The sequence below is a fragment of the Bacillus cereus group sp. BcHK124 genome (assembly GCF_027712065.1).
In the GTDB taxonomy this organism is placed as follows: Bacteria; Bacillota; Bacilli; order Bacillales; family Bacillaceae_G; genus Bacillus_A; species Bacillus_A pacificus.
The window spans coordinates 1-57,671 of sequence record NZ_JAQFPJ010000003.1 but is presented as its reverse complement, the minus strand read 5'-3'; the positions used below and the strand labels follow the sequence as shown (position 1 = coordinate 57,671).

The following is a 57,671-nucleotide window of genomic DNA, read 5'->3' as shown; positions in this document are numbered from 1 at the left end:
TCGATACATATACCGCCTTAACAAATTGTAGTAAAAAATTTCGCATGGACTTTTCGTTTTCTGGGTCAAATGAAAAGTTGAGTAACTCATCTTGATATTGATTTTTCAGTGCATTCATTACAATGTTTAAACTTTCTTGTTTATCCTCTAACAGTTGCTGTTGCTGCTTTATTTCCTCCAAGTCATTATGCTTTTGTGATCTTCCTGTAAGCAATATTTCTACAAGCTTACTATTCCAATCATCTTGTTCATCCTCTTTACCTAATACATCTTCTGTATGATTCGCTTTAAGACCCTTTCCCGTTGTTATGTCCTTGTATAATTGACTAATCTTTTTATCTAACACATCAATATTTTCAATGAGTTTGATTCGTTTATTCGCTAATTCTTTTTGAACATTAGTAATTTCTTCATGTTCTTTTTCAATTTGCAACTGCGTTTGTTGTATCAAGTTTTCTCGATGTTTTTCTAATAATTTTTTTAAAACTCTCCCCACATCTTCTTTGAACTTATCATGTATTTTTTCTGTTTCTAACTTCAAACCACAATTTCTACATTCGTATAGAATCTTTCCATACTCCACTTTTTCGCCATTTTTACGTTTACTTTTCGTTTTTTGATTTTTTGTTTTGAATGGCAGTTGACACTCGTTACAATGCAATATATCTCGTAACCAGAAAGGAGTGCTGCTTTTTCGTACCGTTTGACTTTTTCGTCTCTCAACATATAAATAAAAACAATATTCCCATTCGTCTCGCGACATGATTGCTGGAATACTTTCTTGTTTTTTAGACCACGTCCATGTCTCCATTTTCAACTGGAGCTTACCTTTTACATAACGATTCATCGTCATATGTCCTGCATAGAAAGGATTCGTAATAATATATTTAATTTTGTCTTTGTACCACTTCTGCCCTATATCCCGCCTATCTGCAATGAGTTTATTTGCAATTTGCTGGAGCCCATATCCTAATTTAAATAAACGAAAAATCTCCTGTACAACTTCCACTTTTTTACCTGTAATTTCAAAAAGTTCTGTTTCTTTATCGTAAATATATCCATACGGTGCCTGTCCACCAGTCCATTCACCATTTTCTATTTTACTGCTAAATGTATCTCTTGTTCGTTCTGCAATTAGTAGAGGTTCAATTTGAGTCAACGCATCCTTTATTGTCAGAGGAACAATTTCTCCTACTGTATATATTTCTCTCGTACTACTTAAAACAACTGGCATTCCGAGCCTTTGCATTTCTGTTCGAAGCTCATTATGTTCTTGCGTATTCCTCGCAATTCTGTCATTTTTATAAGAAACAATACAATCAAACTTATTTTCCTTAGAATCTTTTATTAATCTCTGCAAATCCTTCCTTTGATCCATCGGCACCTTAACAGCAGACGTCTTCGGATCAATATATATATTATTGTCTAATAATTCACAGCCATAATCCGATAAAAATTTTCTTACGTCGTGGATTTGCGCATTCTCATCTTGTTTACCCGTGGAATATCGAGCGTAAAGCGCTATTCTACTTCCCTTTTTCAATATGTCTTCAAGACGTTGATAAGCTATTTTCTGGCTCACAATAAACCTCCTGTACCATCATAAAAGGATGTTTAAAAATAATATGATACTCATAATCACTGATATAAATCACTTCAATTATGTCACGATAAAATTCTTTTCGTTTTTCTTCGCTTAATTCCAAAATGATATTTTCATATTTCAAATCATTACACCATTGCTGCGCTTGTTCTTTAATATGCTTGATTTCATATAATCTTTTTTGTAACTTCACTAATCGATTTTTCTCTTCTTTCAACTCATCGTAAGTCAAATCCATTTCTTTTTTATGATGAACACTTTCGTTTTTTAACCATCGATCAATTTTTTTCGCAAGCTGTATTTCTTGATTACTTACTATTCTTTCCTGTTCTTTTATCCATTTTTGTAGCTGTTCAACACTTTTCTGTTGACTACGTTTATATAATTTTTCAAAATCGCTTCGAAGCATCTTTGTAAAAAACTCTTTTCCATGTCTTATAATATCTTTTTCGATGCTATCAGCTACTACAAATACATTATGCTCTTTACATTCATAAACTTTATACTTTTTCCTATTTCGCATTCTTTCATTCGTAGTCAAATCTTTTCGGCATTCATAACATTGCAGGATTTCTTTTAACGGAAACCGAAATTTAGCTACATTAGGCTTTCGTTTGACTAGCATACCTAAAATTTTATCGTTGGCTTCGTTCCACTCTTCTTCATTAACAATCGACAATTCAGTTAAATATCTAGGTATCGACTGATTATTTGAATTCATTTTTTGCGTTCCCATGTACAACGGATTAGACACCGTTTCAAGGATAAGTTGTTGATGCCAGCTTGTTTTTCTCTTCAGCTTTCCTTGTGCATTAAAATCACGATACAGTTCCTGTAATGTTTTATATTTATCACTCAAAATTGCATCATATATTTCTCTTACAATCTTTAGCTCTGGTTCTATACGTTCAATAAATGTACTACTGTTATCTCGTTTTTTCGTTTTATAACCAAAAGGCACATTACCTGATGATTTACCTGATATAAAATTCGCAATTCTAGTTTCCATAATCCGTTCAGCAATTTGTTTTCCTTCATGCTCATTCATGGCACCTAAAATACACTCAAGATATTCACCGATTGCAGTATATGTCATAGGAATTTCATTTTCAGATGCAAAACAAACTTCAATATTATACTCTTTGAACAACTTATATAGTTCCAAGTGTTCATTTAAATTTCTAGCTAATCGATCTCTCTTATATACAAGAATTCGTTCAATCGTTCCCTCTTTAATATCTTGTATTAACCGCGCCATATTAGGACGATCTAACAATTTAACCTTTCGAGATGATACATATTCATCTGTATATTCTTCATGAATTGGTAATTTCTTTTGGACACTGTAATGAACCACTTTTGAGCGTTGCATTACAATCGAATTCTCTTGGAGCGTTGTTGAACTTCTATAATAAGCAACTGTTCGTTTCAATACTGAAACTCACCTCCTTCTTTATTTTCAATATACGCTTGTCCATCATTTTTAGAAGTTTCTTTTAGTACCTTTTCTTTTACGCACTCGATATATAAATCAAACCATTTTTGCGCTGCTTCAGGATCATGAACATATTGTACGGAACCAAGTGTTAATTTTTTCATTTCTTTCATCTTTGACATTTCAATCATTCCCTTTCCGTTTATATCTTTTTATAAGGAGCTGAACAAATTTGTTAGAAAATGTAGGAGCAACCATTCGTATGTTACGCGAAAAAAAAGGCATTAGTTTAAATAATTTCGCAGCTACACTTGATGTCTCAGCAGGATATTTAAGTCATTTAGAGACTGGTAAAACAGATAACATTCCTCTTCGACTTCTTCCAAAACTTCAAGAAGAATTAGGGTTATTTAGCTCAATCCATTCATTAAATGAAACGGAACAAAATTTTGTTTTACAAGTAAATGCCATGCAAGAACCTTTATTGAATTTGCATCAACAAAACCCAGAAGCTGCTGCTTTTTTGCTTGAAACATTAGAAAAAGGACTCAATATCTTCCAACAAAACTTGAAATAATTTCTATGCATAGTATAGACACCTATCGGAAACTTATTCATAAATAAAAATAAAATGTTCATAAATATGAATACAAACAGAAAAAAGGGAGAGTCTATCCAATGAAGGATGCACTCTCCTTTTGCTGTTTCATTTCAATTTGAACTTGCTCTATATTACATTTACTTTCATTACATTGGAGGAGGTGAACGGCTGCTAAACTTTTCAATTGCTTTTCAAATTGAAAAAACTTCTCGGACAACTTACATAAATCCGATTCACTCAGAAGTTCTAATGAATTGTGAATATGCATCTGTTCATTTTTGACTCGAATCGAGATTGTGACGTTTCCATCTGTCATTTGCAAATCCCCCCCTATAAGAACATACCTATGCGGGGAGAAGATGAGGACAACCCTATAACTTGTTCTATCATGTTGAACTTTTTCTTTCATATACATATGGACAAGGAGGTGTTTTTTTATGAACGAACAGTCTTCTCAATTTATTGCGTTATACTGCCGAGTTTCCACAGATGACCAAGCAAAAGAAGGCGTTTCATTAGAAGAACAACAAGAACGTTTAGAAGCCTATTGCCGCGCGATGGGTTGGGGTGAAGATGTCGTCGTTTATGTTGAAGATGGCTACTCAGCTAAAAGCACCGACCGCCCACATTTAAAGAGACTTATTGAAGATGTAAAAGCTGGTGAAATCAAAAAAATCATTGTAACAAAACTAGATCGAATGAGTAGAAAATTATTAGACTTGCTCACATTAATTGATTTATTTCAAGAACACGATGTTTCATTCGTTTCTATTAGTGAGTCATTCGATACAAATACACCATCGGGGCGGTTAACTCTTCAAGTATTAGGAGCAGTCGCCGAATTTGAAAGAGAACGCATTCGTGAACGTGTCTTTGAAAATATGTATCATGCTGCTTCTAAAGGAAAATGGCTTACACAACACCCTTTTGGTTATCGATTAGAAAACAAAGAACTCGTTATTTATGAAAATGAAGCAAAAATTGTTCGAGATATATTCATTTGGTACACACAAGAAGGTCACGGTTTCTATGCGATTGCAAAAAAACTAAATTTACTAGGCATCCCTTCTCGGCAAAATAAACAGTGGTCTATTCGTTCCGTCAAATTACTACTATCTAATCCTGTATACAAAGGGACTGTAGTTTGGAATCGAAAAGATCGATCAAAGAAAAAAGAACAATTCAAAAAAGAAGACGAGTGGGTTATCCAAGAGAATGCTGCTCCAGCCATTGTTACAGATGAATTATGGAATGAAGCTCAAAAACGGATGCAAACTTCTACCCTTGCTCCACGCGCTCAAACAAGCCCACACCTTCTAGGAGGATTACTGAAGTGTGGAAAGTGCGGATCTGGAATGAGCATTGGTTGGTCAGGCTCAACGAAAAATCGTTACAGAGTGTACAGATGCTCAGCTAATAAAAATAAAGGAACATGTACGAGCAAGCAATATAAAGCTCATCAGTTAGAGGAACTTTTCAAAAAAGGGCTATCCAATCTATGTGAATCGTTTAGCTTTTCATTACATCCTTCATTATCTTTACAGAAAAGACAAACAGACGTAACAAATCAGATGAAACTGGCAACCGCCAAAAAGAGGTATAAACGAAAAGTTGAAGCTTTTACTGCAGGGTTAATCGAGTTAGAGGACTTACAAGAAGAAAAAAGAAGACTAGAAACTTTAGAACTCGCATTACAACCTACTACTGAATTAAATGAAAACATCAATTTACCTCAAATAGAAGAATGGATGAAAAGTAAATTAAAAAACATCTATGATGCATTATCAATCGTTCCTGTTGAAGAGTTAAAACCGCTCATACAAACGATTATTGAAAAAGTGATTCTACATAGCGAAGAAGAACTAGAAATTGTTTTACAACCTATTATATAAATATGGAGGCTTCATCATGAATACACATCATTTATCATCAACAAGCGGCAAATGGATTCCACATATTCAAATGCCGCATACTCCTCCTAATAAGGAAGCTCTATTAACAATGGCAAAACATTTAAACATCCATCCAATATTTTTGTATCATTTACATCTTCATGGTTATGAGCAATTTGAAACAATTGAACGATTTCTTGTTCCAAATTGGGAACATTGCCATTCTCCGTTTCTTTTACAAGATATGAAAAAGGCGGTATATCGAATTTTCAAAGCGATTCAAAACAAAGAAAACATCATGATCTTTGGTGATTATGATGCGGATGGTATTACGTCTTCAACTTTATTATATAAAGGCTTAAAGAAGTTGAATGCCAATGTAACAGTACGACTTCCAATCCGTTCAGAAGGTTATGGATTATCCGCAAAAGTGATGAATGAATTACCTTCAAACATTTCTCTTATTATTACAGTCGATAATGGTTCATCCGCCCACGAAGCTATGCAAGTTGCTAAACAAAAAGGAGTAGATGTCATTGTTACAGATCACCATGACATTTTACAAGGTTATCCTGATTGCTATGCATTCATTAATCCAAAAAGAAATGATGACACATATCCCTTTCCATTTCTTGCTGGAGCTGGCGTGGCACTCAAAGTTGTACAAGCTCTATTTGAAACAATCAAACAACCCTTTTTAAAGTATTGTAGTGAATTAATTGAACTAGCAACAATCGGAACTATTGCCGACTTGATGCCATTAAAAGACGAAAACCGTATTATCTGTTCATACGGATTAAAACAAATGAATAGTAATCCAAGCCCAGCTCTCAAAACACTATTCAAACTTTTAAAAATAAAAACAGTCGATAGTAGTACGATTGGATTCCAAATCGGTCCACTTTTTAATGCAACAGGACGGATTGCAGATCCAAATATTACAGGTGAAATGCTTAGAAACAATGAAACAGATCAAGCAAAATGGACTGAACTATTATGTATCAACAATCAACGTAAACAAATGACAAAAGAGCAGTTCCTAATCGCAGAAGAAACCATTTTCCAGGATCAGTTACATAAGGACAACGTAATTGTTGTTTGGGGAGATTTCCACCCTGGCATAATCGGATTGATTTCATCTCGTATTTCCGAAAAATATAAAAAGCCTTCCATCGTTATCTCTAACACAGGGACAGGGTCTGCACGAAGCGTTAATAAAACAGACTTCTCTATCGTAAAAGTCATTCAAGATTGCCGAGACTATTTGAAAAAATACGGAGGGCATCGAGCAGCTGCAGGATTATCAATACCAATGAAAGAACAGCATCTTCTTTTATTCCGTTCAGCTATTCAAGAAGCTGCAAAAACACAAACCTGCCTAATTCCACCAACCTATTACTTATCGAAATTACCAATAGACAAATTTTCAGAACAGCTCTTTCGAGATTTGTACACATTAGAACCTTTCGGGATGGAAAATCCTAAGCCTATCTTCTTAAGTCAAAATACTAAACCTTCTTTTGTTAAAATGCTTGGGGAAGATCATTTATTATTTGGGATTTCTTCAAAATGTGTATTTGGTTTTCAAAAAGGGGATTTATATGAACAAATAAAAAAATCTCGTACCATGCATTGCCTTTATACAACTAACTGTTACCACCAAAAAAATTTCTTAATCCAGCAAATATCATTGTAAAAAAACAGGTTGAAGAACTAATTACTGTTCTTCAACCTGCTCTTTTTCTGCTTCCTCTTTTGGTTTTTCAAATTTCTTTAAGATACTTTCCCTATTCTCCACAAGATGTTTCACTTGAGCTTTCACAAAAGGTTTCCATGTATCATAGGGCTTATTCCCACTATGACAGTAATACTTCGATTCCGTTCCCCTAAGCGATCCTTTCAATTTACCATCTTCCTCAAAAATCTGCTTTAACAAATAATTATATAATACTTGCTCCTGTTGTTGAGTTATTTCTTCTTTTAAATATTTATCCAGTACCTCTTGAAATACATCAAATGTTACTTTTTCCACTTTCGCATTTTCCATATGATTTTTCTGTGACACATCGTTATTAACATTCTCTCTATCACTAGCTATTTCCTTATCCTTTTGCTTTCGTAAAGGTAGTTTTTTATTTTCATCAAGCAATCGTATCTTCTCTTCAATTAATAAATACTTTTCTTTCTGTAAAGTTTCATTCTTCTCTTGTAACTTCCGATTCTCCTTTACCAAAGATTCAACTTGCCCCAATAGTAATTCACTTTGCTTTTGAGATAATTGAAGCTGTACCTTCCAGTCTTCAGGAATATGTACATTGCCCGCCATAGGAAAAATCTTTTCTTTCTGTTCCAATGTACTAACTTTCTCCCTCAAATCGTGTAATTCACTCTGCAATTCTTCATTACGAAAAAATAGTTTTCTCAAACCTGGCTTCATTCTTTCAATAAAATCCTCTAAATCTTTTTCATGAATCCGCCAACCTTCCTTACGATTCACACTCACCTCACCCACAATCTTCCCCTCCCGTAACCACCTTGTGATCATCTGCTTCGAGCTCGTAATATCGTAACTTTTCAATACCTCCAATGCTTCATTCACGTTATACCAACGTGCCATTGTTCATCTTCCTTATCTTTGTAATGTTATGAGAATAAAGTTACTATTACTGTATGCGGGTAAAGTTACAGGTATAACAAAAAGGACATCTGGAATTAGATGTCCTTTTATTAACTTATTTAACTTTTTCTTGTAATACTTCTTTGAGTAGTTCAATAGCACTTTCTTCGGTTGAATCGTTTGTGCCGAGTTCACCACGAAAGGCTTTGAAGAGAACCGATTGTTTAGTTTGTTCTACTTTCTCTAACGCATCTTCTAATAAACTCTTTGTAACACTTTCTTCTTGCAAAGCTTTTTCGATAAAGGAGACAATTTCTTCTTGAATATGCTCTGATGGTACTGGAATAAATATCTTTCCCAATTCTTTTTTATTAATTTTAGGTAGCACCGACCTAGACCCAGCTGTAGACGCTTGCTCTGTAAAAACAGGCGAAAGCATGTACCAAAATAAATATTTAGTATTTAAATCCGTCTCAATCGGGTACATATCTGCACTACATAAACCATCAAATTCAGCAACAACAACTTTTGAAAGATACGGACGAATTTTCGAGTATAATATTTGTCCTTCATAAAAATAATGCTTAGAACTTTTAACCTTAGCCTCTTCAATTGTTTTATACTCCAAAAGGCTCCCTGTCCCTTTTCCTATATTATCTGGAGCAATATGAGGTAACTGCCCATACAATTTTGGATCAACTAAATTTGAACATACTTTAGCAATGTCATCAAATCTCTTCCAGACCCAGTTTTCGGGGATTCCATAGGGCTGTTCTTTGCCACTATTTTGATTATAAATATTACAGTTTAACTCTCCACGAAACGCCTTATCTAAAATAGCCGTACGACGAAGCTCAAATGTTTCCTTTGCTCCTTCAATCAAAGCTTTTGCTTCCTCAATCTTTTCTAACAATCGCTCTATTTTCTCAACAATACATTTTTGCTCACGAAGAGTAGGAAGAGGATATGGAAATTCCTTAATAATTGTTTGAGAAATATTTGGTTGTGCTCCACCTTTCCCCATTTCAATCAATTTCTTTCTCTGAGACAAAAAATAATAAAACATAAATTTTTTATCCGTTACGGGGTATGGAACTCCTACCGCACAGGCTTGATTAGTCGCGGCATCCATTCCCAGTATTCCAAGTCTCCCTATTGTTGCACCATACATAGCAATCGCTACTGAATCTTTTGGGAAAAGTTTAGCGCTGGATTTTTTTAACCCTTCTTCTGTAATCTTCTCTTCTGAGTCAAATATAATTTTATCCCTCAACTCACCTGTTTTTAACCAAGGTATGCTTCCATTGTAATATTCATTTTTTTTTCGAGAAGGTGTACCTCCAGATCCCCATTTCGCAACAAACTCTGATTTTACCCAAATCCAATTCTTAGGCACTTCGTACGCCTGCTCTTCTGTAAAAGTCATTGCCTCATTTAATAATTCCTCGATGGTCTTTTTTTTCTTACTCATTACTTAACCACCTCAGCCTTTTCCACCGCTTTCAATTCATCTACAACTTCATTTAATAATGTAATAGCTTGCTGTAACTTACCAATCGCTTCTTCTGCCGATTCAATTGGATCTGGTAAGTTCTCATATGCAGATAATGATTCATCAGCAATTAATCCAATATCTAAACTATCATCTTTTTTTGCAATCTCTTCGCGTGTAAATACATTCCATCTTTCATCTTCTACAATCGAACGATCCTCAGCAGTGTATGCTTGCATAAACTCTTCAAAATGTGCTTCCGTTAATGGGGTACGTTTTCCGAATGATGGCATATTTGTACGAAGATCGTATACCCATACTTCTTTTGTACTATCTCGATCTGTTTTTTCTCTTGTAAAGAATAATACATTTGTTTTTACGCCTTGTGCGTAGAAAATTCCTGTGGGTAAACGTAAAATTGTATGTAGATTACATTTATCCATTAAGTCACGACGAATTTGCGCACCAATCCCACTTTCAAATAATACGTTATCTGGTAAAACAACTGCTGCACGCGCATTTCCATCATCTTTTAATGCATTATAAATAAGCTGTAAGAAATTTAACTGCTTATTCGATGTTTCAAATGTTAGGTCATCACGAGTAGCACGCTCTCCACCTTTTTTCGTACCAAACGGAGGGTTCGTTAAGATTACATCAAAATTCTTTATCCATTTTCCGTTACTTGATAATGTATCTCCTTGCTCTAAACGTCCTTCGATTCCATGGAGTAATGCATTCATTAAAGCTAAACGATGTGTATCCTTTACAAGTTCCATCCCTGTAAATGCTTCTATTTTTTGAAACTCAGCTTGTTCTGGATCAATATCAAAGTAATCATCAGTTTGATTTTTTAAGTATTGATCCGCTGCAATCATAAAACCAAATGTACCTGCTGCTGGGTCACTACATTTTTCTCCGATTTTAGGATCAACAAGCTTAACCATCAAATCAATTAATACACGCGGTGTAAAGTATTGACCTGCCCCTGACTTCGTTTCACTTGCGTTTTTTTCTAGTAAGCCCTCGTATAAATCACCAAGCCCTTCTTTTTCTGCATTGTACCAATCTAAATTATCAATTGATTTAATGATTTTTTCTAAGTTCTTCGGCTCAGAAATGCTTGTACTTGCATCGGCATAAATTTTTCGTAAAATACTATTGTCTGAACTTCCAAGTTCTAAAAGAAGGCGTTGATAATGTTCTTTTAATTCTATTCCTTCACGAGAGGCTAGGTTCTCCCAGCGATACTCTTCTGGAATTACATGCTCTATATTCACTCTATCTTCATCAGAGGAATTTCCCTTCTCATTCATCATCTTCAAAAATAAAATGTATGTTAATTCTGTTAGGTATTGTTGATATGTAATACCATCATCACGAAGTACGTTACAAAGATTCCATAGTTTTTGTACAATTTCTTGGTTGTTCATTTATTTTCCCTTCCTTTACATGAAAAGTGTGCCTCATAATAGAGGCACATTGTTAACTAATATATAAGTAATCATTTATAGTATACACAATCTTGTCAATCTCTTCTCCAAATTCGCGTTTTAACATGTTATAACCACCACGACTACGGAATGGTTCTTCTGAAAACGCATCTTCTGGAGTCGGTGCTAACACTGGTACTTGTAATAACTGTTTTTCAATCCGCTCCAACCATTTTTGTTGGCGTGGTGTCCAATCATGTAAGCTGTATACCTTCTGCATCGCACGTTTAATGCGTGCTTCGTGATCCACTAATGCATCGCCGAGAGCTGCTTGACGAATAAATGTAATAATGTCCGCTGCAATGTCCTCATTTTTCGTTTGCTTCCACGCTGTTTGTAAGTGAGATTGCTTAAACCCTTTCGTTTCAAGGATCGTAATTAATTCGCGCAAATCTTGACGTGTTAGTTCTTTTGGGCGTGTACACACAATTTGCAATGCAGGGATTAAGTTGATGTTTTCTTTTACAAAACGTTCAAATCCTTCAAGATAATCTTCAGGACGATTATTCCCTTCCCCATATCCACGCTCTACTTTCGTTACACGATCATCATGGTTAGAAATATATATTTTTTCACCTTGTGTACGATATTGTGAAACATATTCAAATAAAAGTTCTTGTTTTCTTGCTACTTCTGGTGTTACAGATTGTAATTCATGTGCCCAATCATCAATGCTTTTCCCATTCGTCAATTCTGTAAATTTCTGCTTCGCTTCTTCTGGCAGACGTTGTTTCTTGCGTTGTATTTTTGCGATAAGTTGATCACGATAAAAATCCGCTTCTTTTTCATCATTAGCGTTTGCTAATGACTGATACAAATCATCAATTGAATAATTTTGTTGTTTCACAACAGGTTTCATGTCTGTGTATGATTTTAAATTATCATAAATACCAACTGCATCATAAATATTGAAATGAGTTTTTCCAATATCAGTACATAAACGCGTTGCACGTCCTAACATTTGATCATACAGAATACGAGATTGCACGCGGCGTAAAAACACTAAGTTTGTAATAGCAGGTACATCAACACCTGTCGTTAACAAGTCTACTGTAACGACAACATTCGGTAAACGCTCGTTTTTAAAACGTTTAATCGCATCAAGTGGTTTATGAATATAACCTGTAATTTTCATGATAGCATCATCTTCCACTTCATCACCGCGCTCTTTGTAAGCCTCTTTTAATAGACGTACAATCGTATCAGCATGTGCATCATTTACTGCGAAAATTAACGTTTTCTCCTTACTAGTTGGATCGATATAATCAGTTAACTTGTTTAAAACAGCGCGATTAAAAGGCTCCGTGATTACTTTTCGGTTGAACTGTTCTACTTCAAATTGAACTGTATCTTCCATCTCTTCTAATTTTAGTTCTTGTTGGTCGACATCGTACACTTGTACTTCATCACCCTTCTCGAACTTAATCCCTGCTTCCATTAGCTCGGTTTTAAACACATACGGTGGCTCATGGTCCACTAAGTATCCATCTAATACTGCTTCACTATACGAATACTTATAAATCGGCATACCAAAAATATCTGTCGTATGAAGGGCTGGTGTTGCCGTCAATCCTAAGCATGCTGCGTCAAAATAATCGATTACACGACGATATTGACTAATATAATCATTTTGATCACGGAATTCCATTTCCTCTTCTGACATCTCGCGATCACTTGTATAGCCGCGGTGCGCTTCATCAACAATAATAAAATCATATTGTCCAACTGTTGGTAAGTTTGCATTGTCACTATAAAACAGACGCTGTACCATACCTTGTACCGTTGCAATATGTACTTTCGTTTCTATCTCAGGTGATATATGTTCTAATGTTTTCACATCATATATATCCGTAAATGCAAGCCCCTCAAATTTTGTATCTTTCAAAGAGTCTTCTGTTTGTGTCCCCAATGATTTACGGTCAACTAAAAATAGAATTCGGCGACACTTTTTCGTTTTTATAAGGCGATACATTAATGCAATCGCTGTACGAGTTTTTCCCGTCCCCGTTGCCATCGCAACTAGCATTCTCCGCTTGCTTTCCTTTAAACCACTTTCTACAGACAGCACGGCATTTTGTTGGTAAGGACGTAAACTAAATTTTTCAATACTTTCTTCTTCTAGTTTCTTATCAGCATCCTGGTCATCTTGTTCTAACAGCATCTGTAAATCCATAGGAGAGTGCCATCCTTCTAATGGACGTGAATGCTCTAATCGTTTACGAGAATCCCAGAACCAAATACCAGATTCATCTTTTAATTGTTTTAAATACGGACGTCCATTTGTTGCGTATAAAAATGGAGCTTTGTACTCACCCGTTGTTGGCATTAAGGTTTCATCTTCATGCTGATAAACATTACGGGCATAGAACTTCGTCTGGCTATCTAATACAGAAGCAATTTTTTTATGTTTTGCTTTAGCCTCAATAAAACCAACAAGTTGTTTACCAATAAATAAGGCGTAATCTGCTCGACCACCTTTAACAGTCCACTCAGCGATCGCCATATTTCGTCCCTTTTCTGGACGTGTACCATTTTGGAAAGTGAGATTAACACTATCAGCTTCCCAACCAGCTTGACGTAACTTTTCATCAATAATTGTTCTCGTCTCTTCTTCGGATAAAAGTAAACGATTCACATATTTTTTTGAAATACGACTACGTCTTTGCTTGTCCTCTGATGTATCATACTGTGATTCTTTACGAACCTTTTCTAATTCTGCTTCTAACTGTTTTACTTTCTCATCATATTCCTTTTGCAATGCCGACGCATCTACTTTTTCTTCCTTTTCAGGTTCAACATACTCTGGCGCTTCAAAGTCCCAATCACCATATACTTCCATAAACCAAATACCTAAACGGAATGACATAAGCAATAACGCTTGAGCTTCTTTAACCGTTCCATATCCAGCTTCATGCGCTGCGTTATTTCCTTTTTTACGAATTGCGTCAAACATATCGTAAAGCTCTTTTTCTAGTAAACCTTCTCGACGTAATGTTTGTATACGATCAACCTGACTCGTATTATATGCTTCTTTAATATTTTCCATTGCCAAAATAACTTTAGCTAATGTTTCCCCAAACAAACGGAGTTTCATCAATGTTGTATGAGGATCATGGTGCATATTCTTCTCAGCCGTCTCACCAAGGTTAGCTAACACATCCCACTTTTCTCGAAAGAACGAAAAGTTACTTTTACTCATCTCCATCACCAACTTCTAAATATTGTATACTCTTATTATACATATGCAGTAAAATTTTTACATTCATTTAAATATAGTTACGATATTTGAATAAGATTAAACACCGTAACTATATTTTCATCATCTAACTTCTTATAAGTGACACAAATACTTTTTCACTTATTGATATTATTTTGTCCAATTTATTAGTCCTATTTGTTCATATAAACCTAGTGTTGATTCCACCTTGGCTTTATACGCCTCATTCAATGCTTGTTCGTATGTTTGATTTATTAATTGATACTGCTTACCTACCTGAATTTGTGCTTCCTGCGTTAAGCTTGGTACACGAATCTTTTTCATATCGCTTAATTTAATTAATTGAATCGTCGTACCTATTTGAATCTGTTCCATTTGCCATATTCCAAAAGGACTCTCTAGAAACGTTTGAACGAAATAAGGATCTACTCCTTCTTTTGGGCGAATAATCATTAAGTTCATAGAAGCATATGCATTTCCGATACCTTTTGGTACTACTGCAAATTTTATAGATGTTCCGCGGCTAAGCAATACAATGTCTCCTGCTTGAACCTTTGCTTTTTGTATCACTGAAAGGTCTGCAACTGATACAGACTCTAATTCATCTACACTTATCTTCCCACCTTGAATATCACTAGCTTTGATAATCTGAATAGAATGTTGACCATCACTTGATTTAATATTGATTCCATTTGTTAATTCAGCAATCTCACCTAGCTCAACCGTTTTCTCTCTATCCATCATTTCTATTTTATTTATAGTTCTTTCACCGATAACAGGTAAACTAATTCTCTCGGACATCGTATACCGTTCTGGAATGAATTCTCCATTATTTTGAATGACATCATCTATTGATACAGTGCTCGCTACTCCATTTACATTTTCGGTACTTTGATACAATGATAAAATACGTTCAATATGTTCACTTTCTAATACTTTAGCTCGACCTTGTACTCCTATAATTTCACTCGCATCAACCATTCTAATACTAGGTGATACCTCTAGAGATTGATTACGATTTAAAAATAGTGCATAGGGTGCTACCGCAGTATTCAGGAGAATTGAACTCGCGAACTTGATTACTCCCTCCACTTGTCTGCTTTTTGCAATTGCTGTTCTAACTTTCTCCTCTACACCGCCTCTAAATAGCGAACCACCTAAAGTTAAAATTATAGCTCGACCATTTGCCTTTGTTGATGCAAGGGCATGGGAGACGTAGTCTAAAGTAGCATCCCGTTTAGAAGATCGTCCAAATAAAAATCTACCAAATTCATCATATTCTCCAACATTTGAGCTAATGGGTCCTATTGCTGGGATAGAAATTACACAATCAAACTGTTGAAGATTTCCCTTCTCTAATATGAAAGTCGGTTTCTTTAATACGTCTCCCTGTTTAATTACAATATTGGATATTCCATATGCATACGCACCTAATTGCATCATATCAAATACATCTAAAGACATTGTATCTGCATGAACCGTTAGCTTCGGATACTTCTTTGCAATAACAAGTGACCAAAATGGATCATCGTTATTTCCTTGAATATATATATCTTTTAATGTCTCTTTTATCATTTCTTTTTCAAATAACAATTTCATTGATGAAGGAATTTGTTGATTAGTTTTTTTCGATGATAAATTATCTAACTTACAAGTAATCGCATAAACTTCCTCAATAGTACCTGTCACATCATTACTCACTGCTTGTAAAAACATACGAAGTGCATTTTTGTCTAAGTTCTCAGCCAAACGAGCTGCTGCTTTTCCGATTTCCTCTTCTTGATGTTGTGAGAGAAATGTTTGAATAGCTATCGGTGTACTCGAATGTGATTCCAACACACTAGGTAACAAAGAGAGTGGTTTGTTATTTTTTTCTAATGTTTTACTTATTACACCAGCTAATAAAATCATTCCTTTGTAGTTTTCCGCTCTTTCATAACCTCGAATACTTTCTAAAGCTGCATAAATACTTCTTCCATAATTAGTTTTCACATTATTCACTCCTTAGTTATTTAATAACTTTTTCTTCTTGACTTAAATTTACCAGTTATAACTTCACTTGTCAATTAGTTATTTGATAACTTTTTAAAAAATATTAAATAACTAATTTATCTTCTTTATAAAAAAAGATACCAGAAGCCTACTGAGTTCTAGTACCTTCCCGATATAAGTATTTCTTATTCTAAATAACCTTTTCGAAAATCATCTCTTAATATCGCATACTTAATTAAATTAGCAACAAACAACTTCACATCTCGATACTTCCATTTAAATTCTCTAGAATAATCTAAAATCCCCAAGATAATTTGATTATCTTCATTTACTAACTCAGGTGCCCTCTGTTTCATAAACTGAATTACCTTATCTCTTTTAACAGCTCCTTTTTTTCCAGCCGTTAAAGTACCATCGTGCCATATTGTGCATTTCGTTCCTTCTATAAAAACATATCTATCGATGCTTAATTGCAAAGAATTATGACTCTTATCAAAATCATCTATTGCAACAACCAAATAAGTTATCCCTTTTCGTGTTCTATAAACTGGATCATTTACGGTTTTTGCTGTAGCGAATATAGACATACTAGCAATCTGGTGGTTCCCTTCTCCGTCTTCAACAATAAAGTATCGATAATCTCCTGGATAAGTTCCACCTGCTGCATTTCCATAGGACATGTAACGCAATCCACCATCTTCAATTAAATTAACACCATTAAAAAATTGAGAGCGTAAAAGGTATCTTTGATCTTGTAGTAAACCCATAAAGTTAATAATAAAATTATGTAATTGACTAGGAGTATCTTCTCCAATCCATCCCCAATCTTTCGATTCCTCTACTATTTGCGAAGAGTAATTATCATAAAAGGCAGGTCTCTCCCACAATTCGTCCACCTTCTCCTGGACAATTTGAAGATTCTGTCTCTCAACTAAATCTTCATAAGATGGGATAACAGATAAATTTTTATATAATTTGGTACTTGTACAATATACTTGAAAAATAGTCTCGATACCATTAGTAACCATAATCATATCTGCAAAGATCATTTCATCATAACGAATAACTTGATTAAAAACACTTTCCGTTAAGGGAACATGATTTGCTTTGCATTCTATAATTAACAAAGGGATAAGTTGATTATCCCTTTCACCATAAACAATAATATCCGCTCTTCCTTTTAAACCTTTCTTAAAATAAGACATCGGTACTTCAACCTCAATATACTCAGTCGGAACTTGCATGTCTTTAATTAAAAACTGAATAACCTGTTGCCTTACTATTTCTTCTGGAGAAATTAAAATTAATTTCTTTCTAATTGGATCAAAAAAGCATTCTCGTCCACTTCTTATAAATATTTTTGGAAGTTCATATTTGTTATACCTTACAGATTGATACATTATTCCCACCCAATTCAATCGTTTTAGATTTCAAACATACATATAGAATTCTATGTTAAACCAACCTAATATTACAGATTTTTCCCAAAAAATATGTAATATCCCTTGATAATATCGTAATATTTAAATTATATTTATATTATAGGGAAAATTTCTCATGAAGGGAACGATTTGAATGCCATTACCATTTATTCCATTAGCTGTCGCTGCTGGTGCTGCAGTTGCCACTGCTGTCGCTGGAAAAAAAGGACATGAATCATACAAAAACATGAAAGAAACAAAGAATATTGCTGAATCGATGGAGAATCAATACAAAACTGTATTTAATATATTTGATCAAGCACGGCAAGATACAAATACTCAATTTGAAAAGTATGGAGAATTAAAACTGAACATTCTTAGTGGAACAATGAAAGAATTCCTTTCAGAATTCAAGAAATTAAAAAATGTTGATTTTACAAATAAAACAACTATTGATTCCCTTGAAGATGTATCTGATTCTAAACACTTCATGCAAGAAATAGAAAAACAAATCATCGCTGCATCTGATTTATTAAAATCTGGTGTTTCTGCAATTGCTGGCGGTGGACTTGCAGCTTTCGGAGCACTCGGGGCTGCAACAACATTTGGCGCTGCTTCCACTGGAACTGCTATCGCTTCTTTAAGTGGAGTAGCTGCCACAAATGCAACGTTAGCATTTTTAGGTGGTGGATCACTAGCTGCTGGTGGATTAGGAATGGCTGGTGGCGCTGCTGTGTTAGGTGGTATTGCTCTTGCCCCTGCCCTAGCATTAGGAAGTGTGATTTTTGCTGCATCTACCAAAAAGAAACTAGAAGAAATGAAAATTAAAAGGGAAGAAATTAACGTAGAAATCGAAAAATTAAAAAGTGCTATTTCTATTTTAAAAGAAATACAAACTTATACTGTTAAATTATCAGATTTAACAACTGAAACAGACAACCTTTTTGGTGACTATATTGCAACAATGATTTCTATCATCGATGAGAAAGGTATCGACTATCGTAACTTCTCCGATGATGAACAACTTGCAATCCGTTATACTGCTGAGCTTGCGATTATCTTGAAAAAGTTATTAGATACACCCGTTATTGATGAGAACGGTGAACGATCCAAAATCTTAGAAGACGTCCTTAAAAACACAGAAAAATCAATTCAACACATGTACTAGGTGATTGCCATATGAAAAATAATCTAGACATTCTCGCAACTCAAATTGTAGCCGAGCAAATTGAACGCTATGGTAATGCTACTATTGAAACATTTGCAGGAATGGACACACTAACAAAAGTAGCAAAACAATATATGAACTGTTCACCTACTATTACACAAGGACGGCTTTTTGAAATTATTGAGGCAACTAAATTTAATAAAGATGCTGCCTTGAAGGGTGAGAGTTTGCGTGCTTTTACGACAGACTCTTTAGGAGATCCACATGCTGCCGCTGATATCGTAGTAAAGAATGGAGATACATTACTTAAAGAAGTACAAGCAAAGTCTAGTGCTAAAGCTTCACGATTAGCAAGAATGGTATCGAGTGAAAAATATGGAGACATGGACCGTTTAGTTAACAGTGAAAAAGCAAATAGAGTAAAAGAATTAGCTGAAAAACGCGCAAATTCCCAAGGGATTTACGCCAAAGACTATGAACAAGCTGGTCCTCATATAAAAGGAAAACTAGAAGCAAACAATATTACAAGTGGTGGTACTACATATGAGGAAGCTTTAAAGGCTGCAAATCAACCACAAGCATACGCACTAAAAGAAAAAATATATACATTTGCTGAAGGAACATTCTCTTCTATGATGAATGGTGCTTTAGCAGGGGCATGTGTAGGCGGCGGAGTATCACTTGTACAACAAACTGTTGAGATTTGTAAAGGCGAACAACAAATAAAAGATGGATTTATACAAATTGGAACAGATAGTGGGAAACAAGCTGGAAAAAGCGCCGCTGTTGCAGGAATTGCCCACGGCATCAAATTTATCGGTAAAGATAGTGTAATGATGAAAGGGAATGTCGCAGCAGCTCTTGCTTCTTCAGCCGTTAGATTAACAGAAAGCTCCTACCAACTTATAAAAGGAAAAATATCTATTGAGGAATTTTTACAGACAGTTGGTGAAAACGCTGTTACTACTTTTTCAGGAATTGTATTCAGCGCAGCAGGAGCAATGCTTCTCGGTCCTGTCGGTGCAGCTGTCGGCGCCACCGTCGCAATGCTAGGAATGAAACAACTATATGGGGCATTTACTCGCGCTCAACAAGAATTGGAACTAACAATTGAGGAGCGAAAAAGGGCTGAAGAATTAAGTAAAGTCCTTATAGATTACATTAAACAAGAAGAAGAACGTATTTGTAACTTTTATCAAGAAACTGGTGCTAAAATAGAAAACTTAACTTGGCTAGTTAAACAAACGATTCATACAGGTGAAAATATAGAAGCGACTATTCATCAATTTGCTGAAACTTTAGATATCTCTTTTAAATATAAGACTCAAGAAGAATTCGATTCATTTATGCTAAGCGAGGAGTCATTCACTTTATGATGACTTTTCCTTGTACCAAATGCGGAATCTGTTGTCAAAACATTCAAGGTATTGACTCCTTATCTCATTTAGACAGAGGTGATGGTTGTTGTATCCATTACGATACTGACAATCATTCATGTACAATTTATGAAGAACGTCCCCTCCTCTGTAATATTGACCTAGCATATGAAGAGCTTTTTAAAAAATCCATGTCAAAAAAGGATTTTTATCTGTTAAATGCACAATCATGTAATGAGTTACAAGAAATGCATAGCATCCCTTCCACATATAGAGTTGATACTAAGCAAATTGATGGATAAATAATAAAAAACAAGCACATCCTAGTTCAGGCATGTACTTGTTTTTTATTATTCTCTCTGCACCTATTGGAATTAATTACATCTTTATGACGACTAGGTAAAAACTTACCCTTTAATCTTTCTTAACATAATGTAATGCAGCGTTTCTCCCTTTTCCACTCAAATAGTCTAAATAACCAATTAGCATGTTTCTTAAAGAGTTTGAATATCCCATTTCTTTCCGTAAATCTTTAAGCATAATATCTGGATTTTTTAGTAATAGCTCTTGTACCTTTACCATTTCCCGCATATCAAATGTTTGTTTATGTAAGAAAAACTTATTAATGTAAGGAGCAAGATGTACTTGTAATGGCTTTTGCTCAATTCCATCCCATTGGAAGATTTTAATTTTTGTTTGGAAATGCTCTAAATTACATTTTTCAGCCAGAAAACGATATACTAAGTCACTTTTTACTTTTGTCACAACACTATCGTTTTCATACGTTTTCTCCATTAAAAATACTACAATTCCCATTACCAAATCTACGAGCTGTAAAGGAATGCTCTCTTCTGATTTCTGAGACGAAGCATGAATAACTCGATATTTCATATTCCGATATACAGCATGTGCATTCATTTGTTCTTTCAATTTAGAATATAATCGGATTGTACGATATTCGCTACTACGATCTACAAAGATACGCACATTTGAATTTTGTTCAATGTTTCTTGTCACACCATAAAATAAACGCTCAGGTATCTTAATATAAAACATCTTTCGCAAATCTTGATGTGTGTATTTAAATTCCTCAGTAATTGCAAAAGCTTGCGCATTATCCACGATAAAAATATTAAAATTTACATCTTGTTCGAAAATAGTTTGTAGCACTTGATAATATTTTGCCACATGCTTATCATCTTTATATTCACGAAAATGCAATTCTTTATTTGAATGTGCATAATAAGGTTTTACAGCCTTTGTTAAAGAAGATAAATCATCGGCATTTCCCCCAAATGCCCCATAATAAGAATACTGTTTAGTTAAATCCAATTTATTCGATTCATCAAAATATATATGATAGTTCATTCTCCGTACTCCCTAAAAAAGGATTTTTTATTGACACATCGAATATATCATATTAAAATTACCTATACCATATAATATTAGTGGATATTCTTCCTTGACCGCGTTGGATAAGCTGGAATATTCAGTACGGAAACCTTTCTCCGCCGCGTTGGTGGAGCTGGGACTATCCCTCTTGGACAATCCAAGAGGGATTTTTCTTTATATACTAACATAATATCTTTATATAAAAATAAATCAATTATAGTACCTCATAATACGATACATGGCTATTTTTTAACAATAGATGCACAAATTTATATTAAAAGCACCTTAGCAATACGAAGCCCAGCCTTCGTTCATGATCTTCGTTTCAAGCTGTGGCCAGAAATATAACATTTCTTCACGCATCATCGTTAATATATCTCGCTGCCAATCTTCTAGCTCACGGCTATATTCTTCAATAAAGAGGAGTAAGTCTTTCTCCGGTTGTGGTGGGATTTTCTTCTTTTTACGCACATTGGAGCGTTCCCGCTTTTTATTTCGATTATCTAAATTCCATAAGTCATCGTATTGCGATACCTTTTTCTTTTCTACTTCTTCCTCTTCTAAATCATCAATACTCCATGCAAGTTTTGGACGCATGAGCGACGGATCAATATGCTCTTGAATGGCAAGTACGGCATCTAAAAATGTTTCTACCTCTTCTTTTCCGTACTTATGCTCATACGCTTTCACCCGTTCAGCTGTCGCTGACATACTTTCTACCATATCTCGCTTCGTATTTGAAAAACGAATATTATTTTTAAAGAAATCACAGTGCGCTAACACGTGCGCTACGATTAATTTATTTTGAATTAACGAGTTCGTATCTAATAAAAAGGCATAACATGGATCAGAGTTAATAACGAGTTCGTATATTTTACTAAGACCTAAATCGTATTGTAATTTCATTCTGAAAAACTGTTTCCCAAAACTCCAATGTGAAAACCGCGTCGGCATCCCATATGCACCAAATGTATAAATAATTTCCGCTGGACATATTTCATAACGCATCGGATAAAAATCAAGCCCAAATCCAGTCGCAATTTCCGTAATTTCCGCAATCGCATATTGCAGTGCTTTATCGTCACTTGCTCTCATTATTTTCCCTCCTTACACTTTCCCTTAAGAAAGTGTATGATTGAGAACAAGCTTTCATGAGGATTGATTGCATAATAAAAAGACACCCCCGTAAAAACGAGAATGTCTCATCTATTAACCTTCAATAATCTCCATCTTCTCCGTAATCGGTGTACGAGCTTTTCCTTCTGGCGCTTTATCGAAATAGCCAAGGTGAAGAATTCCAACGATGCGTTGACCTCTTGTTAAACCAAGTCCTTCTATAAATAATGGATTGTAGTTTAATCCACCTGATTTCCAAACACAACCTAATCCACGTTCCCAAGCAAGAAGTTGGAAGTTTTGCATAAATGCACATGTTGCAGCGTAATCTTCGTCACGTTGAATTTGACGTGGGTCTTCATTTATATATACAACAATTTGTGCTGGCGTGCTTAAGAAACGATCAGATAAAATTTTACCTCGTTTCGCTCTTTCTTCTTCTGTGAAAGAGTTTAATACTGCATCTACTAATTTCTGACGGCCGTCTCCAATGTATAATTTACAATTCCATGGTTCACGATGTTTATGATTCGGTGCCCACGTTGCGTCGTTTAATAGTTCAATTAACAACTCTTTGTCTACTGCTTTATCTGTAAATGTACGAACAGAACGTCTTTCTTTAATCACATTTGCGATGGAAGTATATGTAGTCATATTTTTCTCTCCCTTATTTTTATCTATATGTATACGTTTATTATTGATATTGATTTTCAATTTCGATTATACCTTAGTTTTTTACTATTAATCAATGTTTTATGTTGGAAAACTCCCAAAAACTTCATTTCATACTGTGAATAAAAAAACTTGATTTGTTCACAAGTATTTCACATTTTATGGAAATGATATGTGTACAGTTTTCCACATCATCTATCTAGGAGGAGTTTATATGTACAAAAAAATCGCAGTAAGTATGACTATGGCAGCATTATTATTCGGTACAACCGTCTTCCCCACTTTCGCTGCTACGCCAAAAGAAGTAACATTGCATCATCATAAACCAATTTCAGAAGAAGAAATGCAATCGCTCGAAAAACTCGGTTATAACAAACATGAAATTTGGAAAGCTGCCCACATTGCAAGAATGAGTAAAAAAGAAATTAAGGACGTTTTAGCTTACTATAAGCAAAATAAATCTTGGGAGAAAACAGCTGAGCATTTCGGGATAGATCCAAGTAAGTTGAAAAAGCATCATATGAATAAAGAAACGAAAAAGGCGCTACTGCAAGAATTAGCAAATATGCAAAAATCTACACCAGACGGGCTAAAACAAAAAATGAAAGAATATAATATCGGATTACGTCAGCTCACGGTATTAACAATCATCTCTCAAAAAAGTAATACTCCCCTTGATGATGTGCTAAAAATGAAAAAAGACGGAATGGATATGAAACAAATTGCCGAAAAATTAAACGTAAAAAAAGAAGATATACGAGCAGAAATGATTAAATTAGTAAAGTCTATTAAGGAAAAGAAAATAAATTAATACGCCAAAAAGGAAGAGTTTTTCAATACTCTTCCTTTTCTTTATGAACTTTCAATTTTCAAGTATAAATTCCCGTCTTTCCCAAAAACTAACACAAGGAAATGATATATGTTAGGGGTGAGAAAATGTTCGGTTTATCATCTAAGAAATCAAAAAATACTAGCACAAAAACAATTTGTTCTATTCCAGAATTTATACAAACCATGAAAGAATCTAGCGATTTTGTCTCTTATAACGTACTTGAAGATGAAACATTATGCTTGTTTTATTATAAATCTGTCGTGGAAGCACTTATTATTAAACAATTTATTTTAACTCCTATAAAAAAGAAGGCAGAACACATTCAAAATATCTCTGATTTATATAATATTATCTCTATTGAAGACATCATTACCTCTCCTTCTATTAATGATATTCGCGAAAAATTATTAGGTGGATATATATTAATACGTTTAAAAAGCAATTCGAATCCCGATCAATATGCTTTAATTCGTGCAGAGAGTACTGTTCTAGGAAAACGGTTATATAACGATACAGAAAATGAATATAGTGTAATCGGTCCTAAAGTTGGTTTCGTTGAGAATATTGATACAAATATACATTTATTACGCCGAAATATCGTAACAGAGCAACTCATTTTCAAAGAAATTATCGTTGGATCTATGTCAAAAACGAAGGTAGCAGTTGCTTATATTGAAGGAGTTACAAATGAACAATTTATCAACGTCGCAATACAAAGACTAGAAAATATTGATTTTGATGTCCCATTTGATGCGACCATGATTGAACAATTTATTAGTGATAATAGCAATTCACCTTTTCCTGTTCTACTACCTACAGAACGATTAGATCGAGCAATATTTGCATTAATTAGTGGGGAAGTTTTAATTTTAACAGATGGCTCCCCCTATGCTTTATCCGGACCGACAACATTACTAGATTTTTTCATTTCACCAGAAGACTATTATTTACCGTGGATGATTGGATCGTTCTTTCGTGTTATTCGTTTTTTCGGAGCTATATTTTCTCTTTTTTCCTCCGCTATTTATACAGCGGCTTTAACTTATCATTATCAAATGATTCCTGCCGACTTATTAGGCCCTATTATTTTTTCGAGAGCGAACGTACCTTTCCCGCCTATTCTAGAAGCACTCTTCTTAGAAATTACAATCGAATTGCTTCGTGAAGCGGGAGCACGTTTACCGACAAAAGTTGGGCAAACGATTGGAATTGTTGGTGGAATTGTAATTGGTCAAGCATCCGTTGAGGCAGCTTTAACGAGTACAATTTTATTAATTGCAGTTGCTTTATCTGCCCTTGCATCTTTCACAACACCGACTGTAAAGATGTCTTCTACGATCCGTTTGTTACGCTTTCCGCTTATTCTTTTAGCTGGCGCATTCGGAGGATTAGGGCTTATTGTTGGATTTGTATTTATTTTAGCTCATTTAATTAAATTAAAATCACTTGGATCACCTTATTTATTACCTTTATATCCATTTCGTGGTTTAGGTACAGCAGAAGGTTTTCTTAGATTACCATTTAGTCAAACGGCACAAAGACCTTCTTTTCTTAGGCCAAAATCTAAATGGCGCTATAATCCAAGCAAAGCGAAGCAAAAACGTGATGGTGATGGTGAATGAAAAAACTCTTATTGCACCTTATCATGATCTTCTTTTTTCTACAAACTGGCTGTACACAAACGTATATAGTGGATACGCAGCGTATTATTCATGTCGCTGGATTTGACATCACAAAAAACAAAAGATTCCAAGGAACTATCTTATTTCCAGAGTATACACATGGTGTGAAGTCTAAACCAGAAACCCAATCAACATCTGCCCGTTCACTTGAAACTATTGCTTCACGATTAAATGCGAAATCTCCTCACAATGTTGTTGTAGGTCAAATGCGTGTCGTCCTATTCGGAAAAACTCTAGGAGAACGAGGAATGGGAGAAATTATTACTAACTTACAACGTGATCCAAATATCGGGCGTGATGTACAACTAGCAATTGTAGATGGATCAGCTGAAGAGCTTTTAAATCGTGGAAAACAAAATGGTTCATTATCCATTGTTGATTTACTTGAGCAAAATATACGAAATGAGAACATTCCACAAACCTCATTGAACGTTTTTTTATATAATTACTATTCTTCTGTATGTGATGCCTATGTCCCATATATTAAAACGGACGCTAATCATTCCGTCGTTGTCAAAGGACTTGCTTTCTTAAAAGACGATAAAGTGGTCATGTATACAGATAAAAGGCATTCTGTTTTAACAAAATTACTTCTTAATCCTACGAAAAATGGACGTTACGAAGCAGCGATAAAAAAGAATAAACATAAAGGCATGGTTGTCATACAAGATTTAGCTGGGAAAAGTAAATATGATATAGATCAAACTGGTGACATACCAAAAGTAAAAATCAATTTAAAATTAGATGGATTAATTAAAAACTCTCCTACTTGGATTGATTTAAGAAAAAAAAGAAATATCAATTATATAAAAAAACAAATTGAGCGAAATGTTGAAAAAGACTGTGAAGGGTTAATAAAACAATTTCAAGAAAAGGAAATTGATCCTTTAGGAATACGTGATGAAATTAGAAGTCATACGAGAAAATGGAATATAAAACAAATTCGAAATATGTATCAAAATATAGATATTGATGTAAATTTAGATATTAACATTGTTCAATCTGGAATCGGGGAATAGTGAGGTGAAATAAGCAATGCATACAATGAATAAAACAAAGACTGTCTCTCCATATTTTGCATTTATTTTGTTGCATTCTCTTCAAATCGGAATAGGAATTCTAGGATATCAACGCGTAATTTTAAAAGACGCTGGCTATGATGCCTGGATTTCTCTTATTATTGCGGGAATTGCAACTCATATTGTGCTGTTTTGTATGTTAAAAATGTTAGAAAAAGATGGAGATTTAATTAGCATTCATACAACAACTTTCGGGAAATGGATTGGCTCTATATTTTCTGTCATTTTCACTCTTTATTGCTTATTATTCTGCCTTACTGTTCTTCGTACATATATGGAAGTCATACAAGTTTGGATTTTTCCTACCATTAAATTATGGAAACTTACCCTTATGTTTTTATTAGTGACTTACTACATTATAAAAGGTGGATTTCGTTCTGTGACTGGAATATGCTTTTGGGGAGTCATTCTTCCTATTTTCGTTGTATTCTTTTTAATCTATCCAATGAAATACGCTCATTTCCGTAATATTTTACCTATTTTTACACATTCACCTACTGACATGCTTATATCTGCAAAACAATCTGCATTAGAGTTTCTCGGCTTTGAAACAATTCTTATCTTCTATCCATTTATTGAAAAAGGAAAATCTTTAAAGAGATGGGCCCATGCAGGAATTGCTTTTAGCACTTTAATTTATGTAATTTTAGCCATCGTATCCTTTATGTATTATAGCGAAGGACAATTAAACCGTACTATTTGGCCTACTTTAACAATGTTAAAAATTATTAAGGTTCCTTTTATTCAACGCTTTGAATACATTATTATTTTTATTTGGTTTTTAATTATTTTGCCAAACCTTTGCTTAACTATTTGGTCATCATGTCAAACGATGAAGCGTTCCTTTCATATTTCGTTTACATTTACATTACCGTTTTTTATTTTTATCATATTTTCAATTTCTCTACTTTTCACAAACCGTGAAAGTATAAACACATTAAACACAGTACTATCTCAAGCTGGTTTATATATTGTATACGCTTATATCCCTATTTTATTTCTATTTCATTCAGTGCGATGGCGCTTCAAAAATCAGTCGAAAAAATCTTCAACCGATACACCGTAATCTCTGATACAATTTGATTAATACATTTGTAAAGGGGACAAGCGAATGAAAAAATATGTATTTTCTTTACTTGCAGTACTAAGCTTAATTCTTGCTGGATGCGGAAGTACTGGTACAAATGACCAAAAATCTTCTGAATCAAAAAAAGAAGAGCACGACCACGCATCGCACACTCAGCAAGCTGACATTCAAGAGAAAACAAAAGGAATCGACACACTTCCTACCTTCCTAGACAAGCTTGATCCACAAATGAAAGACATCTACACTGTCGCTGGACAAAATGCAGAGCTATTAGATTGGATTCCATGTTACTGCGGTTGCGGTGAAAGTGTAGGACATAAAAATAATAAAAACTGCTTTATTCGTGAAATTAAAAAGAATGGTGAAGTTGTTTGGGATTCCCATGCAACGACTTGCGTCAATTGCCTAGAAATCGCAGTTGAATCTGCTTCGATGAAACAAAAAGGAAAATCAACACTTGAAATTCGTAACTATATCGATAATAAATACAAAGAAGGCTATGGCAAACCAACACCTACGCCAATGCCAAAAGCTTAAAAAACGAGGAAACACCTCGTTTTTTTTTCATTCACTTTTTTTCTTAACAAATTCTTTCAAGTGTATTTCTCCTTACTTATCACACACTATATATAACTCTCGGTAAGGAGGGTACACAGTGCAAACATATAACGATTATGATAAAGCTCTCTATTACACGTATTGCTGTAATTGGGATAAATTACTCGTTCTCATGGTTCAAACGAACGATCAATTATTTTCTAAGCGTATTGAGCATTTTTTACACGCTTATCAATACAGTAAAGAACTGCCAGAAGTTGATAAACAATTGCAGCTCCTATTTCAATATATTGACCACGCATCCCAAAAGTCACATATAGAAGAAGTAGAGCAAATTCAAATGTAAACTATAGCGCTATTCTCTTCTGGAGAATAGCGCTTTTTTAAAATGTTCATATCAATAAAAGTTTCCCCTTATAAAACTTTTATTGATAAACATATTTTTTCTTTCTTTTCTGTACCACTTCATACTATAATTTAGTATGTAACTATTATAAGAGAGGTATAAAATATGGGACGAGAAAAAAAGCAAGAATATGCTTTATTTACCGCGTGGGGAGCTTCTTTTATCGCCACACTAGGAAGTCTATACTTTTCCGAAATCATGAAATTTGAACCTTGTGTCCTTTGTTGGTATCAACGTATTTTCATGTATCCATTCGTTTTATGGCTCGGTATCGCTGTAGTAAAAAAAGACTATCGCATCGCAAATTATTCTTTACCAATCGCAAGTATTGGTGCTTGTATTTCTTTATATCACTATGCAATTCAAAAAGTCGCAGCATTTTCGGCTGCAGGGGCAGCTTGCGGCCGTGTACCATGTACGGGAGAATACATAAACTGGTTCGGCTTTGTGACAATCCCGTTTTTAGCACTTATCGGCTTTATTACAATCGCTGTTTGTAGCTTTATTGTCATCAAAAACAAATAAGGAGATGAAAGAATGAAAAAAATGCTTATATTTGGCGGTATTATTATCGTCTTATTTGCGGCAATCTTTGCTGTAACTCAAATGGAAAAGAAAAACGCATCGACAGATGAAAAAGGTTACTACTCAAATAAAATTTCTCTTGAAGATCTCAATAAAAATATAGAAGATAAAAAAGAACAAACGATTTACTTCTATCAAACCTCTTGCGTTCATTGCCAAAAGGTCTCTCCTATTGTTGTACCTTTAGCGAAAGATTTAAATGTTGATATGAAAGTAATTGATATTGAAAATTTAAACGAGCCTTGGGATAAATACAATATCCAAGGAACACCGACAATTATTCATTTTAAAGATGGTAAAGAAGTAAGCCGTATTAGCGGAGAACAGTCAAAAGAAAAGTTTAAAGAATGGTTTGAACAAACGAAAAAATAACGAGAAAAGGAAACTCCTTCTACACATGAAATGGACGTAAAATTCCAAACTAATGTATAAGGAGGGGGTTTTATGCCAGAAGTAAGATGCTCTGTTTCCAATTGCTCATTTTGGGGACAAGGTAACTTTTGTCAAGCAAGTGCAATTATCGTTCAGCCAGATGCGGATGAAACGGGTCAAACTGAAAATGAATCGTATACAAGTGCAGTTTTAACGAACGAAACGCTAGAAAGTTCTGTAGCAACAAGTGTAGAGACTTGTTGTCATACATTTAAGCCAAAATATTAAACATAAAAAGCATACGACTAATCGTATGCTTTTTTACATCCCCCTCCAAAAATCATGCATAATAAAAAAGTACAAAATAACGAGAACGGCTGTCCCGCATAACGTAATGCGCCGATATATACTCTTCTCCCCTTCTCTCGCCTTAACAAACGCCCAAATAAATCCGAAGAACAATATTAAATCAACATATGGAACATAAAACGAAAAGACGAGAAACGCATACAAATACACGATAAATAAACAGGTCGTTACTAAGAAAACTTTAAACGCAAATTCACTTTTCATAATGTAACCGCCCCCTATCTGTACTGTATTATATTCAGCAAAGTACAATAGTTGCAGTTAAACTGGAAGTAGAAATAAGCTACCGTCTATAATACGGTAGCTATTATGGAACATTATATTTCCGTTTATATATATTACTTAAATTCGAAATAGGAATCTGTTCATAACGAACTTTCCCTCCCATTTCATCGACAATATACAAATTGTTTCCTATATAATATATTCCATCTTTTCGTTTTGAGTACACTGCATATCTTTCGTTTGGCAATACCATTTTCACTTTCGTTAGCTGTCCATTCGGTTCTTGCCAATATATATCGGCGCGATCTACTAACGTAAGCATACCAATTTGCTCTTCTTCTACTTTACGACCATTCCAGCTCACAACACGATAACCAAGCTTATTCGCTTCATATTCCGGGCTCGTATGAAACCGAGAAATGATTACTTTCGTCTGTAATTGAACTCGGTCATATAACCACTGTATATCCCTGTCATGCATGCGAATACAGCCATTTGATTCTCTACTTCCAATCGTCCATTCCCGATTTGTCCCATGAATCGCATATTCATTTTTATCTAGTCCAAGCCATCTCGTACCAAGAGGATTATTCGGTGCACCACCAGCTATTTTTTTTCGATGATATTCTTTATTTTTAAATTTAGTTATAATACAAAAATTACCTTCAGGCGTAGGTGTACGATCTCTTCCAGTTGTTACGGGGAATGTTTTTGTATAATTTCCATTTTCAAAAAAAGATAATTGGTTTGTCGTAAGGTTCACTAATATTAGATGATCTGTATTAGCAAAGGCACTAACCGGTAGGATGAAAAATAATAGTATGACAAAACATAATTTTTTCATCTATATCCCTCCCCTAGCGCCACTATAATAAGTGGAATTAACTTTACTTTGCTCTTATAAATGAAAACTATCCATTTACAATAACGCCCCCATTTACGTGTATCATTTGCCCGGTAACATAGGATGAATCATCAGACGCTAAATATACGTATGCTGGTGCTAATTCATATGGTTGGCCCGGTCTTTGCATCGGAACATTGCTTCCAAACTGTGATACTTTTTTCTCATCAAAGCTCGATGGAATAAGTGGTGTCCAAATCGGTCCTGGCGCAACACCATTTACACGAATCCCTTTTTGCACTAATGACTGAGAAAGTGATCTTGTGAAAGCAACGATTGCCCCTTTCGTTGCGGAATAATCAATTAACGTTTCATTTCCTTCGTATGCAACGATAGACGCGGTATTTATAATGACATCCCCTTGCTTTAAATGAGAAAGTGCGGCTTTCGCAACATGAAAATAAGAAAAAATATTAATACGAAAAGTCTTTTCTAGCTGTTCTGCTGTAATATACTCTAATCCTTGCTGCGGATATTGCTGCGCAACATTATTTACTAAAACCTGTAAACTTCCTAGCTGCTGAACGGTCTCTTGAACAACATCTTTACAATGCTGTTCATCACTTAAATCACCCGGCAACAATATACACTTTACACCTTCTTTCTCGACATATTGCTTCGTCTCATTAGCATCTTCTTCCTCATCTAAATACGCAATCGCAATATTTGCTCCCTCTTTCGCAAAAGCGATAGAAACAGCTCGTCCAATTCCACTATCTCCCCCTGTAATTAATACATTCTTTCCTTTTAACTTTTCGCTACCTTTATAATTTGGATCTTCAAACTGTGGTAGAGGATTCATTAATGATTCAATACCAGGTTGTTTATTTTGATGTTGCGCTGGCATTGTTATAAAGTTTTTTTGCTGTGGCATAGCTTCTTTCAACTCCTTTTTCTTATAATGTGCATAATAAAAACTGAAATTCACACATCAAGTTACGATTAATATTCGAATTTAAGACACAAAATATGAATTGTTGTAAACTTTTTATGCAAAACTATTGCAAAATAGATAAAAAACGAATATTATATATAACTGTTGTGAAAATTATTCGTAAACAGAAAGGATGTTTATATGTTTAACCTTTCAAAACATAAAACTTCTATTAAAACTGAAATTATGGCAGGTATTATTACCTTCTTAACAATGGCATATATCATTGTCGTAAACCCAGTTATCCTTGGGGATGCAGGTGTTCCATTTGAACAAGCATTTACAGCAACAATTATCGCTGCTGTTGTCGGAACATTATTTATGGCGATCTTTACAAACTTACCAATCGCAATTGCACCAGGTATGGGATTAAATGCTTACTTCTCTTACTCTGTTGTAAAAGCTCATGAAGGCATGACTTTCGCAATTGCATTCTCTGCTGTATTCGTAGCAGGTATGATTTTAATTTTGTTATCATTCACATCTTTCCGTACAAAATTAATGGAAGCAATTCCTGAAAACTTAAAACATGCAATTACTGCTGGTATCGGCCTTTTCATCGCCTTTATCGGTTTACGTTTAACAGGTATCGTTACAAAAAATGAAGCAAATTTAGTTGGACTTGGTGATCTTCACTCTGCTCCAGTACTACTCGCATTAGCTGGACTTGGAATTACAATTGTCCTTATGTCTTTAAATGTAAATGGCGCACTATTTATCGGTATGCTATTAACTGGTATTATCGCTTTCTTCACGGGACAATTATCATTCTCAAACGGTGTTACATCAATGCCTGGATTACCAGAAGGCATTATCGTTTCAAATCCAATTACTGCTGTATCTGATGTAATTAACTACGGATTATACGGCGTTGTATTCTCATTCTTCCTTGTTACATTATTCGATACAACAGGTACATTACTTGGCGTTGCTCAACAAGGTGGATTTATGAAAGACGGAAAGCTTCCAAAAGCTGGACGAGCTCTTCTATCTGACTCATTCTCAGCAACAATCGGTTCTATGTTCGGAACAACACCATCAACAGCTTACATTGAATCATCTGCTGGTGTTGCAGCTGGTGGTCGTACTGGTTTAACAACTGTTACAGTAGCTGTTTTATTCGCACTAGCAGCATTCTTCGGACCATTAGTAAGTGCCGTTTCTGGTGTATCCGCTATTACTGCACCATCATTAATTATCGTTGGTAGTCTTATGATGGGCTCAGTTCGCCACATCGATTGGGACGCATTTGATGAAGCATTCCCAGCATTCTTAGTAATCTTAAGCATGCCACTTACATCAAGTATCGCAACAGGTATCGCACTTGGATTTATTTCATACCCACTTATGAAAGTGGCAAAAGGTAAGTTCCGTGCTGTTCACCCGCTTGTGTATGTATTTGGAATCTTGTTCTCTTATCAATTGATTTTCTTACCACATTAAAAAAGTAGAGCATCGAAATTCGATGCTCTACTTTTCTTTTATAACAATCATTCAAACTATAACAGTCCCTCCAAAATATGAAGGAGCTTATAACCATTTAATACTTTTCTTCTACCTGTAATTCTTTACTGCACTTTTGAATGAAAACTGATGAAATAATCATTACTATGCCCACACTAAAACCAATAAGTTGATCTAATAACATTTCATCATGAATAAACCAGCGAAGTAAAAATACACCACCAAAAATAAGCATCATGATAAATCCAGTATGTCTAAGCCCTTTATATACATTTTTCATATGTATCACCTCTCCACATACCTTTATCCATATTATACCATAATATAAAAAACGTGTATAACCAACATTCGGTATCGAAACCAATAATAAAAAAGACTGCAGAGAATCCCATCTCCACAGCCTAATCATTATTTTTGCAAAAACGCCTGCAAATCAGCAAACTGTCTCTTTGCATCTTCATAGCCTTGTTCGTATAAATTTTGTAATTTTGCTGTATCTTTTTCCATACGATCTACTTGAAGCGGTACTTCTGGACGAATAACAAATAAATTACCCGCTTGTTCTTCTTTTTCAATGTAATGAAGTGTTTCATTATACACTTCATAACGATTTAGCATCGTGTTCACAAGATTCGGATATTTTTTATAAGCTTTCGCTGCTATCCATCCAAATCTTGATTTTTTCTTTGCGTAACCGTGATTTCTTGTTAAAATTACGACTGATTTTTTAAATCCATCTTCCTGTGCTTTACGAACTGGAATTGGATCTGAAATCCCGCCATCTAACAGTTGTTTACCTCGGTAATTTACTACTGGTGCAATGAAAGGTAATGAACTAGAAGCTTGTAATAAATTTAGTGCATCATCATTCGTTCCTTCTTTTTCAAAATAAACAGACTGTCCTGTTTCACAATCAGTCGTTCCTACAAGAAAACGCTCGGGGCTATTAAAGTATGTTTCAAAATCGAACGGCACATGCTTTTCTGGAATTTCATGAAAAATAAAATCCATATCAAATAGCTGACGTTTTCTCCATAAGTTTTTATACGATAAATATTTCGGATGTGATGCATAATCAATATTTACTGTTTTATTTCTATTTCTTTGTCTGGAAAGATACGACGCTGCATGACAAGCACCAGCTGATACACCGATTACATATGGAAAATATAAATCTTGTTCCATAAAGTATTCTAATATCCCGCCCGTATATACACCACGCATACCGCCGCCTTCTAATACTAACCCTGTATTTTCAAGCATGTTACTCTCTCCTCTATATATATTGACCCTTTAATTATTCACTATGTTAAGTATCTGTTTCTATTATATATGAGTTCTTTCAGAAATTATATTTAAAAGACTTGAGAAAACGGAATTTTTTCTTCCAATTATATTTCCAAATGATCGGAAACATCCTTGACGAACCTTTGAATAAAATCTTGTTCTTCTTTCGTATATCTATCTAAAAGTAACAGCCACTTTTCTTCAGCTTGTTTATGCAATTTATCATGAGCTTTATATATTTCATTTCCGCTTTCCGTTAAACGGAAGAAAATTTCTTTTTGATTGTCTAACATTTGCATCTTCTCAACGAATTTCTTTTGGAACAACTTTGTACAAACTTTAGAGATTGCGCCCTTCGTCATTCCCATTTCTATCGTAATTGCCGTTACATTCATCAGACCATTTTTCCCGATACACTCGATTACATGTAACTCAGATAAAGACATACCACTTACACCTGTCTCACGAAGAAACTTCTCATTTTGTCCTTTCAAATGTTCTTCTCTTTTATGCAAAAGTGTACGAATGTCCGAAAGTATTTCCATTTGTTTCGTTGTATAATCCAATCTATTCGCCCCCTAAGTTTCCAAAGAAACAATTTAACTATATACCATTTTAAAATTATTTTTTCATATTTACAAGTTAGAAAAACATGTTAAAATAAATTTAGTTTCCGAGGAAACTAAATTAGAAGGAGGTTAACACAATGAAAAAATCCAAACTACATTTCATTTTATATGTTGTCTGTATTAGTGCCTTACTCGGTTCCTTCGCTCAAAATATTTACACACCTATCTTGCCCATGATTCAAGGTTCTTTTCATACTTCTCTTTATCTTGTAAATGTAACAGTTTCCCTTTTCACATTCGTCCTTGCGATTATGCAGCTCGTATATGGACCTTTCATTGATACAAAAGGGAGAAAATCTGTCCTTATCCCTAGTTTAGTCATTAGTACAATTGGTTCAATCGGATGTGCTTTTTCGGCAAACATTTATTTATTTCTCTTTTTTAGAGCTGTTCAAGCTATAGGAATAGCGGCTATACCTGTAGTTTCAGCAACGATTATTGGTGATTTGTTTGAAGGAAAAAAACGAGGAGAAGCAATGAGCCTTTATCAAATGTTACTTGCTCTTGCACCTGCGATTGGCCCTCTCATTGGTGGTTATCTCAGCAGTATAAACGGCCATGTATCCGTATTTCTCTTTTTATCTATACTTGGCATTCTCTTATTAATGATAAACATTTCACTACTTCCAGAAACAAAACCAACTGTAAGTAAGCAACCGCAATCAAAAAAGAATTACTGGTTTATCTTAAAAAATAAAACTGGATTTTCTATTACTTTTATTGGCTTTATTCAATTTTGTATTTACTTTTGCTTCCTCGTTTTTTTACCGAGCATTTTAACAAATTTATTTCACTTAACTGCAAGTGAAATTGGTCTTATGTTTGTACCGATGTCCCTTTCTATTATGTTAGGAAGTTATTGCTACAAGTTTTTGCAAAAGCGCCTCACAACAAAGCAAACTTTATTCATTACTAGTTTCTTCAATATTATATGTGTCACTTTATTCTCTTTCACATATAGCATCAATATCCCATTTATCATTATCGTTACATCATTGTACGGTTTTAGTATGGGCCTTTCTATGCCAACTCACACTACTTTATTAACGGAAGAATTCGTACAAGAACGCGCAACTGCTATCGGTATGTACAACTTCATCCGCTATCTTGGTATGGGCACAGGGCCACTTATAGGTGGATTTCTTTTATTTAACCAAAATTACTTTTGGATTTTCTTCCTAGGTGCAATTATGTTTCTAATCATAATCTTATATGCGATGAAAATGCTACGCTTCCCCGTCACACAAAAAGTAAAATAGAGACCTACAGATGGTCTCTATTTTAAACTCGTTGATCCGCAACAATATGAATATCAATATGCTTCGTCTGTCTCATAATTTCATTCACAATCGAACCTTTTCGAATTTCTTCCCATCGCGTTCTCGCTGATTGCCCAAGTAAAATTTGCGTTACTTGTAATCTTTTTGCAACTTCAATAATAACATCCGCTGGCTTTCTTCCTTTCGCTTCTTCTAATACAAAACTTGCGTCAAATTGATTCGTGAGCGCCTTCCACTCTTCAATTGTCTGCTTTTTTCCAACTGAAAGAGAATCTATATTTTCTCTTTCAACATTTAATACATACAATTCAGCGTTTAACCGATCAGCCATGCGCCAGCCCCGTCGTATTAATTTCTCTGCTGTTGAACTGTACTGTACACAAACGAGAATTTTTTCTTTCACGCCAATTGGTTCTATCACTGTTTGACTAATTTTCTCGTCCATATCGTCAGCGACTTCACGAAGCGATAATTCCCTGAGTGCTCCTAAATTATTAAGCGTAAAGAAATTTTGTAAGCTTTGCTGAATTTTTTCTTCTTTATATATCTTTCCGTCTATTAACCTCTTCCGAAGTACTTCCGGCGTTGCATCAACGAGCTGAATTTCATTTGCTTTTTGTAAAATAAAATCTGGAATTCGTTCTCTTACTTTTACATTTGTAATTTGAGCTACAATGTCATGAACGCTTTCTAAATGTTGAATATTAAACGCTGACAATACGGATATACCAGCCTCTAACAATTCTTGTACATCCATATAACGCTTCTTATTTTTAGAGCTGGGAATATTACTATGCGCAAGTTCATCCACTACAACTACTTGCGGCGCACGCTTTATAATTCCTTCCACATCAAGTTCATAAAACACTTTCCCTTTATACTCTATTTCTTTTAAAGGAACCTTTTCTAAATCAGCAATTGCGTCTTCTGTCTCTTTTCTCCCGTGCGTTTCAATTAAACCAATTACAATATCCATACCGTCCTTTTTCATCTCTCTAGCATCATAGAGCATTTTATAGCTTTTTCCTACTCCTGGAGCTGCTCCTACATATAGCTTTAACTTCCCACGGTTTTGCTGACGAATATATTCTAAATATTCTTCTGGTGTTCGCCTTTGAAACGTCGGTTTATAGTCATCCGCATACAAAACACTCACAACCTTTCTTTTGAAACAACGCTACCTCAATCCGTTAGATTGAGGTAGCACTGTTACTATTTCATTAGTTTCTGTAATTCTAAATTTAACTTTAAAACGTTCACACGGTTTTCTCCAAATAAGCCAAGTGCCGCACCTTCCGTTTGATCCTTAATCAATTGATTTAGCGTTTCTTTCGGAATATTCGTTATTTTAGAGATGCGCTCTACCTGCACGGAAGCTGCCTTTGGACTAATGTCAGGATCAAGCCCTGAACCTGAATTTGTCACTAAATCGATTGGCACTTCTGTAACTGGTACGGTGGGATTTTGTTTCTTCCACTCTTCAATACTTTTCTCTACTCGTTTCTCTAAATCTGGATTAGACGGTGCATAGTTATTTGAACCAGATGCCTCTGCTTTATATTCAATACTAGAAACACGCCCATGAAAATAACGTGGATCTGTGAAATTTTGACCGATTAATTTAGAACCAATCACTTCATTTTTATCATTATATATTAGACTTCCATCCGCGTTATCCTTCATTACCGCTTGTGCAATACCAGTAACAATAAGCGGGTATACAAGTCCGCACAACACTAAAAATGTAAAAGTAATCCGGATAATTGGTGATAATATACTTTGTTTCTTCGCCATCTCTTTCCCCTCTTCCTTATATGAACAAGCCGACAATTATATCAATTACTTTAATTCCAATGAACGGTACAATGACTCCGCCAAGCCCATAAATAAATAAGTTTCGGCCAAGTAGTGCATTCGAACTCATCGGTTTATATGCGATACCTTTCATCGCCAATGGAATGAGTAACGGAATAATAACTGCATTAAATATTAATGCTGATAAAATCGCTGACAGTGGTGATGTTAATTTCATAATGTTTAATGCTTCCATTTGCGGAATCGCAAGTGTAAACATTGCTGGAATAATTGCAAAATATTTTGCGATATCATTTGCAATACTAAACGTCGTTAACGCACCACGTGTCATTAACAATTGCTTACCGATTCCTACTACCTCAATAATCTTCGTTGGATTCGAATCTAAATCAATCATATTCGCTGCTTCTTTCGCAGCTGTCGTACCACTATTCATCGCTAATCCAACGTCAGCCTGCGCTAATGCTGGCGCATCATTTGTACCGTCACCTGTCATCGCTACGAGTTTTCCTTTATCTTGCTCTGCTTTAATAACTGCAATTTTATCTTCTGGTTTGCACTCAGCAACAAACTCATCTACTCCTGCTTCTTTTGCAATCGTTGCTGCTGTTAATGGGTTATCCCCTGTACACATAACCGTTTTAATCCCCATTTGACGCAACTGTTCAAAACGTTCACGCATACCAGGTTTTACTGTATCTTTTAAATAGATTAAACCGTAAATACGATTATTCACTGCAACTACAAGGGGTGTTCCGCCCTCTTTTGAAATGAAATCTGCTTTTTGATTCACATCTTTCGGAATTGTTCCACCTTGTGACTGAACCCATTCAATCACGCTACCGACAGCACCTTTCCTCACTTTCGTTCCATCCTGTAAATCAACACCACTCATTCTCGTTTCTGCTTTAAATGGAACAAACTCACCTTGTTCTGCAAGTTCTCTATTATATGATATAGATTTCGCTTGCACATACTCGATAACAGATCGACCTTCTGGTGTTTCATCTAAAACTGAGCTAATCGCAGCCCACTTTCCAACTTGCTCAATCGTTTCATTTCCTACAGGTAATAATGTATGAGCCATTCGGTTCCCAAAAGTAATCGTACCCGTTTTATCTAAAATAATTGTATTAATATCGCCCGCAGCTTCTACTGCTTTACCCGACATTGCTAACACGTTAAACTTTGTCACGCGGTCCATCCCAGCAATACCAATCGCTGATAATAATCCACCAATTGTCGTTGGAATTAAACAAACTAACAACGCAACAAGTACAGCTGTATCAATTTGAAATCCTAAATAGTTTGTAAAAATCGGTAACGTCACAACAACGATTAAGAAAATAAGCGTTAAGCTCGTTAATACTGTATTTAAAGCAATTTCATTCGGTGTTTTTTGACGAGCAGCCCCTTCTACTAACGAAATCATTTTATCAATAAATGATTCACCAGGATTACTCGTAATGACAATTGTAATCTCATCACTTACAACCATCGTACCGCCTGTCACGGAACAAAAATCACCACCAGCTTCTTTTATTACAGGAGCTGATTCCCCTGTAATCGCAGATTCATCAACAGACGCTAATCCTTTTATGACTTCTCCATCACTTGGAATCATTTCTCCTTGTTTTACAATAACAACGTCACCTTTTCTCAGATCCGTTGCCGAAACTTGAACGATGTCTCCATTTTCTTTTACAACATTGGCAAACACATCTTTCTTCGACTGTTTTAAAGAATCGGCTTGCGCTTTCCCCCGCCCTTCCGCTAACGCTTCTGCAAAGTTAGCAAATAAAACTGTAAATAATAGAATGAGGGAAACTGTTATATTAAACCATCCTGGTACACTACTAGAACGACTTGGAAGAAACGATAAAATGAACGTAATGATAAATCCAATCTCCACAACGAACATAATCGGATTCTTTATCATAACTTTCGGATTCAATTTCGCAAAGGATTGTTTCATCGCATGTTTCACGATATCACGATCCATCGTTTTCGCTTGTCTAACCTCATCTTCTACTGCATGTATGTGTGACTCATTTACTCTTTTTTCTTTTACTACTACCGGTCTCATCATTTACCCTCCATTACTTCAATGTAAGAAATTCTGCAATTGGGCCGAGTACTAACATCGGGAAGAATGTTAATGCACCGACAATTACAATTGTTCCGATGAAAATGCCGCCAAATAAACTATTATCCGTACGGAACGTTCCGACTGTTTCTGGCACAACCGTCTTCTCTTTCAATGAAGCTGCAACAGCTAGCATCGTAATTAAACTGAAATAGCGTCCTAAAAACATAACTAAACCAGTTGTAATATTCCAAAACGGTGTATTATCTGCTAACCCTTCAAATCCAGATCCGTTATTCGCAGCTGATGACGTATACTCATAAACAACTTGTGTTAAACCGTGGAAGCCCGAGTTAGAAATCGCTTCTGTTCCTAAATGTGTAGAAAGAGCCAATGCTGAAAATCCTAAAATAAGCAGTGGATGAAATAGTATTGTTACCGCAATTAATTTCATTTCCTTACCTTCAATTTTCTTACCTAAAAATTCCGGTGTCCGTCCAACCATCAATCCAGATATAAAGACTGCGATAATCGCATACATAATAATGTTCACAAAGCCTGCTCCAACGCCGCCGTATACTGTATTTAACATCATATTTACGAGTGGTACTAACCCGCCAATTGGTGTTAACGTATCATGCATCGTATTAACAGCACCTGTTTCCGCAGCTGTCGTTACTGTCGCATAAAGGGAAGAAAATACTGTTCCAAACCTCACTTCTTTTCCTTCTGCACTTCCTTGTACATGCTGGATACCCATGTCATTTAATATTGGATTTCCATGTAATTCAGATGTCGTAATTGTGATAAATCCTAGTAAAAACACCATGAATAGTGATACGAAAAGGATACGACCTTGCTTTTTATTTCCTACCATTCGTCCGTACGTAAACGGAAGTGCAGTTGGCAATAACATCATAAGCATCATTTGCAAAATATTACTCATCTGCCCTGGATTTTCGAAAGGATGAGTAGAGTTTGCTCCGAAAAATCCACCACCGTTATTTCCAAGTTCCTTAATGGACACGAATGATGCAACTGGTCCGCGTAATATACTCTGCTTTGCCCCATCGATTGTTTGTGCTGTAACGGCCCCGTCTAACGTTTGTGGTACACCAAGTGCGACAAAGACTAGTGCCGCAATAAATGCAATAGGAAGAAATACTCTCGTTAATGCTCTCGTAAAATCAACGAAAAAGTTACCGAGTTCTTTTCCAGCGAGCCCTCTTATAAACGCCATTACAAGTGCTAACGTCGTTGCCGGCGCTGCAAACATTAGGAATGTAATTCCGATTAATTGCGATAAATAAGATAAACCATTTTCACCGCTATAATGCTGTAAGTTTGTATCAGCCATAAAACTAATTGCTGTATTAAAAGCAAGCGTAGGCTCCATCCCTTCAATGTGTGCTGGATTTAATGGCAATACTCCTTGTAGTCTGAAAATGAAATATACGACAACAATCATAAATCCATTTAATAAAACTAATGACAATGCGTACTGTTTCCACGTTTGATTGTATTCTTTTACACCCGTAATTTTAAAAATAAGTTTTTCAAAAGGCCCAAATACTTTATCTAACTTTTTACTACCTTGAAAGGCTTTCTCTAAATAAATTCCTGTTGGCTTTGCCACAAGAATAAACAACAGCATTGTAATAACGACTGCGACCCAGATCATAATGAATGACTCCCCCTAATTAAAACTTTTCCGGATTTAGTAATGCATACACTAAGTACACCGTAATTGCTCCAACAATAACCGATAAGGCAATCGTCATGATTGCTTCCCTTCTTTCACAACTTTATCTGACCAACTTGCAAGACTTGCCATCGATGCGACTAATACAACAAAAATCCCGATCATTACAACATCTAACATAGCTATCCCTCTCTTTTGTAAAAAATTACCATTGGATAATCAAAAAAAGAACACTAAGCTCTACTTAGTGTTCGAAATGAACAACACAAAGTAAACCTCCTCTCTAAACGCTTACGAGGTTAGCTGTCGGATTCGGGCCTAAAGAGTAGCCCTACTTTCAAAACTGAAAGATTCACCCCAAGTGACGATGCACAAAATTGGTTCCCCCGCTCCATTTCTGGAACTCAGCGATTTTAGGTTTTTTTGGAAATTTTATGAATGATTTATGAGAGTAAATATACTCCTCTATATTTAACTTGTAAAGAGGCAAATTACCTAAAATAAGAAAATAAACACCTATTTAAACGCTTACATTAAGTGTTATTAATATTCTTTCACCTGTTTTCTCGTCTTTTCTTTCTTTTTCACAGAAATGACCTTTTAAATACGAAATAAAAAGAGCGAATGACATGAAGTGCATAGCTTGTTGCACTTAGCATTCGCTCTTTTTTTATTCACTATTTATTCTCCTCGTAAAAAAGCACGTAAATTTCTCCCACGAATATAAACTTGTGACAATTCTGCATGTAGCTGCTCATATTCGATAACATCTGTTTTTAAATATAAAGCATCTTTAGATGGCAATATGATATAGGGCCTTGGAAAAATAGGATCCAGTACCACCAATTCTTGAACTCGCTCTACCGATACCGCCCAACGATTCGCTATATCTCCTAGTAACAACACTTTCATCTTCTTTTCCCCCGCCCTATTCAAAAAATAAAAAAGTAATATTATCACAATTCGTAAACACGACAAATGTAGCTCCCATTGTTTCATAGAGCCTCGCTGGATATCGTTTATTCCTTGTAACAACAGTAATAGGTGCCTGAAAAGAAAAGCGAATGTGTTCTGTAAAGAAGCTAACGATTGGAAGCTCATCCCCTAGTAAAATCACCTTTTTAATACACTCACAAATACTAGTAAAATCCTGCTCCTTACTACAACTATACGTCCAATCAAATCCACAATCCCTAACTTCAGCCGCTATCTCTTCATTCGCTGTAAAAATAATTAACTCATGTTGAAATGCTACTAAATCTCTTAAACTACTTATCTTGCTTTCTTCTCCAACACAAATAAGTGTTAGTTCCATGTACCTCATCCTCCTTAGCATAAAAGAACTCAAACATAGATTGATATTCCCCTATACTAATCAGATCGATGAAGTGATGTATCCATCATGGCACCGTCCTCTCTCAAGACGCTTACGAAGTTAGCTGTCGGATTCGGACTTTGAGAGTAGCCCTACTTTCAAAATTGAAAGATTCACCCCTAGTGACACTGCACAAATTGGTTCCTCCGCTCCATATAATTGGACTCAGCGTATTACAAAAAATATATTCTGGCTGATATATTACTCTTGTATTCGGAAAAAGTAAACAGAAAAAAGCCAGTTATATAACTGACTTTTTTCTACTTATACATGTGCTTTATTCAATTTATATGCAAAATGATTCGTCGGTCCATGACCATTTCCAATATTCAACGGCTCTTCAATTGCTATACTAATAAATTGTTTTGCTTCTTGAACTGCCTCTTCAATTGAGTATCCTTTCGCAAGTCCTGCTGTAACTGCTGAAGCAAATGTACACCCGCTTCCATGCGTTTGCTTTGAAGGAATTCGTTCACTTCTAAATTCGATAAACTCTTCTCCATCAAAGAGTAAATCAACTACTTCATTACCTTGATATTCTGCATGTCCGCCCTTCATAAGTACATATTTCGCCCCTAATTCATGCAGTACTTTCGCAGCTTCCTTACTATCTTCAACATTATGAATCTCCATTCCAGTTAACACTTCTGCTTCGGGAACATTCGGCGTTATAACCGTTGCTACTGGTAATAAATATTCTTTTAATGCTTGCACTGCTTCTTGTTGTAATAATGATGCACCGCCCTTAGCAATCATAACAGGGTCTAATACAATATTATTCCAGCAAAACTTCTTTATATGTTCTGCTACAATTTGAATAATTTCGCTGCTAAATAACATTCCTAGTTTCACAGCATCTGGTGTTAAATCCATACCAATTGAATTCAACTGTTCCGTAATACCTTCTAATGGAACTGGATATACCCCTTGAACGCCAAGCGTGTTTTGAGCAGTAATTGCCGTAATAGCCGTCATCCCATACACACCAAGCTCTTGGAATGTTTTTAAATCTGCTTGAATGCCGGCACCGCCGCCACTATCAGACCCTGCAATTGTTAAAGCTTTATTTACTTTCATCCCACTCATCCTTTTCTATCCAAAATAGCGATGATAAATCGTCTTTGCTTCGCTTATATCTTTCGTTCCATGTACAAGTACACGACCATCTTTAAAAGCAACTAATCTCTTTTCTTCCACAGAAAATGATAATAAATATGGATTTACATTTAAATCATGCACACGATCATTCAGCAGCTCTTTATATCGTTCAAAATCTATTTCCTCTTTATGAGGTGGTCTAATTTGAACTGTATTTCTCCCGCATAACACTGCTGTTTTCGATGTATTATCTTTATTTAAATACGGATACAAGGCATTCTCTCCGCACGAAGGACAATTGTGCTTACGAAGCTTTTGCACATTCATACATGAATATTCATTCTTCCATACATCAAACGATACAAGTCCATCTCGAAGCGATTCGTAATCTTCTACTAACAGTTTAAGAGCTTCCGTTACTTGATGAGAAACGACGAGAGATACAGCAGGTGATATAATCCCCGCTGTATCACATGTCGCCCCGCCAAGCGGAATCGATTGTAATAAACAAGATAAACATGGCGTTTTACTAGGAAGAATTGTGTAAGAAAGGCCGTAACTCCCTACACATGCTCCGTAAATCCATGGAATAGAATGTTTTTGTGCTATATCATTCACAATGAAACGCGTTTCGAAATTATCAGTTGCATCAATCATTACATCAACGTTTGTAACGAGTTCTTCTAACTCCTCAGCTGTTACATCTTGAACGAGCGCTTCTACTCTTACTTCACTATTAATCTCTTCTAGACGCTTCTTCGCTGCTACAGCTTTCGGAAGATTATTTTTTACATCACTCTCTGCATACAATTGCTGCCTTTGTAAATTACTCCAATCGACATAATCTCGATCAACAATCGTTACTGTACCAACACCAGCTCTTACAAACATTTCTGCATTTGCACTACCTAATGCACCTGCGCCGATAATAAGCACATGCTTTTCCCTTATCTTTTGCTGTCCTTCTTCTCCAATTGGAGAAAATAGTTCTTGGCGAGAATATCGATTATTCAACTACGCTCATTCCTTCTAAAGGACTACTTGCCGTTGCACAACGCTTACGTCCAATACGACCTGCTTCAAATCCTAAACGGCCTGCCTCAATACTTAATTTCATTGCTTGTGCCATTTTAATAGGATCTTTTGCTCCTGATACAGCTGTATTTAATAACACGCCATCTGCTCCTAATTCCATCGCAAATGCCGCATCAGCCGGGCTACCAATACCAGCATCAACGATAACTGGTACTGTCGCTTGTTCAATAATGAAGCTCAAATTCAATGGATTTACAATACCAAGTCCTGATCCAATTGGAGATGCTCCTGGCATAATCGCATGCACGCCAAGTTCTTGTAATTTACGTGCTAATACAACATCATCAGATGTGTACGGAAGTACGATAAATCCTTCTTCTAGTAACATTTCAGATGCCTTTAACGTCTCTACTGGATCAGGTAATAACGTTCTATCATCACCAATAACTTCTACCTTTATCATGTCGCAAAGCCCTGAAGCTTTTGCTAATTTTGCAATACGAACAGCTTCTTCAGCATTTTTTGCTCCGGCAGTATTCGGTAATAACGTATATTTTTTCACATCAAGTTTCTCTAATAAATTAGGCTGCTTTGCATCAAATATATCCATACGACGTACTGCGAACGTTAAAACCTCAGCCTCAGATACATCAATTGCCTTTTGCTGCACATCAAAATCAGGGAATTTTCCTGTTCCTAATAAAAGTCTAGAATGAAATGAAAATGGTCCAATGTTTAACATAATCAACCGCCTCCTACGAAAGTTACAATCTCAATTTGGTCTCCATCAAAAACAGATGTATCTGTATGATCATCTTTTTGTAAAATATCTTTATTACGCTCTACTACAACAATTCTGTTATCTAACTCTAAATGTGTAAGTAGCTCAGCTACTGTTTTCACACTCTCTGGCACTTCAATTTGATTACCATTAATTTTTAAATTCAAACTTCCATCCCCTTTCTAAACTGTTTTAGAAAGCAATGAATCTAGCAAGTGATTCTCCTGCTTTCCTTCTATTAAATCAGCCATATATTGACCAGAAACAGGACTTAATAAAATACCGTTTCGATAATGGCCCGTGCAAGCATATAAACCTTTTATTTCTTCATGCTCTCCCATATAAGGAGCTTCATGATTCGATTGTGGTCTTAATCCTGCCCATGCACTTTCCCATTCAGCTTCTTTTAAAGCAGGCAATATTGTATACGCGCGCTCTAATATAGAAGTAATACTTTCTGGTTGCACAGTTTTATTGAACGTACGAGGCTTCATCGTTGCTCCAATTACGTAACGTCCGCCGCGCTTTGGTGCAATGTAAAATCTTTCTTGGAAAATAGGCGCCTTTAAAAGTGGTTTTCTACTTCTTACCGCTACTACTTCTCCTTTAACCGGATATGTACCCCATTCGCGGTGAAAATAACCTAGTAACTTCGTGCTCCATGAGCCACCTGCAATAACAACTTTCTCGCAAGTGATCATACCTTCGCTTGTCACAATTCCAGTCACTTTATTATTTTCAATACGAATATCAAACACTTCTGTCTGTTCATATATATCAGCACCCGAAAATGATGCGGAATGTGCGAATGCTTTCGTAAGCTCTGGTGCAATAACATGACCATCTTTTGGATAATATACAGCCCCTATAATTGACTCAGATAAATACGGCTCTTTCTCTCGTAAACGATCTCCCGCCAGAAAGTAAGAATCTTCACCGGTTTTCTGCTGCCAATCCATAATATGAAGAATTCTTTCCTTCTCCTCTTCATTTTGAGCAATGCGATAAATGCCTTTCTCTTCATACCCAATATCAATTCCTGTTTTTTCACGTAAAACTTCTGCAAGTTGTGGAAATATAGCACGGCTTTCTCTAGCAAGTTCAAATAGCGGGTCATACTCATCCCATTCTGCCTGCACCCCAAGTAAACCAGCGGCTGCTTTCGAGGCTTCAGATGCAATCTGTTGCTTCTCTACAATCGCTATTTTATGTCCTCTTTCTGCTAGAAAATGTGCAACTGAACTACCAATTACACCACCGCCAATTATCGCTACATCATACTTCTTACACATGTTTTTCCGCCCACTTTCTTATTGATTCCTTATAAGACTTCGCTTTGCTATACGGGTTACTACTACTTATAATCCCAGACATAACAGCAATACCACTGACGCCGTTAGCAAGAACATCTCCAGTGTTTTCCGGAGTGATTCCTCCAATTGCTGTAATCGGTATGGATAAACACTTTGCAATGTCTGAAATTTCTTCAAGCCCTCTCGCTGGCACACCTTTTTTACAATCTGTCGGAAATACATGACCATAAACGAGTGAATCCGCGCCATTCTTAAATGCATCAATCGCCTCTTCTAAAGAATGTACAGAATAACCGACATGCAAATAAGAAAACTTTTCTTTCACTGACCTTACATCTGCGCTTCGATATCCTAGCTGCACGCGCGGAATGTTTAATAAAATAGCAATATCAATTCGATCATTTATCACTATTTTTGATGCTGGAAAGCCTTTCTTCAAAAGACTTTCCACACCTTCATACAATTCCTTCGTGCTTTTCTCACGCTCACGAATATGCAAATAATCAATTTCACTTTCAATTTGCATCGCTACATTCACTAACTCTTCGAATGACATGTGACCATTTGAGATTACATGAAGCTCATTTTTCATATTCATTCGCCTACTTTAAAATGTTTTCGAATAACTCATCGGCCGGAACGATTTCTTTCGTCATTCCTTTATCTTTCAGCCATTTATTTTGTTTCTCCCATGACTCTTTTGAATCTGATAAAAATGGTTCATCCTTCGTTTCCATTTTCTCTAATAAAATTTTCATACTTTCTTTTTCAACTTCTGGTACAAGTGGGAAGTTTTCTTTTTCTTGATGATTTAATAAAATATTTAATGCTTCATCTGGTTTTTTCTTCATGAAATCATAACCTTTTTTCGTACCACGTAAGAAAGCTTGCAACGCTTCTTTATCTTTTTTCAACGTTTTATCACCTGTTACAAATACAAGCTCATGATAATTCGGTACACCGTAATCTGCTGGATTAAAGTATGCTGGTTCATGACCTTCATGACGCATAACAGGTACTTCATGGTTAATGTATGCCCCTGTTACCGCATCCACTTTTTTCGTAATTAATGCTGGTACTAAATCAAAACCAACATCGACTACTTTCACTGTATCTGGATTACCACCAGCTTCTTTTACCATCGTTTTTAAATACATCTCACTTAAAGGTGTTCCAGAATATCCAACTGTTTTACCCTCTAAATCTTTTGGCGATTGAATGCCTGCAGACTTCAGCGATACAACATGGTTTAATGGTGAACGTACGACGGCTCCAATTGACTTCACTGGAATTTGTTCATTTGCTTTTGCCATGACAACATCTGGCTGATAATATAAGCCCACTGTTACTTTTCCTGCAGCTGCTAACGTTAATGGGTCAGTCGGATTAGAAGGGAATTTAATATTTACCTTTACTCCTTCTTCTTTAAAGTAACCTTTTTCAATTGCCGCATAAATAAAGCTATGTACCGCATTTGGGTACCAATCAAGCATGACCGTTATTTCTTTCTCTTTTTTACTTTTTTCCGATGCTGAATTACTCGAACATCCAGCAATCATTGCAACTAATAATGTAAACACAAAGATGCGCTTTAAAAATTTCATGAATGCTTCCTCCAACTAATGAAATTTTTTTCTACTAACGAAATAAGTATGACGAAGAGAATAGCTAATAATGATAACAATACAATGGGTGCAAATACACCTGCCCCGTCTAACTGCGTCATCATTCTCTTACTGAAATATCCTAGCCCCGCTTGTGCACCGAGCCATTCACCAATTGCCGCCCCAATTACACTAAGCGGTACTGCAATTTTTAAAGCTGAGAAAAAATAAGGAAGAGCAGACGGCAATTTTAATTTAAGAAAAACATCTTTTTTCGTTGCCCCATACGTAACTAAAAGCTCTTCCCATTCTTTTTTCGTACTGCGCAGTCCATCATACGTATTAACCGCAATTGGGAAAAACGTAATTAAAACCGTAACAACAACCTTACTCCAAATCGTATATCCAAACCATAAAACAAATAGCGGAGCAAGCGCTGTAATAGGAATCGTTTGCGAGGCAACTAATAATGGATAAAATGCTCTCTCCATCCATGTACTCGCATTCATTAACATCGCTAGCCCTACCCCAAGTACGATAGAAATAGCCACCCCTATTAAAACGACATATAATGTTGCTGGCAAATGAACTGTAAATAATATGTCTTTTAGTTTCCATATCTTCATTACAATCGCAGACGGTGACGGTAAAATGTACATTTCATCTACAATTCTTGCGCCTACTTCCCAAAGAGCAAGTAAAATACTAGAAAGCGTAAGAGCAGGTAATAGCTCCTTCAACCGGTTCATCATACGAGTACCTGCCTTTGCAACATACTAAGAAGCTCATCTTTCAGCGCTAATACTTCTGGTTTATATAAATCTTTCCTTGTCCGATTATGATCAAGCGGTACAATCCTCTCGGTTAAAGTAGTTATCGGTTGCTGCTCTACTACTAAAATTCGATTAGAAAGAAACAATGCTTCTTCCACATCATGAGTGATAAATAAAATTGTTTTTTCCCACTCTTTCCATTGTTCAAACAACCATTCTTGCAAAGAGGCCTTCGTTAAAGCATCCAACGCACTAAACGGTTCATCTAACAGCAATATCTCCCCACCTGTTAATAAAGTTCGAATAAAGGATACACGTTGTCTCATACCACCAGATAAATCTTTCGGATATTTTGTCTCATACCCTTGTAAGCCAAATTTATGCAATAGTTCCTTCGCCTTTATTTGTGCTTCTTTCTTCTGTACACCTTGGCACTCTAACGGCAGGGCAGCATTCTCAATAATCGTTCTCCACGGCAAGAGCATATCTTTTTGGGGCATATATCCTACAGGATGGCTCTTTGTCTCTGTCAGCTCTATCTGTCCCGTACTTGCTTCTTCTAAACCTGTAATAAGGCGAAATAAAGTACTTTTCCCGCATCCACTCGGTCCGATAATGCTTACAAACTCTTTATCTTGTATAGAAGCATTTAATTCATTAATGATTGGCTTCTCCTCATAATGAAAAGAAACATTATGAAACTGTAGTATGTTCTTGCTCCTCAAATCCCCACATCTCCTTACGGTAGGACATATCCCAGAATAAATATTCAAATCGACTGGAATATAGGAAAATCTCCTCTAATCGATCTAGCTCTTTTTCAGACTTTCCAACTGCCATTTCATTTAATAAATCGATTAACCAAACACAAAGGTTGCCATATTCTTCAGAGCTATAGCCTTGAATCCACTCACCAAAGAACTCATGATCTCTTGCTCCAGGAATATCATTTAAACGCTTTCCAATCTCCCAGTAGCTCCACATACATGGAAGAAGTGCTGCTATTAATTCCGCAAGTGTGCCATTTTGAGATACAGACATCATGTAATTTGTATAAGCTAAATTTTTAGCAGATGGCTTTGCAGACTCTATCTCCTCTATAGAAATTCCAAGTCTTTTTGCATACTGTTTATGAATTGTCATTTCTCCATTTAATATCCCATCAATTTGTTCAGCAAATTTCCCCATAACTTGTGGATTTGTTGCCTTTACAACACCGATCGCATATAACTTTGCATAATCTAACAAGTATAAATAATCTTGAATAATATAATACTGAAACTTATCTTTTTCTAACGTACCATCCCCCATACCTACAACAAATGGATGATTATGACTCATCTCCCAAACTGGTTGTACAGTTTCTAATAATCTATCGCAAAATTTCATTTCTCTATCCCCTTTCAATTTATATATCTAAATAAAAAACCACTTCTAAATAAGAAGTGGTTACAGCAAATAAAATTATAATTTATTCGTTGCTCCACTTCCCTTCGCTAGTATTACCTAGATCAGGTCTGTAAGGGTTAAGGATTATTCCTCTCTCAGCACAACAAGCACCCCTAGTGGTTTCAATATGAAATTTTCAAATAAAAAAGCCCCGTTTCTATACGCAAAGAAACGGGGACTCATTGTTAGTGTCCGAATTGCTTCCCTACGCTAGCATAATCTAGATCAGGTAATAAAAAGGATCAAAGACTTAAGGCCTTACTCTCAGCTGGCAACACCAGCTCTCCTAGCAAACTATAAAATTATCACTGTCAGTATAACATCGTAATAAGACATCATCAACTGTTTTAATTTTCTCAATTGTCAACAAAATAACAAAACCATATAATACTTATATTCTATCTTAGAAATTATTATCCTAATGAATTGGATAAAAAGGAATCATTATCCTCAAAAAATTTATTTTTATATTGATTTCATATTACATTTATGTGAATACACCCACTATATTATATCTTTATACTATAATAAAATTACAACTATACAACTAGAGGAGGTCTCTATTATATGAATATGAAAGCTACTGCTTTAACAGCAACTACTGTCGCAATTGCTTCTTTACTTCCTTCTATGGGAGAAACAAATGTACAAACAGCCAACGCTGAACAATTATCTAATATGAAAACTGGATATGTCAAAGTCGATCAAGTAGCCTTACATACAAAAGATAACGCAAATAGCTCATCAATTGATACAATTCGCTTTAATACGAAAGTGAATATACTTGAAACAACTAATGGCTGGTATAAAGTATCTGTTAATAATAAAGTAGGTTACGTACAAAAAGATTCTATTCTACTAAAAAACAAACTTCAATCTAATAATCAATATATCGTCAATGCCAATGCATTAAACGTTCGTTCTGAACCTAATTTAGAATCTTCAATTTTAGATGTATTACCAAATGGGAAATTCGTTACTATTCAAGAAGAACAAGGTGAATGGTATAAAATTTTACATAATGGCAAAACAGGTTACGTACAAAAGGCATTCGTATCTAATGGTTCACAGCCTTTAGTAAAAGGCATCACAGTTCAAAATAATACGAAATACACAGTTGCAACACCTAAACTTAATGTGCGTAGCAACGCTAGTACAAGTAGTGCACTACTTGGTTCATTACAAAATGGTACACAATTACAAGTAGTGGAAACTGTAGGAACTTGGTATAAAATTCGTTTTGGCACAGGATACGGATACGTGGCAAAGCATTATGTAGTGCAAAATCAATCACAAGCTCAAACGGCTCAACCTACTTCCATTCCAGCCGTTTTCAAATTCCCTACTCAAGGAAAAATTAGCTCAACCTTTGATATGCGCTGGGAACAAATGCATTATGGTATAGATATCGCAGCTCAGGGTAATGTCTCTATCCAGGCGGCGGCTGCAGGTAAAGTCGTGAAATCATATTATTCAGCTAGCTATGGCAATGTTGTGTTCATCGCCCATCAAATAAACGGGAAATTATATACAACAGTCTATGCTCACATGAAAGATCGCACTGTACAAGCTGGTGATCAAGTACAAGCTGGACAATTAGTAGGTCATATGGGAAACACAGGTCATTCATACGGGCAACATCTTCATTTTGAATTACACAATGGAGAATGGAATTTTGAAAAAACAAATGCAGTAAACCCACTGCCATATTTAGTTAGGTAAATTGTATGCCACGCAATATCAATATACCTCTCTTAATTGAATACTTAGCCTTTTTAGGCTTAATCTGTTGCTTAGTAATTTATAATACAAATACTGTATTTTTATCTATTATCATTGCTTTTGTTGCTTTAGAAATTATGATGGAAGCTTTTCAAGTTCAACTAAAACAAAAAATTGCCCATATTTATAATGCCATCTTTCTATTAAGTGCTTTAATAACAAATATTATTAGTAATGGTTTTTATTTATCTACCGTATTTCCCGTATTTTTTATGGCTGTTTTATTATTCATAGCTAGATACATTCATGTCCCTAATAACAAAAAACACGAACAAGAAGCTTAGAAAGAGGAGACACTGTGTACCAATCTTTCAAAGATAATCCGATAAAATATATATTGAATTTATACAAAAAAACAAATACTTTTTTTGGTATACAAGGAAGCTATACGGCACAATTTCTCCTTTATGGAATGTTATTTCTCGTCTTAATTACATTCTCCTTGCTTTACTAATAAAAAAGGATCTCACAATTGAGATCCTTTTAATTTATATAGAAAATGCTCTTTATCCGCAAGCATATTTTTCATAAATAAAGCTAAGATTATATTTTTTCTCTAAGCTCATTCTTTGTTCATCATCACACCAATAGAACAGAATATCATGAATCGTTGCATAACGCTTATTTTTAAGAAACAGTTTAAAGAAAGATGGTAAACAGTCATGTAATTGTATAAATATATAATTGCGTAATATTTCTTCTTTATATTTAATGCCCTTACAAATATACAATAATTCTTCACAATAATATGCATGTTGTGGAACTTGGATCATTTCAAAAAATGGCACATATGATAATAACTTTCCAATAAAATGATCATATCGATCCATTATCCCTATCGTCATATGCTCCATCATATCTTTCATTACATATAAATAATCATCTACATGAGTAGTCTTGAGTGGGTCTAATCGATCTGAAATTTGAGAAAGTACAGCCCTTTGGCAAGCTAACACCGCTTGACTAGGTCCATAATATGATAGAAAGTCTGTACACTTACGATACTTTCGTAATAAATCATATGTATATAAGTCATAAACAAAAGTATTACAATACATCGCTAAACTCATCATATCACTATTTAATTGCTCTTTTGATAGTGACTTAGCTCTCTTACACATATAAAAAAATGTAAATTCTAATACTTCTTTATGGGATAATAAATGTTTACAGTCTTTTATACATTTCTCATTAAATTTAACTCTATCCCAAATTTCTACATCCCCATCAGTTAATTCACCAATACGATATTTAATTATTAAATAGTTTAAAGCAACCGCCTGCGTCAAAAGATCCCACGTTTCATATTCCAATGAAGTATGAACAAACTCAGCTAGCCCTTGAGTTACCATAAAAGTATTCGCTTCTTCATACCAACCAATTTCTTGGCATAAGCGAAGAATACGTACTAAAGTTGGAATTTCGTCTTTATGAAATTGCGGTAAATTCTTTGCTTTATTCATTCCATATACGATAAATGCCGCTAAATTTTCTTCTTTATAAAATTCTTTTTCTTTCCACACTAATATAGTTCGCTCTTTCCCTTCACCTTTTGGATGACAAGGTACAAGCAAAGAAAATAATTCAGCGAAATTATTTGGTTCTATATATGTATCTGTAACCAAATTCCAATTTGGATCGCGCTGTACAGCCTTCATATAATTCCCCTTCCCTTTTGTCTACATAGGAAATATTAATCCATTATTACATCATTAACAATAAATATTGTTATATTCGAAATCAATCATAATACTTATATCTATCAGTATATCATTTTTTCTCTTATTTATAATTAGGAATGACAAATTTAAATAAACTGTCGAAATTACTCACTGTATACTTATTATATAATGGCTCAGATACATCATGCTAACATATTAGCTTAACCCTATATACTAGAATAATGTATCTGATTTTTATACGTAACGTATTCCACTAACTAAAGTCTCACTTCATTCCGTATGCTCTGATATTTCACTTAAAGCAAATCCCGCTTGATCATCTGCCGATTCTTTTATAGCTAAATCTCCTAGTGCTAACATCCCAACGAGTTGACCACTCTCAACTACTGGCAATCGTCTAATTTGATACTGCGCCATTAACTCTGTAGCCTTTTCAATAGAATCATCTGGAGAAACTGAAACAATGTTTGTTGTCATTACATTTGTAATTTTATTAGATCCAGGATGTTTTTCAGCAATCCCTCGAACAACTAAATCTCGGTCCGTAACAAGACCAACAACTTGTTCATTTTCAACAACCGGGATCAATCCAATCGATTCTTCTTTCATCTTCACAGCAGCTTCATATACATTGTCTAACGGTGTACACTGTACAATATGAGTGCTCATCAAGTCTCTCACTCGTGTCATTTGTATCTCCTCCTTTTTATACATACCATAGCTTTTCCTAAATCCCTTTATTTATTTCAGGAAAATCAGTTGATAAAGGAGAATGAACGCACAATAAAAAAGAGTCAGCATATTGCTGACTCTTTTTTTATGACCCGTACGGGATTCGAACCCGTGTTACCGCCGTGAAAGGGCGGTGTCTTAACCACTTGACCAACGGGCCATGGCTCCGCAGGTAGGACTCGAACCTACGACCGATCGGTTAACAGCCGATAGCTCTACCACTGAGCTACTGCGGAATAATATATGGTGGGCCTAAATGGACTCGAACCATCGACCTCACGCTTATCAGGCGTGCGCTCTAACCAGCTGAGCTATAGGCCCATATACTTTACAGGGGCAGTAGGAATCGAACCCACACTGGAGGTTTTGGAGACCTCAGTTCTACCTTTAAACTATGCCCCTAAAGGATGCCGACTAGAGGACTTGAACCCCCAACCTACTGATTACAAGTCAGTTGCTCTACCAATTGAGCTAAGTCGGCATAAAAAAATGGTGGCTCGGGACGGAATCGAACCGCCGACACGAGGATTTTCAGTCCTCTGCTCTACCGACTGAGCTACCGAGCCAAACATAAATGGCGGTCCCGACCGGGGTCGAACCGGCGATCTCCTGCGTGACAGGCAGGCATGTTAACCACTACACCACGGGACCATTTGGTTGCGGGGACAGGATTTGAACCTGCGACCTTCGGGTTATGAGCCCGACGAGCTACCGTGCTGCTCCACCCCGCGATGATAAAATATTTACTTTAGAAAAAATGGAGGAGGTAGAGGGATTCGAACCCCCGCGCGACTCTCGCCGCCTGTCGGTTTTCAAGACCGATCCCTTCAGCCGAACTTGGGTATACCTCCATGAAGGAAAAAATATTTTATTATTTATGTCTAAACCATTTTAAAAGAAAATGGAGGAGGTAGAGGGATTCGAACCCCCGCGCGATTCTCACCGCCTGTCGGTTTTCAAGACCGATCCCTTCAGCCGAACTTGGGTATACCTCCGAGACATATAATAAATAAAGTGGAGCCTAGCGGGATCGAACCGCTGACCTCCTGCGTGCAAGGCAGGCGCTCTCCCAGCTGAGCTAAGGCCCCATGTTTTTGGGAATATCGGGAAGACAGGATTTGAACCTGCGACCCCCTGGTCCCAAACCAGGTGCTCTACCAAGCTGAGCCACTTCCCGTTATTAAAAGCGCGCCCGAGAGGAGTCGAACCCCTAACCTCTTGATCCGTAGTCAAACGCTCTATCCAATTGAGCTACGGGCGCATA

The 57,671-nt window shown here is 35.6% G+C and carries 57 protein-coding genes, 13 tRNA genes, 1 pseudogene and 4 riboswitches (1 of these 75 running past the window's edge); of the genes and pseudogenes, 19 read left to right on the top strand and 52 right to left on the bottom strand.

Translation table 11 applies throughout. The features are described from left to right. The 3 genes in view from PDK19_RS07160 to PDK19_RS07150 are tightly spaced (each overlapping or abutting the next) and all read right to left on the bottom strand, a layout consistent with a single transcriptional unit that may run on beyond the window. A protein-coding gene (locus PDK19_RS07160) for a recombinase family protein (RefSeq protein WP_097648738.1) crosses the window boundary here: on the bottom strand, positions 1 to 1,582 show its 5' portion. 50 nt of this gene lie to the left of the window's left edge; the window shows 1,582 of its 1,632 coding nt (coding positions 1-1,582); its start codon is at positions 1,580 to 1,582; the stop codon falls past the left edge of the window. Then, a complete protein-coding gene (locus PDK19_RS07155) occupies positions 1,551 to 3,035 on the bottom strand; it encodes a recombinase family protein (protein WP_097648737.1) in 1,485 nt (494 codons plus the stop codon). Before PDK19_RS07155 ends, PDK19_RS07160 begins: the two co-directional genes overlap by 32 nt. Next, entirely contained in the window at positions 3,032 to 3,220 is a 189-nt protein-coding gene (locus PDK19_RS07150; protein ID WP_000041401.1) for a hypothetical protein, read from the bottom strand. Before PDK19_RS07150 ends, PDK19_RS07155 begins: the two co-directional genes overlap by 4 nt. Before the next feature lie 50 nt (positions 3,221 to 3,270). On the opposite strand from PDK19_RS07150, the gene PDK19_RS07145 reads away from it, so the two are divergent. After that, positions 3,271 to 3,615 carry a helix-turn-helix domain-containing protein gene (locus PDK19_RS07145; RefSeq protein ID WP_000892710.1) on the top strand — a complete coding sequence of 115 codons (345 nt, stop codon included), beginning with the start codon at positions 3,271 to 3,273 and terminating at the stop codon, positions 3,613 to 3,615. 94 nt (positions 3,616 to 3,709) lie between these two features. Here PDK19_RS07145 and PDK19_RS07140 read toward each other — a convergent pair whose 3' ends face one another. After that, a complete protein-coding gene (locus tag PDK19_RS07140; protein ID WP_000129405.1) occupies positions 3,710 to 3,955 on the bottom strand; it encodes a hypothetical protein in 246 nt (81 codons plus the stop codon). 121 nt (positions 3,956 to 4,076) lie between these two features. Between PDK19_RS07140 and PDK19_RS07135 the strand changes: the two genes are divergently transcribed. Both PDK19_RS07135 and recJ read left to right on the top strand, forming a co-directional pair. Further along, positions 4,077 to 5,531 (top strand): recombinase family protein, encoded by a 1,455-nt coding sequence (locus PDK19_RS07135; protein WP_001005465.1) that lies wholly within the window; start codon positions 4,077 to 4,079, stop codon positions 5,529 to 5,531. A 16-nt stretch (positions 5,532 to 5,547) separates the two neighbouring features. Further along, positions 5,548 to 7,227, top strand: a complete 1,680-nt coding sequence (gene recJ, locus PDK19_RS07130; protein ID WP_097648736.1) for a single-stranded-DNA-specific exonuclease RecJ — start codon at positions 5,548 to 5,550, stop codon at positions 7,225 to 7,227. Positions 7,228 to 7,248: 21 nt separating this feature from the next. On the opposite strand, the gene PDK19_RS07125 is transcribed toward recJ, so the two are convergent. The 6 genes from PDK19_RS07125 to PDK19_RS07100 form a co-directional block, all read right to left on the bottom strand. Beyond that, entirely contained in the window at positions 7,249 to 8,148 is a 900-nt protein-coding gene (locus PDK19_RS07125) for a helix-turn-helix domain-containing protein (RefSeq protein ID WP_097648735.1), read from the bottom strand. A 115-nt stretch (positions 8,149 to 8,263) separates the two neighbouring features. Beyond that, positions 8,264 to 9,619, bottom strand: a complete 1,356-nt coding sequence (locus PDK19_RS07120) for a restriction endonuclease subunit S (protein WP_097648734.1) — start codon at positions 9,617 to 9,619, stop codon at positions 8,264 to 8,266. After that, a complete protein-coding gene (locus tag PDK19_RS07115) occupies positions 9,619 to 11,073 on the bottom strand; it encodes a class I SAM-dependent DNA methyltransferase (RefSeq protein WP_097648733.1) in 1,455 nt (484 codons plus the stop codon). Before PDK19_RS07115 ends, PDK19_RS07120 begins: the two co-directional genes overlap by 1 nt. Positions 11,074 to 11,125: 52 nt before the next feature. Beyond that, on the bottom strand, positions 11,126 to 14,332 hold the full coding sequence (hsdR, locus tag PDK19_RS07110) for a type I restriction-modification system endonuclease (protein ID WP_097648732.1): 3,207 nt from the start codon (positions 14,330 to 14,332) through the stop codon (positions 11,126 to 11,128). 168 nt (positions 14,333 to 14,500) lie between these two features. After that, positions 14,501 to 16,342, bottom strand: coding sequence for an N-6 DNA methylase (locus PDK19_RS07105; protein ID WP_255254327.1), 1,842 nt, complete (start codon positions 16,340 to 16,342; stop codon positions 14,501 to 14,503). Between the two features lie 185 nt (positions 16,343 to 16,527). Next, the gene (locus tag PDK19_RS07100; protein ID WP_097648730.1) at positions 16,528 to 17,742 is read right to left on the bottom strand and encodes a type I restriction enzyme HsdR N-terminal domain-containing protein; all 1,215 of its coding nucleotides are present in this window, start codon (positions 17,740 to 17,742) and stop codon (positions 16,528 to 16,530) included. 175 nt (positions 17,743 to 17,917) lie between these two features. On the opposite strand from PDK19_RS07100, the gene PDK19_RS07095 reads away from it, so the two are divergent. From PDK19_RS07095 to PDK19_RS27270, 3 genes are read left to right on the top strand one after another with little or no spacing between them, the layout of a single operon-like run. Then, positions 17,918 to 18,931 (top strand): hypothetical protein, encoded by a 1,014-nt coding sequence (locus tag PDK19_RS07095; protein WP_097648729.1) that lies wholly within the window; start codon positions 17,918 to 17,920, stop codon positions 18,929 to 18,931. An 11-nt stretch (positions 18,932 to 18,942) separates the two neighbouring features. After that, positions 18,943 to 20,307, top strand: a complete 1,365-nt coding sequence (locus PDK19_RS07090) for a hypothetical protein (protein ID WP_097648728.1) — start codon at positions 18,943 to 18,945, stop codon at positions 20,305 to 20,307. After that, positions 20,304 to 20,609 (top strand): YkgJ family cysteine cluster protein, encoded by a 306-nt coding sequence (locus tag PDK19_RS27270; protein ID WP_097648727.1) that lies wholly within the window; start codon positions 20,304 to 20,306, stop codon positions 20,607 to 20,609. The genes PDK19_RS07090 and PDK19_RS27270 overlap by 4 nt, the downstream gene beginning before the upstream one ends. 112 nt (positions 20,610 to 20,721) lie before the next feature. Here the strand turns inward: PDK19_RS27270 and PDK19_RS07085 are convergent, their stop codons facing one another. The 3 genes and pseudogenes from PDK19_RS07085 to PDK19_RS07075 all read right to left on the bottom strand — a co-directional run bounded on the left by PDK19_RS07085 (position 20,722) and on the right by PDK19_RS07075 (position 23,469). Beyond that, a complete protein-coding gene (locus PDK19_RS07085; RefSeq protein WP_097648726.1) occupies positions 20,722 to 21,675 on the bottom strand; it encodes a DUF3800 domain-containing protein in 954 nt (317 codons plus the stop codon). A 315-nt stretch (positions 21,676 to 21,990) separates the two neighbouring features. Continuing rightward, positions 21,991 to 22,794 (bottom strand): annotated as a pseudogene (spoVR, locus tag PDK19_RS07080) (stage V sporulation protein SpoVR); the annotation flags it as partial. A 114-nt stretch (positions 22,795 to 22,908) separates the two neighbouring features. After that, the gene (locus tag PDK19_RS07075; protein ID WP_000214805.1) at positions 22,909 to 23,469 is read right to left on the bottom strand and encodes a nitroreductase family protein; all 561 of its coding nucleotides are present in this window, start codon (positions 23,467 to 23,469) and stop codon (positions 22,909 to 22,911) included. A gap of 232 nt (positions 23,470 to 23,701) precedes the next feature. Here PDK19_RS07075 and PDK19_RS07070 point away from each other — a divergent pair, with 232 nt between their 5' ends. The 9 genes from PDK19_RS07070 to PDK19_RS07030 all read left to right on the top strand — a co-directional run bounded on the left by PDK19_RS07070 (position 23,702) and on the right by PDK19_RS07030 (position 30,376). Further along, positions 23,702 to 24,298, top strand: coding sequence for a hypothetical protein (locus PDK19_RS07070; protein WP_000276994.1), 597 nt, complete (start codon positions 23,702 to 23,704; stop codon positions 24,296 to 24,298). A 125-nt stretch (positions 24,299 to 24,423) separates the two neighbouring features. After that, entirely contained in the window at positions 24,424 to 25,941 is a 1,518-nt protein-coding gene (locus tag PDK19_RS07065; RefSeq protein ID WP_000467503.1) for a spore germination protein, read from the top strand. Next, positions 25,938 to 27,020, top strand: a complete 1,083-nt coding sequence (locus PDK19_RS07060; protein ID WP_000734945.1) for a Ger(x)C family spore germination protein — start codon at positions 25,938 to 25,940, stop codon at positions 27,018 to 27,020. Before PDK19_RS07065 ends, PDK19_RS07060 begins: the two co-directional genes overlap by 4 nt. A gap of 16 nt (positions 27,021 to 27,036) precedes the next feature. Next, entirely contained in the window at positions 27,037 to 28,146 is a 1,110-nt protein-coding gene (locus tag PDK19_RS07055; RefSeq protein ID WP_000557313.1) for a GerAB/ArcD/ProY family transporter, read from the top strand. 45 nt (positions 28,147 to 28,191) lie between these two features. After that, a complete protein-coding gene (locus PDK19_RS07050; protein WP_000761023.1) occupies positions 28,192 to 28,704 on the top strand; it encodes a PCYCGC domain-containing protein in 513 nt (170 codons plus the stop codon). A gap of 118 nt (positions 28,705 to 28,822) precedes the next feature. Beyond that, positions 28,823 to 29,071, top strand: coding sequence for a YhdB family protein (locus PDK19_RS07045; RefSeq protein ID WP_001195458.1), 249 nt, complete (start codon positions 28,823 to 28,825; stop codon positions 29,069 to 29,071). 165 nt (positions 29,072 to 29,236) lie between these two features. After that, a complete protein-coding gene (locus PDK19_RS07040) occupies positions 29,237 to 29,656 on the top strand; it encodes a disulfide formation protein C (RefSeq protein WP_000532255.1) in 420 nt (139 codons plus the stop codon). 12 nt (positions 29,657 to 29,668) lie between these two features. Next, the gene (locus PDK19_RS07035) at positions 29,669 to 30,088 is read left to right on the top strand and encodes a thioredoxin family protein (protein WP_000738460.1); all 420 of its coding nucleotides are present in this window, start codon (positions 29,669 to 29,671) and stop codon (positions 30,086 to 30,088) included. 72 nt (positions 30,089 to 30,160) lie between these two features. After that, complete coding sequence (locus PDK19_RS07030) at positions 30,161 to 30,376, top strand: DUF1540 domain-containing protein (RefSeq protein WP_001115486.1); 216 nt, start codon at positions 30,161 to 30,163, stop codon at positions 30,374 to 30,376. Positions 30,377 to 30,409: 33 nt separating this feature from the next. Here the strand turns inward: PDK19_RS07030 and PDK19_RS07025 are convergent, their stop codons facing one another. The 3 genes from PDK19_RS07025 to PDK19_RS07015 form a co-directional block, all read right to left on the bottom strand. After that, positions 30,410 to 30,661: a hypothetical protein gene (locus tag PDK19_RS07025; protein WP_000834195.1), complete on the bottom strand. Its 252-nt coding sequence runs from the start codon at positions 30,659 to 30,661 to the stop codon at positions 30,410 to 30,412. Between the two features lie 103 nt (positions 30,662 to 30,764). Then, on the bottom strand, positions 30,765 to 31,526 hold the full coding sequence (locus PDK19_RS07020; RefSeq protein ID WP_014893298.1) for a L,D-transpeptidase: 762 nt from the start codon (positions 31,524 to 31,526) through the stop codon (positions 30,765 to 30,767). Positions 31,527 to 31,593: 67 nt separating this feature from the next. After that, a complete protein-coding gene (locus PDK19_RS07015) occupies positions 31,594 to 32,460 on the bottom strand; it encodes an SDR family oxidoreductase (protein ID WP_001136257.1) in 867 nt (288 codons plus the stop codon). A 201-nt stretch (positions 32,461 to 32,661) separates the two neighbouring features. Between PDK19_RS07015 and PDK19_RS07010 the strand changes: the two genes are divergently transcribed. Next, positions 32,662 to 33,963: an NCS2 family permease gene (locus PDK19_RS07010; RefSeq protein WP_049113663.1), complete on the top strand. Its 1,302-nt coding sequence runs from the start codon at positions 32,662 to 32,664 to the stop codon at positions 33,961 to 33,963. A gap of 97 nt (positions 33,964 to 34,060) precedes the next feature. Here the strand turns inward: PDK19_RS07010 and PDK19_RS07005 are convergent, their stop codons facing one another. From PDK19_RS07005 to PDK19_RS06995, 3 genes are all read right to left on the bottom strand, one after another. Further along, positions 34,061 to 34,264 carry a hypothetical protein gene (locus tag PDK19_RS07005; RefSeq protein WP_049113661.1) on the bottom strand — a complete coding sequence of 68 codons (204 nt, stop codon included), beginning with the start codon at positions 34,262 to 34,264 and terminating at the stop codon, positions 34,061 to 34,063. Between the two features lie 128 nt (positions 34,265 to 34,392). After that, positions 34,393 to 35,247, bottom strand: coding sequence for a patatin-like phospholipase family protein (locus tag PDK19_RS07000; protein WP_000892679.1), 855 nt, complete (start codon positions 35,245 to 35,247; stop codon positions 34,393 to 34,395). Between the two features lie 128 nt (positions 35,248 to 35,375). Beyond that, positions 35,376 to 35,837 carry a MarR family transcriptional regulator gene (locus tag PDK19_RS06995; protein ID WP_000386750.1) on the bottom strand — a complete coding sequence of 154 codons (462 nt, stop codon included), beginning with the start codon at positions 35,835 to 35,837 and terminating at the stop codon, positions 35,376 to 35,378. A gap of 140 nt (positions 35,838 to 35,977) precedes the next feature. Here PDK19_RS06995 and PDK19_RS06990 point away from each other — a divergent pair, with 140 nt between their 5' ends. Beyond that, a complete protein-coding gene (locus PDK19_RS06990) occupies positions 35,978 to 37,159 on the top strand; it encodes an MFS transporter (protein ID WP_270706821.1) in 1,182 nt (393 codons plus the stop codon). A 22-nt stretch (positions 37,160 to 37,181) separates the two neighbouring features. On the opposite strand, the gene kdpDN is transcribed toward PDK19_RS06990, so the two are convergent. The 18 genes from kdpDN to tenA all read right to left on the bottom strand — a co-directional run bounded on the left by kdpDN (position 37,182) and on the right by tenA (position 52,151). Next, positions 37,182 to 38,336, bottom strand: a complete 1,155-nt coding sequence (gene kdpDN / locus PDK19_RS06985) for a KdpD-like non-kinase potassium sensor (protein WP_074615301.1) — start codon at positions 38,334 to 38,336, stop codon at positions 37,182 to 37,184. Between the two features lie 56 nt (positions 38,337 to 38,392). After that, entirely contained in the window at positions 38,393 to 38,974 is a 582-nt protein-coding gene (gene kdpC / locus PDK19_RS06980) for a K(+)-transporting ATPase subunit C (protein WP_001085560.1), read from the bottom strand. Positions 38,975 to 38,990: 16 nt separating this feature from the next. Next, positions 38,991 to 41,081, bottom strand: a complete 2,091-nt coding sequence (gene kdpB / locus PDK19_RS06975) for a potassium-transporting ATPase subunit KdpB (RefSeq protein WP_001248012.1) — start codon at positions 41,079 to 41,081, stop codon at positions 38,991 to 38,993. Positions 41,082 to 41,094: 13 nt separating this feature from the next. After that, positions 41,095 to 42,762, bottom strand: coding sequence for a potassium-transporting ATPase subunit KdpA (gene kdpA / locus PDK19_RS06970; protein ID WP_049111977.1), 1,668 nt, complete (start codon positions 42,760 to 42,762; stop codon positions 41,095 to 41,097). Between the two features lie 19 nt (positions 42,763 to 42,781). After that, positions 42,782 to 42,862 carry a K(+)-transporting ATPase subunit F gene (gene kdpF, locus PDK19_RS06965; protein WP_000150657.1) on the bottom strand — a complete coding sequence of 27 codons (81 nt, stop codon included), beginning with the start codon at positions 42,860 to 42,862 and terminating at the stop codon, positions 42,782 to 42,784. Then, complete coding sequence (locus PDK19_RS06960; RefSeq protein ID WP_000887889.1) at positions 42,859 to 42,963, bottom strand: SipW-dependent-type signal peptide-containing protein; 105 nt, start codon at positions 42,961 to 42,963, stop codon at positions 42,859 to 42,861. The genes kdpF and PDK19_RS06960 overlap by 4 nt, the downstream gene beginning before the upstream one ends. A gap of 94 nt (positions 42,964 to 43,057) precedes the next feature. Beyond that, a riboswitch (cyclic di-AMP (ydaO/yuaA leader) is annotated at positions 43,058 to 43,203 on the bottom strand. Positions 43,204 to 43,464: 261 nt separating this feature from the next. Then, the gene (locus PDK19_RS06955) at positions 43,465 to 43,695 is read right to left on the bottom strand and encodes a hypothetical protein (RefSeq protein WP_000866315.1); all 231 of its coding nucleotides are present in this window, start codon (positions 43,693 to 43,695) and stop codon (positions 43,465 to 43,467) included. A 16-nt stretch (positions 43,696 to 43,711) separates the two neighbouring features. Further along, positions 43,712 to 44,098 carry a hypothetical protein gene (locus PDK19_RS06950; RefSeq protein ID WP_014893302.1) on the bottom strand — a complete coding sequence of 129 codons (387 nt, stop codon included), beginning with the start codon at positions 44,096 to 44,098 and terminating at the stop codon, positions 43,712 to 43,714. A 93-nt stretch (positions 44,099 to 44,191) separates the two neighbouring features. Then, a riboswitch (cyclic di-AMP (ydaO/yuaA leader) is annotated at positions 44,192 to 44,339 on the bottom strand. Positions 44,340 to 44,422: 83 nt separating this feature from the next. Next, on the bottom strand, positions 44,423 to 45,244 hold the full coding sequence (thiD, locus tag PDK19_RS06945; protein ID WP_139303015.1) for a bifunctional hydroxymethylpyrimidine kinase/phosphomethylpyrimidine kinase: 822 nt from the start codon (positions 45,242 to 45,244) through the stop codon (positions 44,423 to 44,425). A gap of 6 nt (positions 45,245 to 45,250) precedes the next feature. Next, entirely contained in the window at positions 45,251 to 46,270 is a 1,020-nt protein-coding gene (gene thiF, locus PDK19_RS06940) for a thiazole biosynthesis adenylyltransferase ThiF (protein WP_001065440.1), read from the bottom strand. Then, a complete protein-coding gene (gene thiG, locus PDK19_RS06935) occupies positions 46,263 to 47,033 on the bottom strand; it encodes a thiazole synthase (RefSeq protein WP_000931996.1) in 771 nt (256 codons plus the stop codon). The genes thiF and thiG overlap by 8 nt, the downstream gene beginning before the upstream one ends. A 2-nt stretch (positions 47,034 to 47,035) precedes the next feature. Then, positions 47,036 to 47,239: a sulfur carrier protein ThiS gene (gene thiS / locus PDK19_RS06930; RefSeq protein WP_001049505.1), complete on the bottom strand. Its 204-nt coding sequence runs from the start codon at positions 47,237 to 47,239 to the stop codon at positions 47,036 to 47,038. A gap of 15 nt (positions 47,240 to 47,254) precedes the next feature. Further along, positions 47,255 to 48,364, bottom strand: coding sequence for a glycine oxidase ThiO (gene thiO / locus PDK19_RS06925; protein WP_000335168.1), 1,110 nt, complete (start codon positions 48,362 to 48,364; stop codon positions 47,255 to 47,257). Continuing rightward, the gene (gene tenI / locus PDK19_RS06920; protein WP_000787178.1) at positions 48,357 to 48,977 is read right to left on the bottom strand and encodes a thiazole tautomerase TenI; all 621 of its coding nucleotides are present in this window, start codon (positions 48,975 to 48,977) and stop codon (positions 48,357 to 48,359) included. The genes thiO and tenI overlap by 8 nt, the downstream gene beginning before the upstream one ends. Positions 48,978 to 48,987: 10 nt before the next feature. Then, positions 48,988 to 49,989, bottom strand: coding sequence for an ABC transporter substrate-binding protein (locus tag PDK19_RS06915; RefSeq protein WP_000670437.1), 1,002 nt, complete (start codon positions 49,987 to 49,989; stop codon positions 48,988 to 48,990). Then, complete coding sequence (locus PDK19_RS06910) at positions 49,986 to 50,738, bottom strand: ABC transporter permease (protein WP_270706942.1); 753 nt, start codon at positions 50,736 to 50,738, stop codon at positions 49,986 to 49,988. The genes PDK19_RS06915 and PDK19_RS06910 overlap by 4 nt, the downstream gene beginning before the upstream one ends. Next, positions 50,738 to 51,487, bottom strand: a complete 750-nt coding sequence (locus PDK19_RS06905; RefSeq protein WP_001256825.1) for an ABC transporter ATP-binding protein — start codon at positions 51,485 to 51,487, stop codon at positions 50,738 to 50,740. The genes PDK19_RS06910 and PDK19_RS06905 overlap by 1 nt, the downstream gene beginning before the upstream one ends. Then, the gene (gene tenA / locus PDK19_RS06900) at positions 51,456 to 52,151 is read right to left on the bottom strand and encodes a thiaminase II (protein ID WP_000666831.1); all 696 of its coding nucleotides are present in this window, start codon (positions 52,149 to 52,151) and stop codon (positions 51,456 to 51,458) included. Before tenA ends, PDK19_RS06905 begins: the two co-directional genes overlap by 32 nt. 82 nt (positions 52,152 to 52,233) lie before the next feature. Further along, positions 52,234 to 52,336: riboswitch (TPP riboswitch) on the bottom strand. Between the two features lie 60 nt (positions 52,337 to 52,396). Next, a riboswitch (TPP riboswitch) is annotated at positions 52,397 to 52,509 on the bottom strand. Positions 52,510 to 52,778: 269 nt separating this feature from the next. Between tenA and PDK19_RS06895 the strand changes: the two genes are divergently transcribed. Beyond that, positions 52,779 to 53,933 (top strand): SH3 domain-containing protein, encoded by a 1,155-nt coding sequence (locus PDK19_RS06895; protein ID WP_001056047.1) that lies wholly within the window; start codon positions 52,779 to 52,781, stop codon positions 53,931 to 53,933. A 5-nt stretch (positions 53,934 to 53,938) separates the two neighbouring features. Further along, positions 53,939 to 54,277, top strand: a complete 339-nt coding sequence (locus tag PDK19_RS06890; RefSeq protein WP_001137811.1) for a hypothetical protein — start codon at positions 53,939 to 53,941, stop codon at positions 54,275 to 54,277. A gap of 222 nt (positions 54,278 to 54,499) precedes the next feature. On the opposite strand, the gene PDK19_RS06885 is transcribed toward PDK19_RS06890, so the two are convergent. From PDK19_RS06885 to PDK19_RS06815, 15 genes are all read right to left on the bottom strand, one after another. Next, on the bottom strand, positions 54,500 to 55,651 hold the full coding sequence (locus tag PDK19_RS06885) for a DUF3965 domain-containing protein (protein WP_014893303.1): 1,152 nt from the start codon (positions 55,649 to 55,651) through the stop codon (positions 54,500 to 54,502). Between the two features lie 294 nt (positions 55,652 to 55,945). Further along, positions 55,946 to 56,365 (bottom strand): CBS domain-containing protein, encoded by a 420-nt coding sequence (locus PDK19_RS06880; protein WP_014893304.1) that lies wholly within the window; start codon positions 56,363 to 56,365, stop codon positions 55,946 to 55,948. A 130-nt stretch (positions 56,366 to 56,495) separates the two neighbouring features. Then, a tRNA-Glu gene (locus tag PDK19_RS06875) sits at positions 56,496 to 56,567 on the bottom strand. A gap of 1 nt (position 56,568) precedes the next feature. Beyond that, positions 56,569 to 56,643, bottom strand: a tRNA-Asn gene (locus PDK19_RS06870). An 8-nt stretch (positions 56,644 to 56,651) separates the two neighbouring features. Then, positions 56,652 to 56,728 (bottom strand) — tRNA-Ile (locus tag PDK19_RS06865). Between the two features lie 10 nt (positions 56,729 to 56,738). Next, a tRNA-Trp gene (locus tag PDK19_RS06860) sits at positions 56,739 to 56,809 on the bottom strand. A gap of 6 nt (positions 56,810 to 56,815) precedes the next feature. Further along, positions 56,816 to 56,888 (bottom strand) — tRNA-Thr (locus PDK19_RS06855). Positions 56,889 to 56,897: 9 nt separating this feature from the next. Next, positions 56,898 to 56,973 (bottom strand) — tRNA-Phe (locus tag PDK19_RS06850). A gap of 9 nt (positions 56,974 to 56,982) precedes the next feature. Next, positions 56,983 to 57,058: transfer RNA gene (locus PDK19_RS06845), tRNA-Asp, on the bottom strand. 3 nt (positions 57,059 to 57,061) lie between these two features. Further along, a tRNA-Met gene (locus tag PDK19_RS06840) sits at positions 57,062 to 57,138 on the bottom strand. Positions 57,139 to 57,165: 27 nt separating this feature from the next. Further along, positions 57,166 to 57,258, bottom strand: a tRNA-Ser gene (locus PDK19_RS06835). 51 nt (positions 57,259 to 57,309) lie between these two features. Further along, positions 57,310 to 57,402 (bottom strand) — tRNA-Ser (locus PDK19_RS06830). 20 nt (positions 57,403 to 57,422) lie between these two features. Continuing rightward, a tRNA-Ala gene (locus PDK19_RS06825) sits at positions 57,423 to 57,495 on the bottom strand. 15 nt (positions 57,496 to 57,510) lie between these two features. After that, a tRNA-Pro gene (locus tag PDK19_RS06820) sits at positions 57,511 to 57,584 on the bottom strand. Between the two features lie 10 nt (positions 57,585 to 57,594). Next, positions 57,595 to 57,668, bottom strand: a tRNA-Arg gene (locus PDK19_RS06815). Positions 57,669 to 57,671: the final 3 nt, after the last annotated feature.

What these genes read in the sequence shown, in the direction of transcription:
- kdpC (WP_001085560.1), bottom strand. Translation starts at nt 38,974, where the DNA reads ATGGCGAAGAAACAAAGTATATTATCACCAATTATCCGGATTACTTTT.
- hsdR (WP_097648732.1), bottom strand. Translation starts at nt 14,332, where the DNA reads ATGAGTAAAAGTAACTTTTCGTTCTTTCGAGAAAAGTGGGATGTGTTA.
- PDK19_RS07115 (WP_097648733.1), bottom strand. Translation starts at nt 11,073, where the DNA reads ATGAACAACCAAGAAATTGTACAAAAACTATGGAATCTTTGTAACGTA.
- thiO (WP_000335168.1), bottom strand. Translation starts at nt 48,364, where the DNA reads ATGTGTAAGAAGTATGATGTAGCGATAATTGGCGGTGGTGTAATTGGT.
- PDK19_RS06890 (WP_001137811.1), top strand. Translation starts at nt 53,939, where the DNA reads ATGCCACGCAATATCAATATACCTCTCTTAATTGAATACTTAGCCTTT.
- thiD (WP_139303015.1), bottom strand. Translation starts at nt 45,244, where the DNA reads ATGAGTGGGATGAAAGTAAATAAAGCTTTAACAATTGCAGGGTCTGAT.
- kdpB (WP_001248012.1), bottom strand. Translation starts at nt 41,081, where the DNA reads ATGAGACCGGTAGTAGTAAAAGAAAAAAGAGTAAATGAGTCACACATA.
- PDK19_RS07060 (WP_000734945.1), top strand. Translation starts at nt 25,938, where the DNA reads ATGAAAAAACTCTTATTGCACCTTATCATGATCTTCTTTTTTCTACAA.
- PDK19_RS06955 (WP_000866315.1), bottom strand. Translation starts at nt 43,695, where the DNA reads ATGAAAGTGTTGTTACTAGGAGATATAGCGAATCGTTGGGCGGTATCG.
- PDK19_RS07125 (WP_097648735.1), bottom strand. Translation starts at nt 8,148, where the DNA reads ATGGCACGTTGGTATAACGTGAATGAAGCATTGGAGGTATTGAAAAGT.
- PDK19_RS07040 (WP_000532255.1), top strand. Translation starts at nt 29,237, where the DNA reads ATGGGACGAGAAAAAAAGCAAGAATATGCTTTATTTACCGCGTGGGGA.
- PDK19_RS07050 (WP_000761023.1), top strand. Translation starts at nt 28,192, where the DNA reads ATGAAAAAATATGTATTTTCTTTACTTGCAGTACTAAGCTTAATTCTT.
- thiG (WP_000931996.1), bottom strand. Translation starts at nt 47,033, where the DNA reads ATGTTAAACATTGGACCATTTTCATTTCATTCTAGACTTTTATTAGGA.
- PDK19_RS07005 (WP_049113661.1), bottom strand. Translation starts at nt 34,264, where the DNA reads ATGAAAAATGTATATAAAGGGCTTAGACATACTGGATTTATCATGATG.
- PDK19_RS07020 (WP_014893298.1), bottom strand. Translation starts at nt 31,526, where the DNA reads ATGAAAAAATTATGTTTTGTCATACTATTATTTTTCATCCTACCGGTT.
- PDK19_RS06895 (WP_001056047.1), top strand. Translation starts at nt 52,779, where the DNA reads ATGAATATGAAAGCTACTGCTTTAACAGCAACTACTGTCGCAATTGCT.
- PDK19_RS06960 (WP_000887889.1), bottom strand. Translation starts at nt 42,963, where the DNA reads ATGTTAGATGTTGTAATGATCGGGATTTTTGTTGTATTAGTCGCATCG.
- PDK19_RS07015 (WP_001136257.1), bottom strand. Translation starts at nt 32,460, where the DNA reads ATGCCACAGCAAAAAAACTTTATAACAATGCCAGCGCAACATCAAAAT.
- PDK19_RS07090 (WP_097648728.1), top strand. Translation starts at nt 18,943, where the DNA reads ATGAAAAATAATCTAGACATTCTCGCAACTCAAATTGTAGCCGAGCAA.
- PDK19_RS06915 (WP_000670437.1), bottom strand. Translation starts at nt 49,989, where the DNA reads ATGAAATTTTTAAAGCGCATCTTTGTGTTTACATTATTAGTTGCAATG.
- PDK19_RS07065 (WP_000467503.1), top strand. Translation starts at nt 24,424, where the DNA reads ATGTTCGGTTTATCATCTAAGAAATCAAAAAATACTAGCACAAAAACA.
- recJ (WP_097648736.1), top strand. Translation starts at nt 5,548, where the DNA reads ATGAATACACATCATTTATCATCAACAAGCGGCAAATGGATTCCACAT.
- PDK19_RS07070 (WP_000276994.1), top strand. Translation starts at nt 23,702, where the DNA reads ATGTACAAAAAAATCGCAGTAAGTATGACTATGGCAGCATTATTATTC.
- PDK19_RS06990 (WP_270706821.1), top strand. Translation starts at nt 35,978, where the DNA reads ATGAAAAAATCCAAACTACATTTCATTTTATATGTTGTCTGTATTAGT.
- tenI (WP_000787178.1), bottom strand. Translation starts at nt 48,977, where the DNA reads ATGAAAAATGAGCTTCATGTAATCTCAAATGGTCACATGTCATTCGAA.
- PDK19_RS07055 (WP_000557313.1), top strand. Translation starts at nt 27,037, where the DNA reads ATGCATACAATGAATAAAACAAAGACTGTCTCTCCATATTTTGCATTT.
- PDK19_RS27270 (WP_097648727.1), top strand. Translation starts at nt 20,304, where the DNA reads ATGATGACTTTTCCTTGTACCAAATGCGGAATCTGTTGTCAAAACATT.
- kdpA (WP_049111977.1), bottom strand. Translation starts at nt 42,762, where the DNA reads ATGATCTGGGTCGCAGTCGTTATTACAATGCTGTTGTTTATTCTTGTG.
- PDK19_RS07085 (WP_097648726.1), bottom strand. Translation starts at nt 21,675, where the DNA reads ATGAACTATCATATATATTTTGATGAATCGAATAAATTGGATTTAACT.
- PDK19_RS07075 (WP_000214805.1), bottom strand. Translation starts at nt 23,469, where the DNA reads ATGACTACATATACTTCCATCGCAAATGTGATTAAAGAAAGACGTTCT.
- PDK19_RS07140 (WP_000129405.1), bottom strand. Translation starts at nt 3,955, where the DNA reads ATGACAGATGGAAACGTCACAATCTCGATTCGAGTCAAAAATGAACAG.
- PDK19_RS07030 (WP_001115486.1), top strand. Translation starts at nt 30,161, where the DNA reads ATGCCAGAAGTAAGATGCTCTGTTTCCAATTGCTCATTTTGGGGACAA.
- PDK19_RS07095 (WP_097648729.1), top strand. Translation starts at nt 17,918, where the DNA reads ATGCCATTACCATTTATTCCATTAGCTGTCGCTGCTGGTGCTGCAGTT.
- PDK19_RS07035 (WP_000738460.1), top strand. Translation starts at nt 29,669, where the DNA reads ATGAAAAAAATGCTTATATTTGGCGGTATTATTATCGTCTTATTTGCG.
- PDK19_RS06880 (WP_014893304.1), bottom strand. Translation starts at nt 56,365, where the DNA reads ATGACACGAGTGAGAGACTTGATGAGCACTCATATTGTACAGTGTACA.
- tenA (WP_000666831.1), bottom strand. Translation starts at nt 52,151, where the DNA reads ATGAAATTTTGCGATAGATTATTAGAAACTGTACAACCAGTTTGGGAG.
- PDK19_RS07010 (WP_049113663.1), top strand. Translation starts at nt 32,662, where the DNA reads ATGTTTAACCTTTCAAAACATAAAACTTCTATTAAAACTGAAATTATG.
- PDK19_RS06885 (WP_014893303.1), bottom strand. Translation starts at nt 55,651, where the DNA reads ATGAAGGCTGTACAGCGCGATCCAAATTGGAATTTGGTTACAGATACA.
- PDK19_RS07135 (WP_001005465.1), top strand. Translation starts at nt 4,077, where the DNA reads ATGAACGAACAGTCTTCTCAATTTATTGCGTTATACTGCCGAGTTTCC.
- PDK19_RS07025 (WP_000834195.1), bottom strand. Translation starts at nt 30,661, where the DNA reads ATGAAAAGTGAATTTGCGTTTAAAGTTTTCTTAGTAACGACCTGTTTA.
- PDK19_RS07100 (WP_097648730.1), bottom strand. Translation starts at nt 17,742, where the DNA reads ATGTATCAATCTGTAAGGTATAACAAATATGAACTTCCAAAAATATTT.
- PDK19_RS07120 (WP_097648734.1), bottom strand. Translation starts at nt 9,619, where the DNA reads ATGAGTAAGAAAAAAAAGACCATCGAGGAATTATTAAATGAGGCAATG.
- kdpF (WP_000150657.1), bottom strand. Translation starts at nt 42,862, where the DNA reads ATGACGATTGCCTTATCGGTTATTGTTGGAGCAATTACGGTGTACTTA.
- PDK19_RS07000 (WP_000892679.1), bottom strand. Translation starts at nt 35,247, where the DNA reads ATGCTTGAAAATACAGGGTTAGTATTAGAAGGCGGCGGTATGCGTGGT.
- PDK19_RS07150 (WP_000041401.1), bottom strand. Translation starts at nt 3,220, where the DNA reads ATGTCAAAGATGAAAGAAATGAAAAAATTAACACTTGGTTCCGTACAA.
- PDK19_RS06950 (WP_014893302.1), bottom strand. Translation starts at nt 44,098, where the DNA reads ATGGAACTAACACTTATTTGTGTTGGAGAAGAAAGCAAGATAAGTAGT.
- PDK19_RS06910 (WP_270706942.1), bottom strand. Translation starts at nt 50,738, where the DNA reads ATGAACCGGTTGAAGGAGCTATTACCTGCTCTTACGCTTTCTAGTATT.